This window comes from Collinsella aerofaciens (assembly GCF_040910325.1).
Lineage (GTDB): Bacteria > Actinomycetota > Coriobacteriia > Coriobacteriales > Coriobacteriaceae > Collinsella > Collinsella aerofaciens_BL.
Genome location: NZ_JBDGAV010000013.1, coordinates 1 through 57,671 on the forward strand (window position 1 = coordinate 1; position 57,671 = coordinate 57,671).

Genomic DNA, 57,671 nt, shown 5'->3' on the forward strand with positions numbered 1-57,671 from the left:
GGGTAAGCGCGAGCTCAGCGATGGCCCACACGCCGGCAACGGCGAGCAGCAGCAGGGCGATTTGAATGGGACTCATACAAGCCTCCCGGAAGAATCGAAATACAGACGCTTTTCATGGTACCCCAAAGGGGGCCGAACATGCCAAGAGCAGCAACGTGGGACAAAATTATCAGCAGCTACCTCGGTGCATTCCCGCTGCGGTCTCGTTCGCTTTGCTCTACGCGCCACTCTTCCCAGCCGCGCCCGGCAGGCTGCCAAAATGCACCGCGTTCCAAGCCTTCGGGCAAATAGCGCTGATCGACCCAGCCTCCGGGATAATCATGTGGATACTTATACACACCGTATTCATCGCTGCCCGGGCGATGGCGATCGCGCAGATAACTCGGCACCTCGCGAAGCCCACTAGAATGGATATCGGCCAGCGCCGCATCGATCGAAGCCTCACACGCGTTGGATTTTGGCGCCAAGCACACATAGAGTGCAGCCTGAGCCAGGTTAATGCGGCACTCGGGATAGCCAATGACCTCGGCAGACTTAAACGCGGCATGCGCCACCAAAAGCGCCTGCGGGTCGGCGTTGCCAACATCCTCAGAAGCGTGAATCATAATGCGGCGAGCGATAAACTTAGGATCCTCCCCAGCATCGATCATGCGCGCGAGCCAATAGATCGTGGCATCGGGGTCACTACCGCGCATGGACTTGATGAACGCACTGATGATGTCGTAGTGCATGTCGCCGTTTTTGTCATACGTAAAGCCGCGACGCGGGTTGGCAATCTTCACGTCATCCACGGTGATGGGATAGCGCTCCCCCGCCGCAGGCGCTGGCGTTCCCTCGGTATCGGGACGCGTGACGGCAATCTCGCTCGCAAGCTCGAGCGTCGTGAGCGCCGAGCGAGCGTCACCCGCTGCCAGCGTGCAAATGGTCTTGACCGTATCCTCATCGGCCGAGAACTTTCCGTTCAAGCCCTGTGGTGCCTCGAGCGCACGCTCAATAAGCGTGGCGATATCCTCATCCTTCAGATGTTCAAGCTCCACCACGCGCCCGCGCGACAACAGTGCCGAGTTGACCTCAAAGTACGGGTTCTCTGTCGTAGCGCCAATCATAATGACGGTACGGTTCTCAACTGCATGCAGCAGGGCATCCTGCTGCGACTTAGAGAAGCGGTGAATCTCATCGATAAATAGAATGGTGCGACGGTCGTACGTATTCAGGCGCGTCTTGGCCTCATCAATCACGCGACGCAGGTCCTTCACGGTACCCGTGACGGCGCTGACCTCGACAAACTCGCTCTTGGTATGGTTGGCGATAATGTGGGCCAGCGTCGTCTTACCCGTACCGGCCGGCCCGTACAGAATCACGCTCGAAAGCACGTCGTGCTCGATCGCGGCACGCAACCATGAGCCCTTACCGACGGCCTTTTGCTGGCCCACATACTCGTCGAGCGAATTGGGGCGCATGCGCACCGCAAGCGGCGCATTTTTAAAGGAACGCTCGCGCGTCGAGGCAGAAAAAAGGTCGTCCATAGCCATCCCGTGCATCCATCAAAATCGTTGTTCCTCAACAGTATACCGAAAATATACGAACTACCGTTCGTTAATATAGGTACGATGCGGAAACTTCAGCCCCGGGAACAGCTTGCTCGTCAGCTCACAGAAATAGCCGTCCGTCATGCTCGAAATGTAATCCACTACGGTCTGATCTTTATCATCCTGCCATGCATAGGTGCGATTGTAGTAGGAAAGCTGCCGCTCAATGCGCGAAATGTGATGCTTAAAGATATACGAAGACTCGTCGCCTTCGTTTATATCCTGCAGGCAACGGTCATAGAGCTTTTCGAACGCCTCGCGCAGCTCCGTTTCGGAGTCGCCCTCGATGCCGCCCTTGCTATAGATCTTCTCGTAGTTCTCGCGCTTAGCGCGGCGGATTTCCTCGAACAGGTCCTCGCTCATCTCGATGCGCGGCTTGCCATAGCTGTGCTCGACGATATCGATAGAGGCATGCGTGAGAATCCAGCTGTTGTATGCTCCGCCAAGCCCATCGTCAAAAGCGTCGGGTGACAGCAGGCCCGCCGCAATGGCGTCTTGGCGATCACGCCCCGCATAGGCAAGAATATCCGAGATGCGAACGACACAGCCCTCAAGCGTCATGGGGCGCAAGTGCTCAATTGCGCTATAGCCTGTGGCAATGCAATCCTCGACGGTTCGATCGAACTGGTCAAAGGAACCCATGTCCGAGAGCTCGAACACACGCTGCTCGTACTCGCCGTTGTGGCAGAGCACGCCATCGAGCGTCTGAAGCGACACGTTGCGACCGTACAGCGCATCGAGCACGCGGACCGACTGCACGTTATGGAAAAAATAACGACCCGTGCGCTCGTGATAGATATCGTTGAGGAATCGCTCGCCGGCATGGCCGAAAGGCGTGTGCCCCAAGTCGTGACCCAGACCGATCGCTTCAATCAGATCGCAGTTGAGCCCGAGGGCGCGACCGATATCGCGCGCAATGCGCGAGACGAGCTGCACGTGTAGACCACGACGCGACAAGTCGTCGTTGCTTCGAAAGCTAAAAACCTGCGTTTTGCCTGCATAACGGGTGTACGCCGGTAGATGGAGGATTTTTTCGGTATCGCGCATAAACGCCGGACGCATAAGCGTGCCTTTGTCCGCATCGCGATCGACACGACGAATGACCTGGTCGTCGTTGCAACGATACGGATTGACAGTGCCCGAAGCACGATTGGCGGCAATGCGCTCGACGAGCTCGGGCGACAACGCCGAAGGAATACGGTCCATACGCGCCTTGATGGCGGCCGTTTCTTGATTAGTTGCCATGGCATGCTCCTTAAGAACGATGCGCAATCGGTTACAGAGTGCAGCCCACGACCTCGATTATGGCAAAAATCGGCACTAAAAACGGGAGCAATGGCAGGGAGCGCGATTTTGTGAAGAGGCAGGAGAGGGCCAGGGCCAGGAGTGCGACGGCAAATGCCACGATGCCACCCATAGGGTCGAGCGTGCAAAGCGCGAAGAGTGCTTTGGCGTCCCCCATGCCAATCCCCGGGGCTTGACGAAGGCGCCGCCAGAGCGACTCAGTAAGCACAAGGGCAAGGTAGACGATGACCGCAAGACCGGCATGATCAAGTGCAGTGTTAACGCCCCTGTCGAGCCAAACGCCTGCTAACGCCGCCACGGCACATGCGCCGGCAAGCTCATTGGGAAACCGCCGCTCACGGGCATCAATCCACGCGCCGGCAAAGATGCAAATCCAAAACGGGATATAGATCATCGAAAACCTCCTTGAGCAGCTGCTCAAAAGCAAAAACCACCACAAAGGTGCCTGTCCCCTTTGCGGTGGTTTTGGTGGTGGTTATTTGGCGCCTTGCATGACCTCGTCAAGGGTAACGCTGACGGCGTGCTGCGTCGGGACCCAGTCGACCTTCAGGAACAGCGCGGCCACCGTGATGGGGATATAGCTGAACATAAAGATCGGGAAGGTAAACAGGTTAGTCACCAGACGCCACTTTTGCGCGCAGTGAATGTGCTTGTACTCAAAGATAGTCGTGAGCAGCGCCAGGATAAAGAAAGTCAGATACATCATGGCGAAGGTCATAATGAGCGAAGCGGCACAGGCCTGCATCTCGACTTCGGTAGCCAAAAAGCCGTGCGAGAGTCCACCCACGATCAGGAACGTCGCATTGGCGAGCATCGAGATGAGCGACAGCAGCATACCCGGGGCGATCGTCATGAACATGTCGTAGGCGGCAAAGCGATGGTAGCGGAAGATCGACTTGACCAGGTGCTTACCGTAAGTAAAGAACACCTGGTAGAAGCCCTTGGTCCAACGCATGCGCTGTTTCCAGGACGCCTTAAACGTCACGGGTTGTTCGTCAAAGAACTCCGCCGGCGCATAGCCAATGCGAATGCCGTGAATGGCGCAGAACGTGGTGAACTGAATGTCCTCGGTCAGCGTGTGGAACTGCCAACCGTGCATGCCCTCGATAACGCTGGCGGAGATGAGGTAGCCCGAACCCGAAACAGCGCAGGACGTCTTGCAGATATTACGCGCGTTGTTGAGGAAGCGCGCCTCGCGTAGATACCACGTGGCATTAGCAGCCGAGATCCACGAGCTGCCGAAGTTCTTGGAATTGCGATAGCTCGTGACCACATGGAAGCCCTGGTCAAAGGCATCATTCATCTTGGAAACGTAATCGCGGGAGATAACGTTATCGGCATCGAAGATAAAGTAGCCCTCAAACGTGTCGGGATACTCGTTGAGAATGCGGTCGAAGCCAAAGTCCATGACCCAGCTCTTGCCCTTGCGGGCCAGGTCATTGCGCTCGTAAACAATGGCACCGGCCTCGCGCGCGAGCTGCGCCGTGTTGTCGGTGCAGGCATCGGCGACCACGAAAACCTCGATGAGCTCGGACGGATAATCCTGGTCCTTGATGGAGCGAACGAGGTTGGCGATCACGGCCTCCTCATTATGCGCCGCGATAAAAAAGGCATAGCGATGGAGTTTTTTGGCCTTGGGAGGCGCGACCTCGCCACGAAGAGCGCCAATGACAAAGAAGACCACCTGGTACAGAAAGCAGACCGTGAGCAGCGTAACCACAATCTGGTTAAAGATCACGATGGGCGTGTTAGTTTGTAAAAAGGCGAGCATGCAGGCTCCCGAGAACGCGTTACGTAAACAACCGTATATCTTACCGCAGGCTTACCGAGTTCAAGAAACCACCTAATACCGGCTAGGCTTCGAGAAGGCCAAGCTGCGGGACGATGTCGTCGCCGGCGGCGGTGCGGCCAAGCGAGCGCGGAGCCAGATCGTCGAGAACCGCAGCGAGATCCCACGGCAACTCGTCGCGGCACTCAATGCGCTCCCCCGTCACGGGATGGTCGAACGCCACGCGCCAGGAATGAAGGAACTGCCTGGTCAGGCCCTGGTCGGCGCGCGCATCGCACTTGCCGTAGAGTGGATCGCCCACGCAGGCGTGGTTGATATGACGCATATGCACGCGAATCTGGTGCGTGCGACCGGTAAACAGATGGCACTCAACGAGCGTATAACCATCGTCAAAGCGCGTGGAATCAAAGCGCTCGAGGACTTTAAAGGTCGTAATGGCCTGACGGGCAAAGGGGTCGCCCGAAACCGCCATCTTGACGCGGTCGCGCGTAGAACGGGCGATACCGGTATTGATGGTGCCCTCGTCCATGGCGATGTGCCCGTGGACAAGCGTGATATAGCGGCGGTCGAGCGTACGCGTGCGAATGAGATTTTGAAGCGCGCGCTGGGTGTCGTCGTCTTTTGCCGCGAGCATAAGGCCCGAGGTATCGCGATCCAGGCGATGCACGATGCCGGGGCGGTCCTCACCCTGCACGGTACCAAGATGATCGATACCGCAGTGGTAGACCAAGGCGTTCGCAAGCGTGCCGCTCTCGTGGCCGCGGGCGGGATGGCACACCAGGCCACGCTGCTTGGAGAGCACAATGAGATAGTCGTCCTCATAGCGAATGTCGAGCGGGATGGCCTCGGGAATCACATCGGTGGGATCGTGCGGCTCGGGCAAATCGACCGAAATACGGTCGCCGGCTCGCACGGCGTGCTTTTTAGACAGGCAGGTCTCGCCATTGACACATACGGCACCGCCCTCAATCAGATGCGCGCAGGCAGAGCGCGTGGGGCAGCCGTCATTGGAGCCCAGATAGGCGTCAAGACGCTGACCAGCGGCATCGTCGGCAACAAGGATATGGATGTCGGCCATTAGCGCTCATTCCTTTCGCGAATCTTGCGGGCACGCTCCCCACGCTGCTGGGCCTTGCGCTTAGCGCGGGCCTCGTCACGGGCGTTAAGCTCGGCGGTCGCATCGACCTCACGGGCAGCGGGGCTCAAGAACATGTAACCGAAGAGGGCGAGCACGACGCCCAAGGTAATGCCGATATCGGCCACATTAAAGACGGGGAAGTCGACGAAGGTGGTGGCAATAAAATCGGTCACGAAGCCAAAGGCCAAACGATCGATAGCGTTGCCGATAGCACCGCCCGCAACCATCGCCATGCCCACAACCTCAAGATGGCCAAGCTGGGGTGCACGAACGAGGTACACGGCAATAGCGATAATGACCGCCAACGCCAGCACGGCAAACGCGATGCCATGCCCCTCGCCCATACTAAAGGCAGCACCGATATTGCGGACAAACATAAAGTCGATGACACCGGGGATGACAGTCACATGCAAAGCTTCGCCCACGGCACGAACCGCAAGCTTGGTCAGCTGGTCAACAAGCAGCACAACGAGCGCCACCCCACCAGCAACACCCAACCGCCAACGCAAAGGCGGCGTCATTTCCCCAGCACGACCCAAACCAATCCCCTACCCTCAAGAACATCGAATTACGTTTAATACAAAGAACTATCTTATATTGCCATACGCAGAACGCACGACATATCCACCAACGCAAGCGAAATAACCAGCTAAAAACGAAAGCGACATTCCGAATAACGGAATGTCGCTTAATAGCTTTCGACTAAAAACGCAAGTCGAAAGAAAGCCTCTAGCTCCAGCAATGGAAACGCCGCGTTATCGTCACCAACAGCGAAAACGTCCCTAAGCGAGCAAGGTGACGTGAAAGAGGAGGGAAGCGTACTTTGGTACGCGACCGACGATTGAACGTCAGATTGCCGCTTAGGGGCGTTTGCAGCGTAGGTAGGTTACGGCGTTCTACGAACGCCGTAACCTACAAAGCATCGGCGCAGCGCTTGCAAATATGAGCGTGGCCGTTGTACTCGCCGACGGTGGTGCGGTAGTTCCAGCAACGGTCGCAGCACTCGCCCTCGGCAGCATCAATGCAGACGGAAAGCTCTTCGCCCTGGGTCAGCTCAACATCGGAGACGATGTAGAACTCGGCCAGGTCGACCGCTTTGTCACCAGTCAGCAGCGCGTACATCTCGGCGGGAACGACCGCCTTGACGCGAACCTGCTGGCTCTTGGTGAAGGTGCCGGCAGAACGGGCATCCTCAAGGGCCTTGGTCACGGCGCTACGGAGCTCAAGAGAAGCCTCGAGCACGCCCTCGAACTCATTGGCCTCGTCGACCGTGATGGGCGACTTGTACCAATCGAGCAGCGCGGCGTACTTCTGGTGATCGACGCAGCCAGCGGGCGCATATGCCATGGCCTCGTCAACCGTGTAGGACAGGATCGGCTGCAGGTCGCGCATGAGCATCGAGAAGAGCTCGGCCAGCACGGTCTGGGCGCTGCGACGCTCGAGCGAGCCGGGCTTGTCGCAGTACAGACGGTCCTTCAGGGCGTCGAGGTACACGTTGGAGAGCTCGGTAACCACGAAGTCATAAAGCGCACGGTAGGCGCGCGGGAACTCGTAGCTGGCGTAGGCGTCGTCGACCTCGGCCTGAACCTGAGTCAGGCGGGCAACCATGAGCTTGTCGAGCGGCAGCAGGTCGGCAAAGGCGACGCCGTCGGTCTCGGGCTCAAACTGACCCTCGAGCTCGGAGAGCAGGAAGCGCAGCGTGTTGCGGAAACGACGGTAGGCATCGGACGTACGAGCAAGGATCTCGTGGTCGATGGACACGTCGGAGCTGGTATCGACGGATGCAACCCACAGACGGATGATGTCAGCGCCCATCTCGTCGCAGACCTTATTGGGGTCGATGACGTTGCCGAGCGACTTGGACATCTTACGGCCCTGGCCGTCGAGGGTGAAGCCCTGCGAGACAACCGCCTTGTACGGAGCGTGGCCGTTGGCGCCCACCGAGGTGAGCAGCGAGCTTTGGAACCAACCGCGGTGCTGGTCGGAGCCCTCGAGGTACACATCAGCCGGATACTCCAGCTCGGGACGGTACTCGCAGACGGCCTTCCAAGAGACGCCGGAATCCCACCACACGTCGAGGATGTCCTTATCGGCCTTGAGGTGATGGCCGCCGCACTTGGGGCAGACGCAGGCCTCGCCCAGGTAGCTCTCGGGAGCGTCGGTGAACCAGGCGTCGGAGCCCTTCTCGTGGAAGAGCTTGATGACGGCGTCGAGCGTGGCGTCGTTCATGACCTTCTCACCGCAGTCGGCGCAAGTGTAGCTGGGGATAGGCACGCCCCAGTTGCGCTGACGGCTGATGCACCAGTCGGGACGCTGCTCGACCATGGCGCGGATGCGGTTGGCCGCGTGGGCCGGATACCACTTAACGTTCTCGCGGACCTCTTTGCCAGCCTGCTCGCGCAAGCCGGTCTTGTCCATCGAGACAAACCACTGGTCGGTAGCACGGAAGAGCACCGGGTGCTTGCAGCGCCAGCAGTGCGGATAGCTGTGCGTGATCTTCTTCTCGAGGACCAGGGTGCCGCGCTCGCGCAGGAACTCGATGATGTGCGGGTTGGCCTCGTCGGTATCCATGCCGCTGAAGGGGCCGCCGGTGCCAAACTCCTCGCCGGTGTAGAACTTGCCGTCGTCATCGACCGGCATGCAAATGTCGGTGATGCCCTCCTTGAGGCAGGCGAAGTAGTCGTCGACGCCGTGACCGGGCGAGTTGTGGACGATACCGGTACCGTCATCGACACCGACGTAATCGGCCAACAGTGCCACGCCCTCAACACCGTCAAAGATCGGCTGCTTATAGTGAATGTGATGGAAGGTCTCGGCGGGAACCACATAGGGCTTGCCGTCGACCACAACCGGGGTGTACTCCCAGCCAAACTCCTCGCAGCACTTGGGAGCCAGGTCCTCGAGCATGACCTCGGCGCGGCCGTCGTGCTCAACGGCGACGTAGGCGGCACCGGGCTTGAGAGAAACTGCCTGGTCGGAGGGGATGGTCCACGGCGTGGTCGTCCAGATGATAAAGTCAACCGGGCCGTCGAAGTTCTCGAGGCCGACGGGCTTGGAGGTCATCTCAAAGCGCACGAAGATGGACGGGCTCGTCTCGTCGGAGTACTCAATCTCGGCCTCAGCAAGTGCGGTATGGCAGTGCTTGCACCAGTGGACGGGCTTGTGACCGCGATAGATCATGCCCTTGTCGAACATGGCCTTGAAAACCTCGATGTCGGCGGCGTCATGCTGGTGATAGAGCGTCAGATAGGGGTTGTCCCAATCGCCGAGCACGCCCAGGCGACGGAAGCCGGCCTTCTGCAGCTCGATGTTCTCGACAGCGAACTTATTGCAAAGCTCACGGATCTTAGCCGTGGAGGTCTGGTTGAACTTCTCGGTGCCGAGCTTCTCCTCGACCTTATGCTCGATCGGCTGGCCATGGCAGTCCCAACCGGGAACATAGGGAACCTCATAGCCCTGCATCATCCAGTAGCGGTTGATCATGTCCTTGGAGATCTTGTTCATGGCGTGGCCGATGTGGATCGGGCCGTTGGCGTACGGAGGGCCGTCGTGCAGCACGAACTTCTTGTGACCCTCGTTCTTCTTCAGAACCTGCTCGTAGACCTTGTTGTCCTGCCAGTCCTTGAGTCGCTTGGGCTCGAACTTGGAAAGACCGGCACGCATGGGAAAACCGGTTTTGGGCAGATTCATCGTCTGCTTGTACTCGTTTGCCACGGTACCCCTTTCATGTCGTGGGCGCGCACGCCCGTTGGGCACCAAAAAAGCGCCCGTCCCTACAAGCTGGGACGAAGCGCCACAAAACGAGCTGTACGCCCGCAAAAGCTCTTCGCTTAACCACCCAGCTTAGATGCCCTCGCCCGCGTAATCGCGCGCTCGCATCCGTTACTCGGCTGGCCTGTATCGACGACCATCTCGGCGATATCTACTAAGATGTGCCTGTGCGGCACATCCGTTGGGACCGCAGCTCCGGGGTGATTTTCATCGGTCGCATGCACGGGTTCTCAGCGCTCCCCGCTCTCTGTGGCATGCGGACGGCCGACTACTCGTCCCCATCAACGCTTATGCGGAGTATGCTAGCACGTTCCGCGCCGGCGAAAAACCCTCAACACTGGTTTCATACGTAAGAAATTTCTCGTGGTCGTTAGCCTTCTCTAGGAGCAAAATACCTGAAAGCACTTTAACTAACGAAAGAAGGCTGCCATGCGCACAATCGGAATGAGCGACTACACCGTCGGCGAGGATTGCTTTACCGAGCTGCCCGCCGCACTGGCGGAGTACGGCGCGAAGAAAGTCGCCATCATTGGTGGCAAGCGAGCCCTAGCTGCGGCGCTGCCGGGCATCGAGGCGGCGCTTGAAGGTACCGACGTCGAGATTCTGGAGACGCGCGTCTACGGCACCAACAGTACGCGCGCCAATATCGCCAAGGTCGTGAACTCCCCCGCTTGCCAGCAGGCAGACGTGCTTATCGCCTGTGGCGGCGGCAAGGCACTCGACACCGTCAAGACAGCGGCAATCGAGCTCAAGAAGATTGTCTTTACGGTGCCGACGATTTGCTCTAACTGTTCCGCCGCGACCGCCATTGCCGTCGTCTACAACGACGATGGATCGCTCGAGGGCTATTCGTACCCCAACCGACCGGCGCACATCTTCATCAATCCCAAGATCATCGCCGAGGCTCCGGCGGAGTACTTCTGGGCCGGCGTGGGCGACGCCCTGTCCAAGCAGCCCGAAGTCGAGTACGCCACGAGCGCCGGCGACCTGGAGCACACCGCCGGCCTTGGCCTGGCTCTTGCCCACACCTGTTCCGAGCCGCTGTTTACCTACGGTGTTCAGGGTCTTGAGGACGTTCGTCAGAATCTGTCGAGCGAGGCCGTCAAGCAGATTGCGCTCGACATCGTGGTCAACACGGGCTATGTCTCGAACCTGACCAACCAGAACGATTACTACTACAACTCGAGCGTGGCGCACGCGTTCTACAACGCCACCTGCAGCATTCCGCGTGAGGGCACCTACCTGCACGGCGAAGTCGTAAGCCTGGGCGTGCTGGTGTTGTTCGCCTACACGGGCGACACCGAGAACCTTAAGCGCTATGCTGACTTCAACAAGCAGATGGGGCTGCCCGTAACGCTTGAGCAGGTCGGGCTTTCCGAGACCGATATCCCTGCCCTGTGCGAGCACGCGCACGCCACCAACGAGTGGAAGCAAGGCAACCCGGAGCCCTTCACCGACGAAAAATTCGCCGCCGCCATCAAGGCCGCCAACGCCTACGGCCACACGCTCTAGACCCAGGCCAAAACCACCACAAGGGAGCAGCACCTTTGTGGTGGTTTTTTATTGCTCCAGCATGCTGGGGTCGAACTCGCTAGCCGGGATCACGCGATAACCGTGGCGGAGCAGTAAATCAACGAAGACGCCGTTGCCCGCCGTGAGGGTGCCACTGAATGTTCCGTCGTAGATGAGGCTCGCGCCGCACGAGGGACTACGGTCCTGCAGGATGCACGCGGCGATCTCTTCCGGCCCACCCGCCTGCTCGCACATGTCGAGCGCACGTTGGGCGCCTAGGCGAAATTCCAGGTCAACGGACACGCCCTCGCAGGTACAGACCTCGCCGTTCACAATCTCGGACGGCTTGCGCGGCGTGGGCAGGCCCCCAAAGACCTCAGGGCACACCAAGAGGACCTCGGTCCCTGTACGCTCGCAGGCCTCGACCAACTCGCGATGATAGTTGTCGAGCCCATTATACTTGCAGCTCTCGCCCATCAAGCAGGCGCTCACCACGATCTTCATTTCCATCCCTCTCAAGCAAAACGCCCCATTTGAGAAAGCTGCTCAAATGGGGCGTCGGCGTTTACTGGCTCGGCCGCGGCTTTACTGCTGCTTGGGCATCAGCGGATTCTCGCGCGTGAGGAGGTTCATGAACTCCTCGCCCGTGATGGTCTCCTTCTTATACAGATAACGAGCCAGCTCGTGGAGCTTAAACTTGTTCTCCTTCAGAATCTGCAAAGCGCGGTCGTGCGCATCCTCGATCAGCTTGGCGACAATCGCGTCCACGCGCTCGGCCGTACCGGGGGCGCAGGTGAGCGACGTGTCCTGATTGAGATACGCGTTCTGCACGGTACCGAGCGCCATCATGCCAAACTCGTCGGACATACCAAAGCGCGTCACCATATTACGGGCGAGCTTGGTGGCCTGCTCGATGTCGTTGGCGGCGCCGGTCGTCATCTCTCCAAAGATGAGCTCCTCGGCTGCGCGGCCACCGCAATAGACAGCGAGCTTGTCCAAGACCTCCTGGCGCGTCGTCAGGAAGCGCTCGTCCTCCTCGACCTGCATGGTATAACCAAGAGCACCGCTCGTGCGCGGCACGATGGTGATCTTCGTGACCGGCGCAGAGCCCTTCTGGCGAGCGGCAACGATGGCATGGCCGATCTCGTGATAAGAAACGACCTGCTTCTCGTGGTCGGACAGCACCGTGGACTTACGCTGTTGGCCGGCAATGACGACCTCCACCGACTCCTCGAAGTCGTCCTGGGTTGCACGCTTGCGACCCTCGCGAACGGCGCGCAGGGCGCCCTCGTTGATGATATTGGCCAGGTCGGCGCCCGAGGCACCGGGCGTGGCGCGGGCAATCGCGGTCAGGTCGATCGGCGGCTCGGTCTTCACGCTCTTAGCATGCAGCTCGAGGATGTTCTTGCGGCCGGTCAGATCGGGCAGCTCGACGGGGATGCGGCGGTCAAAACGACCGGGGCGCAGTAGAGCGGGATCGAGACTGTCGGGGCGGTTGGTTGCGGCAAGGACAACGATACCCTTGTGGTTATCGAAGCCATCCATCTCGGTCAGCAACTGATTGAGCGTCTGCTCGCGCTCGTCGTTGCCGCTAAAGCCGCCGCCATCGCGCTTCTTACCGATGGTATCGATCTCATCGATAAAGACGATACACGGTGCCTTTTCCTTGGCCTGCTTAAACAGGTCACGAACCTTAGCAGCGCCGCGACCGACAAACATCTCAACGAACTCAGAGCCCGAAATGCTAAAGAACGGAACACCGGCCTCGCCGGCAACAGCCTTGGCAAGCAGGGTCTTACCGGTACCCGGAGGGCCAACAAGGAGAGCACCACGCGGCAGCTTGGCGCCGATCTCCTCGTAGCGCTGCGGCTTCTCCAGAAAGTCGACGACCTCCTTGAGAGACTCCTTGGCCTCTTCCTGACCGGCGACGTCCTTAAAGGTCACGCCCACGTCCTTGGAGGCGATCACGCGCGCGCCGGACTTACCCAGTCCGCCGCCGCCAAAACCGCCGCCGCCAAAGTTCATCGACGGGCCGTCATCGCCCATAGCCTTCTTCATGCGGCGGTTGAGCCACCAGCCGATCAGGAAGAAAATCGCCATGGGAAGGATAAGGGTGAGCAGGTAGTAGGTCATCAAACCCGAGTTTTTATCGGGAACGACCGACTCCAGCGAAGCGCCAGACTCAAGCACGCGATCGGTAAAGCCCGCGTCATTCGGCACACCGGTCGTCTTGTAGGCGATGTTCTCGTCCTCGCCCTTCTTGGTGTAATAAATCGAGTAATCGTCCGTGTTGTACTCGACCTTGTCGACGCTCTTCTTATCGAGCGCTTTGACAAACGTCGAGTAATCGGTCTTCGTAATCTGCTGCGTGTGACCGATGTTGGGGAACAGAACGGTCGAGAGCACGAGGTAGACGACGAAGGCGATGAGCACGTAGAGAATCATATTCCGTCTACGTTTGTTGTCATCCATCTCCATCTGCTTGAACTCCATCTACTGGGGTTGATAATGCTTTCTAGAATACCCAACCCGGACGGCGATAAACCGACGCCGGGCACGAAAGGACAGAGATGGCATCACTGGAAGTCGGCAAGGTTCAGATCTATACGGGCGACGGCAAGGGCAAGACGAAGGCTGCTTTGGGGCGCGAGAGGATGTCGAGGAACTGATTGCGATAAAGCCCGCCACCACGGAACTCGTGCTCACCGGCCGCGGGCTGCTGCCGTTGGCCGACCTCGCGGACTTAGTCACCGAAATGCGTCCCATCAAACACTACTTCGACGAAGGCCTCCTAGCCCGCCAAGGCATCGAATACTAATTGATTCGTTTTCCGCCAACACCTACAGCTCATAAGGAAGTTGCGGTGGAATAGTACTTGTTTGACGGTCCGCAAGGGCTTTTCAGGAACTATTTCACCGCAACTTATCAGGGGTATCTGACGGATGAGCTAGGCGGTGGCGCGACCTAGCCAGTTGCCGCTGTGGTGGTAGATGGTGAACATGGTTGCGGTGATGAGCCAGGTTACGGGGTAGACCAGCAGTAGATGCTCGAGCGACGGATCGAAGGGCATGATCGCAAACACCCAGATCACCCTCAAGACAACGGTGCCAAAGATGGTGAGCATCATAGGCTGCAGACTCACGCCGGCGCCGCGGATGAAACCCGAGGCGTTCTCGATAATCGAGAAAATCGCATAGAACGGCGCAATGAAATGGAGGATGGTCGTGGTGTACGCCGAAATCGAAGCATCGTCGACAAACAAACACGACAGCGGGCCCGAGAACACCAGCAGCACGGCAGACAGGCCACCAATGAGCATAAACGACAGCACGAGCGACGTATGGTAGCCCTTGCGCATGCGCTCGTAGTTGCGCGCGCCAAAGTTCTGCGCCGAGAACGTAGTGATCGATACGCCGAGCGCCTCGGTCACCATCCAGATAATGCCATCCAGGCGCCCAGATAGACCCCAAGCAGTCGTGACATCGGCGCCAAACGAATTAACCGACACCTGGATCAGCACGTTCGAGATCGAATAGGCAGCCGATTGAAAACCGAGTGGCAGACCACACGAGATCATACTCTTGCAAATACCGCGATCGATACCGAGCTTAGACAGCGAAAGACGCCATGCACCCAGAGCGCGCATCATGCGCAACACGATCATCGTTGCATTGGAGCAAATGGTCAGCGCCACTGCGATGCCGCAGCCCAGCGCCTCCATATGCAACACAGCGACAAAGATGATATCCAGCACCACGTTAACAAGGCAGCCAGAGGCAATGATCACGGCGGGCCCGCGCGTGTCGCCCACGGCACGCAGCAGTGCGGTTCCCATATTCAGCAGCAGTGCCGCAACCATCGCGGCAAAATAACAGCGAGCATAGGCCACACCCTCGGCCAATAGTTCATGCGGCGTGTTCATAAGTACCAGCATGGGCTCAACGAACACTATGCCAAGAATCGAGAAAACGATACCGCCCACCAGCGCAAGGGTCATGGCCGTATGGACCGATCGACTCAGGCGCTCGTCATCGTGCTGACCAAAATACTGACCGGTAATAACGGCACAGCCAGCACCCACGCCGACACAAAAACCAATGCAGAGCTCCGTAAGCACCATCGTGGCCTGAATGCCACCCAGCGCGAGCTTACCGCCAAACTGACCGACGATATAGGTACCGATAAGCGTGTATGCCTGCTGAAAGAACGAACTAAAGAAGATGGGGACGCACAGCGACAGCAGCTGCTGCCAAATGACACCCTGCGTTACATCGATAGCCGTAGATTTCTTAGCCACACGCCCTCCCCACAAGCGTTCGTCAAACAACAAAACATCAATTGAACGGCAAAGCCACTATCAGCTTAACACCGACCGAAGGCAGCGGAAAACAACCCTGGTGGCAAAGCTCGAGAGCACCCCGCTAGTGATACAGCCCCGGCTGGTAGTGATACTCGTTGCTCACATGCGGGCACAGCTGCCAAAAGGCGACGGCACTTGCCGCGGCAACGTTGAGCGAATCGACCCCGTGCGCCATCGGAATGCGCACGGCGCGGTCACAGCCGGCAATGGTCTTGGCGCCCAAGCCGGCACCCTCGGTGCCCATAAAGATTGCCAGGCGGTCAATCTCCTGCAGCGCGGGATCGTCCAACGACACCGAATCATCCGTCAACGCCATGGCGGCACACGAAAAGCCGGCATCGTGCAGCGCCGCCAGCCCATCATGCGGCCATACGCGCGCCTCGCTGCCAATGCGCGTCCAGGGCACCTGGAACACCGTGCCCATGCTCACACGGGCCGAGCGACGGTACAGCGGGTCACAGCAAGTGGGGCTCACCAAAATGCCATCGACGTTCAGAGCAGCCGCCGAGCGGAAAATCGCGCCGACGTTGGTGTGGTCGACAATACCCTCAAGCACGCACACGCGCACCGGGCGCTCCCCCGCCGCCTCGACGACGCCGTCGAGAAACTCATCGACCGGAATCTGGCGTGGACGACGGAATGCCGCGAGCGCACCGCGCGTCACGTTAAAGCCCGTCAGTTGCTCCATGAGCTCAATCGAGGCCACGAACACGGGAACCGGACCCGCTCCCTCGCGCACAACCAGGCGCTCAAACAGCGGCATCATCTGGTCGAGCCAGCGTTCGCCCAAAAGAAAGCTCACCGGCTCGTATCCGGCGCGAACCGCACGCTCGATAACCTTGGCACTCTCGGCGATAAAAATGCCCTTCTGCGGCTCCAGCACGCAGCGAAGCTCACGCTCGGTCAGTCGCACATAGGCATCGAGTCGCCCGTCCTCGAGCGAATCGATTCGCAGCACCTCAACGGCATCAGTCATAGCAGCCAGCCCGCACCCTTCTTTGCAGCACATCTATACCAAACGAGGCGACGCTAAGCGCCGCCCCATGCATTCAATCAACCCGATGATACCGTTCACGCCAGACGATTTACGCCTCGATGCGACGATACGTCACGAACTCATAATCGACGCCCTCGTCACCCTCACCGGCGGCAATCGTCGCGACCCCGCTACACTGCGCAATCTCCCACGCGGGATCGGCGTCCAAGTCGGGAAAGTACGTGTCCACGGGATGGACGCAGTGGTTATGAGTGACCTCGGCCTCCACGCAGTACGGCAAAAACTGCCGATAGACATCGCCGCCACCGATCACCCAGGCAACGAGCTCATCGGCAACCGCAGAGAGCGCTTCGTCAACGCTATGCACCACGTCGACGCCCTCGTGGGTAAAGCCCATATCGCGCGTAAGCACGATATTGCGGCGGTTCTTGAGAGGACGCCCGCCGGGAAAACTCAGCAGCGTCTTGCGTCCCATGATAACCGGGCAGCCCTTGGTGCAGGCCACAAAATGGCGCATATCGGCGCGATTGGACACCACCATGTCGCCCTCGCACCCAATGCCCCAATCGTCACACACGGCGACGATAGCAGATAGCTTACACGTCATGAGCACCACCTACACCGCAATGGGAATGTTCTTGACCTGCGGGCCGTGCTCATAGCCCTCGACGATCAGGTCATCGGTCGTAAACGCATAGAAGTCATGCACATCGGGGTTGAGCGTTACCTTGGGTGCCGCAAACTGCGGACGCTCGATAAGCTCGCGGACGATATCGACATGACGATCATAGATATGGGCGTCGGCGATCACGTGCAGCAGCTCACCGGGAATCATATCGACCGACTGCGCGACCATCATCAGCAAAATGGCGTACTGGCACACGTTCCAGTTGTTCGCGGCCAAAATGTCCTGGCTGCGCTGGTTGAGAATCATGTTGAGCGTCGGCTTGTCGTCCTGAGGACGCTGCGTCACGTTATAGGTCACGCTATAGGCGCACGGATAAAGGTGCATCTCGGACAGATCGCTAAACACGTACGTATTGGTCATAATGCGGCGACTATACGGCGTGTGCTTAAGGTCGTACAGCACACGGTCCATCTGGTCGAAGTCGCCCTCGGCGTAATGGCTCTTCTGACCAATCTGATAGCCGTAGGCTTTACCGATGGAACCGGTCTCATCGGCCCACTCATCCCAGATATGGCTGTTGAGATCATGCACGTTATTGGACTTCTTTTGATAGATCCACAGAATCTCGTCCATGGCAGACTTAAGCGCCGTACGACGCAGGGTGAGCGCGGGGAACTCCTCGCGCAGATCATAGCGCGCCGTGACACCAAAGTTTTTAATGGTATAGGCAGGGGTGCCGTCCTCCCACACCGGACGGACCTTTTGGCCCTCGGTGGTGGTGCCATGATCCAAGATATCGCGGCACATGGTTACAAACTGCTGATCAGCTTTGCTCATTGACCCTCCTGTCAGTCGCCTATAAGCGAGATTTATTGTAGCCCAGGCGCGCGAGTGTCGAATTGGACACTTAGTCCGGCACACGCAATGCACGGCAGCGCGGCTCCGCAAGCGGCAACGAGGCATCTTAGCCTTTTTCTGACATATGCCAGAAATGCCTTGCGCCCAACGACTAACGCGTTATCCTATTGTTGACATATGTCAGATAAGGAGTGTGCATGGCAGGAAGACGCGAAAAACTGCGCCGCGTCGGGGTCATCCCCGAATACCGCGGCTTCACCCCCGATGGCCTGGCCAGCGGTGATGCCATCGACATGACCGTCGACGAGCTTGAGGTGCTGCGCCTGTGCGACCTGGAAGGTCTCAACCAAGAGGCGGTCGCCCAGCAGATGGGCATCGCCCGTGCAACGGTGGCGGCCATTTGCAGCCGCGCGCATCGCAAGGTGGCCGATGCGCTGGTCAACGGACGAGCGCTCGTCATCGAGGGCGGCAATATCGCGTACTCCCCCATCGCCTCGACGACGGCCGCATGGCCAGCAAAGGAGGTCGGCACCATGAGGGTGGCAACGACGTACGACAACGGCAACATCTTTATGCACTTTGGCCGCAGCGAGCAGTTCAAGATCTACGACATCCAGGATGGCAAGGTGCTCAACGAGCAGGTCGTAGGCACCGGCGGCACCGGCCACGGCGCCTTGGCGGGCCTGCTTGCCAACGGTGGCGTTGACACGCTCATTTGCGGCGGTATCGGCGGCGGCGCTATCAACGCGCTTGCCCAAGCCAGCATCACGGTCTATGCGGGCGCCCAGGGCAGCTGCGATGCCTGCGTCGAGGCCCTCATTGCCGGCACGCTCGCACAGAACGGCGAGGCCACCTGCGACTGCCATGGACATGATCACGAGCACATCCACGAGCATGGCGAGTCCTGCGGCTGCCACGGTCACCACGACCATGACGGGCACGAAGGCTGCGGCTGCCACTAGCGGCAAGCACCTCGTCGAGAACGCGCTTCCACGCGTGCGACAACCAGCGAACAAACGGCGAAGGCCGCCTGGAATACCATCCAGGCGGCCTTCGCCATACACGACTCAACTAGTCGTTACTTCTTGTTGCGCATCTGCGCTTCCATCTGGCGCAGCAGGTCCATATCGGACTTGGGGCCGCCCGTTCCCAGGCCGCCCATGCCGCCCAGCCCCATGGCATCCAGACCGGGAATATTGGGCATGCGCATCTTTTTGCCCTTCTTACCCTTCTTGCCCTTCTTGCCGCCGGCCTGCGCCTGATTGGCCATCGTGCGCATGCGGCCCATCATCTTGTTCATCTCGCCCCACTGCTTCATAAGGCTATTGACCTCGGTGGGGGTCACGCCGGCGCCCTTGGCAATGCGGGCACGGCGCTGACCGTTGATGATGGAGGGGCGAAGGCGCTCCTCCTTGGTCATCGACATGATGATGGCCTCGTTCTTGTCGAAGATGCCCTCGTCCAGGTTGCCGCCCATCTGGTTGAGCGCACGCTGGCCGCCGGGGAGCATGCCCAGGATGCCCTTCATGCCGCCCATCTTCTTGACGGCCTTCATCTGGTCGAGCATGTCATTCATGGTGAAGCCCTCGCGCAGCATGCGCTCGGCAGCCTCGAGCTGCTCGGCGTCGGCCGCCTCCTGGGCCTTCTCAATAATGCCGACAACGTCGCCCATACCCAGAATGCGCTTGGCCATACGATCGGGATAGAACGGCTCCAGCGAATCGGGCTTCTCGCCCATGCTCACGAACTTGATGGGCTTGCCGGTCACCTGGCGCACGGAAAGCGCGCCGCCGCCACGGGCATCGCCGTCGAGCTTGGAGATGATCACTCCGTCAAAGTCGGTGCGCTCGGCAAAGGTCGAGACGACGTTGACGATATCCTGGCCGGTCATGGCATCGACGACCATCAGCACCTGATCGGGCTTGACGGCCTTCTTGATGTCGACGGCCTCCTGCATCATCTGCTCGTCGATCTGAAGACGACCGGCGGTATCGACGATGACCACGTCACGCAGGTGGTCGACGGCCTCTTGGATGGCGCCCTTGGCAATATCGACCGGGTGCGCGCCGTCACCGCGGAAGACCGGCACGCCGATCTCGCCACCGAGCGTGGCCAGCTGGTCGGCAGCGGCGGGACGGTAGACATCGCACGCGGCGAGCAGCGGCGAGCGGCCCTGCTTCTTGAGCAGGTAGGCCAGTTTTACGGCCGCCGTGGTCTTACCGGAGCCCTGCAAGCCCACGAGCATAATGACATTGGGAATGCGGTTGCTAAAGACGAGCTTGCTCTCGGTGGAGCCGAGCATCTCGGTGAGCTCGTCGAGCACGATCTTGACGACGTTTTGCGCCGGCGACAGCGACTCCATGACCTCGGCGGTCATGCAGCGCTCCTTGGTCTTGGCGACGAACTCCTTGACGACCTTAAAGTTAACGTCGGCCTCGAGCAGTGCCATGCGAATATCGCGCATGGCCGAAGTAATATCGGCCTCGGTCAGCTTACCCTTGCCGCGTAGGCGGTCAAATGTGTCGTTGAGGCGATCGCTCAGGGAATCAAACACTGGTTACTCCTTAGTTGGACTCGCCCACCAGGGCGCGGCAGAAATCTTTGGCGTTAAACTCCTGCAGGTCATCGACCTGCTCGCCCACGCCGATGCGAAGGATCGGGAGCTTGAGCTTCTCGGCCACGGCCATGGCAATACCGCCCTTAGCCGTGCCGTCGAGCTTAGTCATGATAATACCGTCCAGGCCCAGCGCCTCGTTAAACTCGAGCGCCTGGTTCAGACCGTTCTGACCAGTGGCGGCATCGATCACAAGCACGACCGAGACCGGCATGGGACCGGCGGCCATATTGGCGGCGCGCTTACGAGTCACATTGACCACTTTGGCGAGCTCGCGCATGAGCTCGGGGCTCGTGTGCAGACGACCGGCGGTATCAATGAGCACCAGGTCGCTGCCGCGCTTATCGGCCTCGTCGAGCACGTCATAGCACACGCTCGCCGGATCGGAACCGCGGTCACGCTTGATAACCGGTACGCCGGCACGCTGACCCCACACATCGAGCTGCTCGATAGCGGCGGCGCGGAAGGTGTCGGCCGAACCGATAACCACGTTCTTGCCGCGGGCGGCCATGGCGCTCGCAATCTTGCCGACCGTGGTGGTCTTGCCGGCGCCGTTGATACCGACAAACAGCACGCAGCTCGGCGTATCGGAAAACGGGTCGCGCTCAACAGGCACAAAATGGCCCTCGAGCTGCTCGGCCAGGGCGCGACGAAGCTGCGGGGCGGTCTTGAGGTTCTTCTTGGCCGCGGCATCGCGCAGGTCATCGGAGACCTGAATGGCGACCTCGGCGCCCATGTCACCCATGACGAGGGTGTCCTCAAGATCCTCCCAAAAATCCTCGTCGACCTCACCGCCAAAGTAGAAGACCTCGTTGAGGGCCTCGCGGCTGCGCTCAAGTCCGCGCGAGAGTGCGTCAAAGAATCCCATTATGCATTCACGACCTTTCCGGTTTCGCGATCGAGTTTTTGCGAGACGACGCGACTGACGCCGTCGGCTTGCATCGAGACGCCATAAAGGACGTCAGCGTCCTCCATAGTACGGCGCTGATGCGAGATTACCAAGAGCTGCGTATCGGAACGCAGCACATCGAGAGCACCGATGAGCTTAGACAGGTTGGCGTCGTCGAGCGCAGCCTCGACCTCGTCCAGCACATAGAACGGCACCGTGCGCGTACGGTATACGGCAAAGAGCAGGGCGAGCGCCGTCAGACTCTTCTCGCCACCCGACATGAGCATCATCTTGGTGATGCGCTTGCCGCGCGGCTGCGCCACGACCTCAATGCCCGTCTCGGCCGGATGCTCGGGGTCGGTCATCTCCAGATGCGCCTGACCGCCCGGGAAGAGCATGGCGAAGATCTCGCGGAAGTTCGCATCGACCTTCTCAAAGGTCACCAGGAAGGCCTTGCGCATCTTGCGATCGATCGCCACGGTGATCTTGGTGAGCGCCTTGCGCGCGCTCTCCAGATCGGCCAGCTGCTCCTCGATGTAATCGGCGCGGCGCTTGAGCTGCTCGTACTCCTCCATGGCGACTTGGTTCACAGGACCCAGGTTGTTGATCTGGCGCACGAGTTGGTTAAGCTCGCGCTCGGCGGCGTCGCGATCGGTGGGCGCCGGCAGCATGAGCGCCTCCTCGAGCACCGTGGTGCCGTCGGCGGTGATGGCCTTAATGGCAGCCTCTACCTGCACCTCGAGCTTGCCGCGCGCCACCTTGAACTCATTTTGCGTCGTGACGGCAGCATCGACCCTCTCTTTGGCGCGAGCGACTTCGGCCTTGGCGTCCTCGATGGTCTTCTTAAGCGAAGCCGAGTCCGCCTCCTCAAGCGTTGCCTGATCGCGCAGGCGCGCAGCCCAGTCCGAGGCGCGCTCCAACAGGGCAGAATAGCGCTCGTGCATGGGATCGACGCGAAGGCGCAGCAGCTCAAGCGAGCGCGAGGCCTGGCGTGTTCCGCGGATACGGCGGTCGATGCCCTCCAGGCGATGCTCCAGGTCGGGCACGCGGCCCTTCAGAGAACGCAGGCGCTCACTCGTCTGAGCCAGGCGCACCTTAGCGTCGGCGAGCTTGCCGGCGGCCTCGGAATCGTCGCGACGCACGCGGTCGAGATCGTCGTTGGCTTCGGCAATCTGAAGACCTAAGTCGCTCGCCTGCGCACGAGCTTCGTCCCGCGAGCGAGTAAGTTCATCCACGCGTGGACGAGCGGCACGAACGGCCTCGGCAGCCTGCTCGCGGCGTTTGGAAATGCGCACGCGCTCGACCTCGGCATTGTTGGCGCTTTGCTCCAGGCGGCCGATCTCGGAGAGCAGCGAGCGACGCTCGCCCTCAAGGCGGGCAATCTCGCCGGCCACATCGCCTTCGGCGGAACGCGCCTCCTCGACGGCCGCGTTGGCCTCGACAACCTGGTCCGACACATGCTCAAACACGGCAGTCAAATCGGGCTCCAGGCCCTCCAGCTCACGAATACGGCGCTTGCGCTCCAAGGCGCCCGAAGCCTCGCCGGCATCAAGCCCCACGCGAACCAGGCCGCCGCAGGCAACGCGTGCGCCATCGGGAGTCACATAGGTCACGCCATCAACGACCGGCGCGGACAGCGCGGCGGCCAAGTCATCGACCACGTAATAGCCGCCAAGCAAGGCCTCGACGACCGGACCGTAGCCGGCACGCACGGACAGGCAATCAACAAGACGGGTGCCGGCGGCGCCCTCGGCGGCCGCAGGGCCGCTCACACTGCGCGCCACCAGCAGAGCCTCACCCGAGGCCTTCTTCTGGTCCAGGGCAGCGCGACCGGCACGCTCAAGTGCGGCAGCGTTATCGAACAGCAGGGCATCGATATCGCCGGCGAGCAGCTGCTCAACCAGGCCCTCAAGCTCACGCGGTGCCTCGAGTACATCGCCCAGACGGCCCGAAACATCATCGCCCAGCGCGCCCACCAGACGGCTTACGAGCGGCGAGCTGTCGGCCATGCGAGCATCAAGCTTCTTTTGGCTGGAAAGCTCCGAGCGCACCTCGGACAGCTTGTTGCGCGCCTCGCTCTCGCGATTACGCAAATCCTTAAGGGCTGCACGGGCGACCTCGGTAGCCTCACGCGCATCGCTCTGGGCTTGACGAGCCTGGTCGAGCGCGCCTTCGAGCTCCTCAGCACGGTTGCGGCGGCTATCAAGCGATGCCGTGACCTCCTCGAGCTGCTCGTCGATCTGCTCCAGGCGCGAGGCATACATGTTGTCCTCGACCTCGGCATTGGAAAGCGAATCCTTTACCTTGGCGAGCTCGAGCGCAGCATTATCGGCAACGCGCTGCACATCGCGCTGTTCGCGCGTGAGCTGCGAAATCTGATTGCCGAGCGCAACGCGACGCTCGTGGAGCTCGGCGGCGGCAGGACCAGCGGCGTCGACGTCCTCCTGGGCCTGCATACGCGCGCCGGTCACTTCCTCGAGTTGGGCACGCGCATCCTCGAGCTCCTCGACCACGCGACGGCGCTGATGCTCGGAGCTCGAGATCTGGCCGCGCATGTCGGACAGGCGCGACACCATGTTGTGGCCCTTTTCCTCGAGCAGGCGCATGTCGGAGTTAATGCGACCGACCACATCTTGCATATGTCGGCGCTGCTCGCCCAAGTCGCCCACAAACAGGCCCTTTTCTTCGAGCATGACCTGGAGCTTCTCGAGCTCGCGCTCTTTCTCACCCAGGCGGTACTGCGCGAGCTCCAGCTCGGCGGCGCCCTCCTTAGAGCGGCTCTCCAGGTCGTTCCACTGCGATTGCAGCGAACGGAGCTCGTCGACGGCCAGCATCTGCGTAAGCTCGTTCGCGCGCGAGGACAGCTCTTTGTACTTGCGCGCGCGATCGACCTGACGCTCCAGCGGCCGCAGCTGACGGGCGATCTCCTTATTGATGTCGCGGGCACGGGTCAGGTGCTCGTCCATCGACTTAATCTTTTTGAGCGCACGCTCCTTGCGACGCTTGTGCTTGGAGATACCGGCGGCCTCCTCAATGAGGGCACGGCGCTCCTCGGGGCGGCTCTGCAAAATGGCATCGAGCTTGCCCTGGCTGATGATGGAATGCGTATCCTTGCCCAGTCCCGAATCGTGCAGGATATCCTGGATGTCCATCAGACGGCACGGGCTCGAGTTGATGAGGTACTCGCTTTCGCCCGAGCGATACATACGACGGGTGATGGCGACCTCATCAAAGTCGACGGGCAGCATATGGTCCGAGTTATCGAGCACCAACGTGACCTCGGCAACACCCACCGGCTTGCGCGCCGACGAGCCCGAGAAGATGACGTCCTCCATAGCCTGGCCGCGCAGCTGCTTGGCGCTCTGCTCGCCCAGGACCCACAGAATCGAGTCGGAGATGTTCGATTTTCCCGAGCCATTGGGACCGACGATGACGGTCAGGCCCGGCTCAAACGTCATGTGGGCGCGGTCGGCAAACGACTTGAACCCTTTGAGCGTGAGGGACTTGAGATACACGGTTCCTCGCTTAAACAGGCTTCTTGTTGAGAATCACGCCGTTGGTGGTGTAGCCCATGCGGTCGAGCGCCTCGAGCGCAGCGGCACCCTCGGCCTCCTTCTTGGAGGAACCGGTGCCGCGGCCTTGACGAATACCGTCGATGAGCACCACGGCGGTAAAGGTCGGCGCGTGTGCCGGGCCCTCAGAGCCAACGAGCTTGTACGCCGGAGGCTCGTGGCCGTCGGCCTGCACGCACTCCTGCAAAAACGACTTGGGGTTCGCAGGATGCTCGGCACGCTCGGAGGCCAGGTGCGGCTTAAGCGTGCGGTGGATGAACTCCGCCGCCGCATCCCAGCCGGCATCCAGGTACAGGGCGCCCACGAGCGACTCGTAGACGTTCTCGAGCGCCGAGTGCAGACCGCGCGCGCCCGTGCCGGTCTCGGAGGCACCAAAGATGATGATGTCGTCGATGCCCAGCTCATGGGACACCTCGGACAGCGTGGCGCCCGAGACGAGCGACACCTTCAGGCGCGTAAGCTTGCCCTCGTCAAACTCCGGATAGGACTCAAAGAGCGAGCGGGCAACCACGGCGCCCAAAATGGAATCGCCCAAAAACTCAAGGCGCTCATAACTCGCCGAGACGGGCTGACCTTCCACGGCAGAAGGGTGCGTGAGCGCCGCGCGCAGCAGCACCTTGTTATTGAACTCGTGGCCCAGGATTTCCTGGGCGCGCGCGAGTCGTTGAGATAAAGCCAAGACTTAGGCCTCCTTGGCGTTTTCAATAGCGTCGACAGCGTCGGCGACAGAGTTGAGCGACAGCAGGGTCTCGTCATCGATCTCGAGGTCGAACTCGTCCTCGATGGCCGTCACCAGCTGCAGACGCTCGAGCGAATCGGCATCGAGATCGTCAAACGTGGTCTCATCGCTAATCTCGGCAACATCGACGCCCAGAACGTCAGCAGCGACCTCGGCGATCTTGTCAAAGATTTCGGAGCGGTCCATAGCGCTTCCTCTCATAGTGCATGAATACCAAAAGATTGGCGCCGCGCGGGCGGCACCAAGACACGGTTCTGATTCTACCCCACGACGTGCACCGCGAAGCACATAACAGCGCTCTAACTCGCTCTTATAAAACGATACCGTCCATAGAGTTGGCGACATTCTCGACCAGCCCGGCGCGCACGGCTTCGGCCGCCGCGAGCGTACCGTTTTTGACAGCCTCGACCGAGGTGGCACCATGGCCGATCAGGACCACGCCGCGCAGGCCCAAAAGAATCGCGCCGCCCTTGGCGTCGCCCGAAAGTTTGGCTTTAATCTCGCGCATCTGCTTTTTGATGAGCAGCGCGGCAATCTTGGTGCCGAGCGAAGACATAAAGACACCCTTGAGCTCCTGCAGCAAAAACTTGGCAGCGCCCTCGGTGGCCTTGAGCGCAATATTGCCCGACATACCATCGGCAACGACGACATCGAAGTTGCCTGAGGTGAGGTCGGTGCCCTCGCAGTTACCAACAAAGCCGGGAACGGCGGCCTTCATAGCAGGGAAACAGGCCTTGGTAAAGTTAGAACCCTTTTCGTCCTCGGTGCCATTGCCGAGCAAGCCCACGCGGGGATGCTCGATGCCCAAGACGACGCGGGCATAGGCGCTACCCATCTGGGCAAAACGAACCATGTCGTCGACCTCGACATCAGGGTTGGCGCCCATATCGCACAGCACCGTCAGGCCACCGGCGCGGTTGGGCAGCGCATTGGTCAGGCACGGACGCACCGGCTGCTTCTTGCCCTCGGCCATATACCTAAAGGGCGTGACATAGGCGGTGGCGGCAGCGGTCATGGCACCGGTGGAGCCAGCAGAGAAGAACGCGTCTGCGTTGCCCTTCTTAATGGCACGGCAGGAAAGCACAATCGAAGACTTGCGCTTGGTCATCACGGCACGAATGGGATCGTCGTCCATGGCGATAACGTCGGGAGCCTCCAGGGCTTCGACGCGCGCATGGGAGGCGGCGAAGGGGTTGACGATTTCGGCGGGGCCGGCAGCCAGGACCTCGATATCGGGGTCGGTCGCAAGGGCGGCCTCGATACCATCGAGGACAACCTGGGGCTTCTCGTCTCCGCCCACAACGTCTACACAAACGCGAACGTTACTCATATACATGCTCCTTATACAAAAATGGCCGACTCATTGAGCCGGCCATTGTGGTTCCATTTGGAACGGCATCGTATCCAGAGTATACCGTTACTCGGTAACGATAACCTCGCGGTCCTTGTAGAAACCGCAGCTGGGGCACACGTGGTGCGGGAGCTTGACAGCGCCGCAACGGGGACACGTGGACTGAGCCGCAGCTGAGATCTTCATGTTGGCGGATCGACGGGTGTGAGTGCGGATACGACCCTGCTTTTGTTTAGGTACGGGCATAGTGACCTTCCTTATGAACTATCCAGTATGGCGATTACGCGCAAGTAGCGATACTACCACAGTTTTACTCGTCAAGCTTGAGATTCTTCAATGCTGCAAATGGATTTTCCGTGGCTTCGGCCCATTCGGCCTCTGCCTGGGCAGCGCAATCGCATTGCTCGACGTTGAGATTACCACCGCAGACCGGGCAAAGACCGCGGCAATCGGGCTTGCAGAGCACCACGAACGGAGTATCCATGACGACCGCGTCGTTGATGGGCTCGCCCAGATCGACGATGTGATCCTCGCCCAGTAGCTCGTAGCCGTCCTCGTAGGCCTCGGGATCCTCGGGCTCGTTAAAGAGGTAGAACTCCTCGATCTCGCCGGCAATGTCAAACGAAGCGGGCTCCAGGCAGCGATCGCACTCGCCGGCAGCGTGCGCGCGGACCATGCCCGTGAGCAGAACACCGGTGCCGGCATTGGTAAAGACCACGTCATAGTCAATACCATCCTGCAGCTGGTACTCCTTCTCGCCCACCGTGTAGGTGGCGACATCGACCTTACCGGTCAGCGGATACGAGTCTCCGGGAAACTCGAGCTGCTCGGAAAGATCGACGGTAACACTCGGGAACTCAGCCATTACCACTGACCATTCTGCTGGGCGGCACCCTCATTGAGCTGCTGACGGCAACGGGTGACGGTGCCGGTCAGGCTCTTAAGGTTCTCCTCCAGGTGCGTGAAGACCTGCTCGGCATAGTCCTCGGCGGCATAACGCGTCTCGCGCTCGTACTGCTGGGCACGGTCGCGGATATCATCGGCCTGCTGCTGCGCTAGGCGGACAATTTCCTGCTCACCGGCGATGGTGAGGGCCTGCTGCTGAGCGTCGGCAATGATGGAGTCGGCCTGAGCGGCGGCGGAAGCCATAAGCTCCTCGCGCTCCTTGAGGATACGGCGGGACTTCTGCCACTCCTCGGGATAGCTCATGCGGATCTCGTCGAGGATGTTGAAGAACACGTCGGCGTCGATGACCTTGAACTGAGCGTTCTTGCCGAAAGGCGGCTTGGCTTCCTCGATCAGCCCTTCGAGCTCATCGACCAAGCTGACGATCCTATCGCCAGGAAAATTCTCGCCCGGCATCCGGTCTCCTTTCATAGGTAACATATCATCGTGCTAGTTTACCACATGCCACCAGGCAATAAAAAACGTCACGAAAAGCGATGTTTGAGCGCTTCGACCACGTTGGGCGGCACAAACGTCGATACGTCACTACCGAGCGAGGCAATCTGGCGCACCACCGAGCTCGAGATATATCCGTACTGCGGCGCACTCATGACAAAGATGGACTCCAGCTCGTTGTCCAGGCGGTAGTTGAGGTCGGCCTGCTGAAGCTCGTACTCAAAGTCGGTCATGGCACGCAGGCCCTTGACCACGGCACCGGCGCCCTGCTCGCGTGCGAAGTCGACCAACAGGCCGGTAAAGGGCAGAACCTCGACACCCTCGATGCCGCCGAGCGCCTCGCGGGCCAGCGCCACGCGCTCGTCGAGCATAAAGGTGGTGCCCACGCCGTTTTTACCCTGCGACTCGGCAACAGCGACGATAACGCTGGGGAAGATGCGGCGGGCGCGGCGGATCACATCGATATGGCCAAACGTGATGGGATCGAAGGTGCCCGGGACGATCACGCGGTTGATGGTGTCATTCATGGGCGTCCTCCTGAAACGTCGTGGCATCGTTGTTGTCGGCATCTACGCCGGCGCTATCGCCCTCACCATCGTCATCGCCGACCCAACGAAGCAGGTCGACCGAGGTAATGCCGTAGCGCTTCTCGCGCACGATCTCAAAGCCTGCCGGATGCGCGCCCGCATCGGCGGCGGCATGCTCAAACAGGGTATAAGCGCCAGGTGCAAGCAGACCCTGCTGAGCCAGGTTCTGCAGCAGCCCCTCGACCGGCTCGGCACCAAAAGCATAGGGCGGGTCGAGCAGGACCAGATCAAAGGGGCCGCCCGGCACACGACCGCGCGAGGCACTCGCCAGCATGTCGCCCGTTATCACGCGCCAACGCGCACGGTCACGGCAGAGCGACTCGATATTCTTGGTAATGAGCCGCGCGGCATTCCGATCGATCTCGAACGTCGTGAGCGAGCGGGCACCACGTGAGAGCATCTCGATACCCAAAGCGCCGGAGCCGCCAAAGGCGTCCAGCACGCGGACCTCGTCCAGATCGAAGTCAAATGCCGACATGACCATAGATGCGCATGCCTCGCGCACGCGATCGGTCGTGGGGCGGGTGACATCGCGACCACGGGGCTCCTCGATCTTACGACCGCGCCATTCGCCGCCGATGATTCTCATCCTCCGCTGACCTCCTTAAAAATGTGTCGATATCGCATGGCGACCGCATCGCGCAGGGGGCGCGTCGCCACGGAGTCAAGGTTGCAAGCATACCGCAAGAGCTCGACCGCGTCCAAATGGGCCCACTCGATCAGCTCCTCGTCGGCATCCAGGTCGACAAAGCGCAGGGTCACACCGCCATGCTGGCGGTACCCCAGGATTTCGCCCTCGTGGCGCAGACGCAGGTCCATCTGGGCGAGCGTAAAGCCATCCGAGGTCTTCTCGAGCGATTGCAGGCGATCTTGTGCCGCCGAAGCGCCGCCGTTGCCCTTGGAGTGCGTCATGACCAGGCACGTGCCCGACACGCTGCCACGGCCCACGCGACCGCGCAGCTGGTGCAAGGCCGCCAACCCAAAGCGCTCACCGTTCTCGATGACCATGACGGTGGCGTTGGGCACGTCGACGCCCACCTCAACCACCGTAGTCGAGACAAGCACATCGATCTCGCCGCGCTTGAAGGCATCGATAACCTGGTCCTTCTCCCCCGCTGGCATGCGGCCGTGAAGGCGCTCGATGGTAAGACCCGGCAACGCCAGACGCAGGCGATCGAGCTCGGTCGCCGTATCGTGCAGCGGCACGGGGACCGTCACGCGGCCCTCGTCGTCGCGGGCGATACCGGGCACGTCCTCCAACTCATCGGCCGAGTCACTCGGCTCCACGAGCGGGCATATCACGTAGGCCTGCTGACCCTTTTCATGCGCCTCGCGGATGGCGCCATAGGCGAGGTCACGGCTCGACTCGGTGAGCACACGTGTCGACACGCCAGCGCCAGGAACAGGCCGATGGCGGATGATGCTCGTGTCCAGATCGCCGTAGACCGAAAGCGCCAGCGTACGCGGGATGGGCGTTGCCGTCATAACGAGCAGATCGGCACCAGGGCCCTTCGCGCGCAGGGCGTTGCGTTGGCCGACGCCAAACCGGTGCTGTTCATCGATGACCACGAGCGACAGATGCTTAAACGCCACGTTATCCGAAAGCACCGCGTGGGTTCCAAAAAGGACGTCGAGCTCGCCCGATTCCAGCTGGGCATGAATCCGCTCGCGCTCGGACGCCGGCGTGGCGCCCGTCAGGAGCGCCCAGGTCATGCCAGCCCGCGAGAGCAAGGGGCCGGTCTTATCGGCATATTGACGCGCCAGCACGCCCGTGGGCGCCATAACGCAGGCCTGCGTGCCGCTATCGGCAGCCACAGCCAGCGCGCAGGCGGCAACGGCGGTCTTGCCGGTACCGACGTCGCCCAGCAGCAGGCGGTTCATCACGCGCTCGCCATCGCACATATCGCGCAGGATGTCTTGGAACGCGGCCTCCTGCTCGTCACTCAGTGAGAACGGGAGTGCCTGTCTGAGTGTGGCCAGATGCTCACCCGCAGTATGGACGTAGGGAACCACCTCGACCAAGCCGCCGTCGTTGCGCAGACGCAACGCCAGCTGCAGGTAGAGGCACTCCTCGTAGGCAAGACGCCGGCGCGCGATATCGCGCTCGGCCATGCTCGAGGGAAAGTGAATCGATCGAAGCGCACGGGCATTGCTCATCAAGCGGCGCTTGACGCGCAGCGGGGCGGGAATGGGATCAAACGGATTGCCGACAACCTCGAGCGCGCCGCTTACGATACGGCGCATCCACGCCTGGCTCACGCCGTCACTCACGTAGTGGACCGGCAGGATGGTGCCGGCAGCACGCCCCTCCTCGAGCTTCTCGAAGTGAGGCGAGGCCATCTGCTTAAAGCCGTAGGCAAACTCGACCTTGCCCATCACGGCCAGGCGGTCGCCCTGCTTGAGCTGCTGGGCAATCCAAGGCTGACGGAAAAAGGCGACCTGCAGCACGCCCGTCTCGTCCACAAGCGAAACTTCGGCCACCTGCATGCGCGGACGGGGCCGCTTTTGGACGATACGGTCAACCGTGGCAATGATCGTGCACACGGTACCGATGGGCGCCATCTCGATGGACCACGAGCGAGTGAAGTCCAGGTAGCGATGAGGGATATGGAGAAGGAGGTCCCCCACCGTCCGAATTCCCAGACGGCGAAGGGCCTCCTCACGTTTACCCGAAACATATTTGAGTCGCGCGATATCCTCGTCGAGCGCATTGCTCTGGGCAAAGCGCTCCGAGACGCGCGGCACGGAGCACAGCTCGGACATAGGCAGATGCCTACTCGATCGAGAAGATCACGGGATAGAGCGGCTGCTCGCCACGATGGGCGTCAATCTCCAAGTCGGGCTGAGCCTCCTCAATAGCATCGACGATCTCCTGGAAGGCCTCGTCGGACAGCTCCTCACCGGCCAGAATCGTCAGCGCGTCGCCTTCCTCTTCCTCCTGCATGCGGTTGATGCAGTCGAGCGTGACCTGCTTCACATCGGAACCGACCACGTCGATGGAGCCGGCGATGATGCCCATGACGTCACCGGAGTGAATCGGAGAGCCGTCCGAGGCGCTGGAGTCGCGCACGGCGCGGGTGACCTCGCCATCGCGGACCTCGCTGATGGCGTCAACCATGGCGGCAACGGCGTCCTCGAGCTCAGAATCGGGCAGGACGGCGAACAGCGCGGAGAACGCCTGCGGGACGGTCTTGGTGGGAACGACGGCTACCTTCTTGTCGGTGCAGGCAGAGGCTGCGGCCTCGGCAGCCATGCGGATGTTGCCGTTATTGGGCAGGATGATGACCGAGGTCGCGTTGACCTGGTCGACGGCGCCCAACAGGTCGGCGGTCGAGGGGTTCATGGTCTGGCCACCCGAGACGATCACGTCAACGCCGAGGGACTTGAGGATGTCGGCCTCACCGGAACCGGCGGCAACGGCGACAAAGCCCAGGGCCTTCGCGAGCTCGGCGGCCTTCTCCTGATCCTCGTGGATCTTAGCGGTACGGTCGTGGGCCTCCATCTCCATGTTGTGGATAAAGACCTCATAGATCTGACCAAGCTGCAGCATGTGCTCGAGCACCAGGTTGGGGGTGTTGGAGTGCACGTGGATCTTGTAGTCGGGATAGGCACCCACGAGCAACTCGCAGTCGCCCATGGAGCCCAGGAACTTAAGGCACTCGTCCTCGTCAAACGGGGCATCGGCCTTAAAGAGGAACTCGTTGCAGTAGCGGAACTCCGAGCCCTCCCAGTCATCGTTGGCCTCGATCTCAACGCGACCGAGGGCCGCATCGCGGGCAGAGCCGGCAGAATCAAACGTGGCGGAGAAATCCTCGACAACGGTGCTACGGCCGAGCGCAGCGGCAACAAAGTTCTCGAGGAAGATGGCAAAGCCAAAGGCGCCGGAGTCGACCACGCCGTTCTCCTTCAGAACCGGCAGCAGGTCGGGCGTGCGGGCGACAGACTGGTAGGCCTCGACAACGATGGCATCGAGCGCGTCCTCGGCCGAGAACTTCTTCTTTTCGCACTCGTCGGCCTTGGTCGAGACATCGCGCAGTACCGTGAGGATCGTGCCCTCGATGGGCTTGCGGACGGCCTGGAAGGCGACCTTGACGGCACGACGGAACGCATAAGCGATGTTGGCGGAGGTGATGGGCTCATCGGCAGAGACGAGGCCCTCGGCCACGCCGCGCAGAATCTGCGAGGTGATGACGCCGGAGTTACCGCGGGCACCCATCAGGGAGCCGTGGGTGATGGCGCCGGCGATGGCTTCCATGTCGGCGTCGGCGGGAAGGGCGGAAAGCTCCTTGGTCACCGAGGCGAGCGTGAGCGACATGTTGGTACCGGTGTCGCCGTCGGGTACGGGGAAGACGTTGAGCTTGTTGATCTCCTCGGCCTTGTCGGAAACGGCAGCCGCAGCGATCGGAAAACAGGTGCGAATGGTCTTTGCAATCATGGGTATTTGAATCTCCGTTTTCGGATGCTAGTTCAGACGGCTCTTGAGCGCGTCGATATGGATGCCGATCTTAAGGCTGGTGGGATCGATCTGGGCGATCTCCTGCAGGGTGAAGGCAACGGAGCTCGAAAGATTGTGGCAGACGGACTTCATGTTGACGCCGTTCTCGAGCACGACGTGAAGATCGACCGTAAGGCCGTTCTCGTCGGCGGAGACAAGCACACCCTTGCGGAGGCGCTGACCGGCAAGCAGGCGCACGCTCTCGGCGCCCTGGAGCTGCTCAGCCATACCGACAACGCCATAGCACGTCATCGCGGCATAACCGGCAATATCGGCAATAACGTCGTTCGAGACGCTCAGGCTGCCGTTAATGGTCTCAGACACAAGAATCTCCTTTTCTTGGTGCTCGCGGCACCATGTCGTGGGAGCAATCATTGCAATATTCTACAACGACCGCGGCATGTTGAGGTGGCGGGGCTCGGGATTACATCCTCGACACGAAATGTTGATATGGTAACGTTCACGAACGGCGATCGCGGCATGAAAAAACCCGCCGCATAAGCGACGGGTTTTACAACCTGGCTCCCCGGGTAGGACTCGAACCTACAACAGCGCGGTTAACAGCCGCGTGCTCTACCATTGAGCTACCGAGGAATAGGTGCGTGCTCTCAAGCAACGAAGTTTATTATACGGACGATTGGGCGAAGGGCAAGAACTTTTTTAAGAAATTTTCCGACCTAGTCATTTACCTAGTCATTTAAGAACGTCCCCAACGACTACATGAAAGCGCCCTCAAGCGGATGTGCTTGAGGGCGCCTCTTGCTTGACTAGCTTTCGATGTAGTCTTTCAACTTGCTAGAGCGACTCGGGTGGCGGAGCTTGGCCAGGGTCTTGGACTCGATCTGGCGGATACGCTCGCGCGTGACGCCAAACTCGCGGCCAACTTCCTCGAGCGTACGGGGATGTCCGTCGACGAGACCAAAGCGCAGCTCGATAACCTTGCGCTCGCGATCGGCAAGCGAATCAAGCACCTGGGTGAGCTGCTCCTGCAGCATGGAGAAGCTGGCGGCATCGGGCGGAACGATAGCCTGGGAGTCCTCGATGAAGTCGCCCAGCTGGGAATCCTCTTCCTCACCGATCGGGGTCTCGAGCGACACGGGCTCCTGCGAAATCTTCTGGATCTCGCGGACGCGGTCGGCGCTCATGTCCATCTCAGCACCGATCTCCTCAGGGGTCGGGTCGCGACCCAGATCCTGGAGGAGCTGGCGTTGCACGCGGACGAGCTTGTTGATGGTCTCGACCATGTGCACGGGAATACGGATGGTACGGGCCTGGTCGGCAATAGCGCGCGTAATGGCCTGACGGATCCACCACGTGGCGTACGTGGAGAACTTAAAGCCCTTCTGGTAGTCGAACTTCTCGACGGCGCGTATCAGACCGAGGTTGCCCTCCTGGATCAAATCCAGGAACAGCATGCCACGGCCGACATAGCGCTTGGCGATGGAGACGACCAGACGCAGGTTTGCGCTGATGAGCGCCTGCTTGGCCTCAAGACCAACGTTCTCGATACGCGTAAGTCGACGCATCTCGGAGCGTGTGAGTTCAATCTCGCCTGCATCGACAGCCTCGAGCTTCTCGGTAGCCTCGAGACCGGCCTCGATCTTCATGGCCAGATCGACCTCTTCAGATGCGGTCAGCAGGTCGACCTTACCGATCTCCTTGAGGTACATACGAACCGGGTCGCCGGTCAGCATCACCGTGGAGGCATCGATGCCGCGCACGCGCGAACGCGAACGGGACGTGCGCACGGTGCGCTTCTTCTTGCTCTTGGAAGAGCCCATCTCGGCATCGGCCTGGCGGGCCATCTTAAGCTCGTGATCGTCAAGCGAGCCGGAATCGTGCTCGTCATCGTCGAAATCGTCGGTATCGTTATCGTCATCGTCGACGTCCATCGGGGCGTCGTCGTTTCCGCTCGCGGAGATAATCTGGATGCCGCTGTTGCGCAGCGCGGAATACACCGCGTTGAGCTGCTCATCAGAGACATCGATATCCTTCAGGGCGACCTGAATCTCGTCCTCGGTTACCGAAGTCCTGTTTGAGCCGTTGCCCATGAGCTTTGCAACGTAGGATTCCAGCCCAGTACCCGTGCTCTCAGTCTTTTTTGGCACAGATTCTCCCTTCGTAGTCCACAGGACTCAATACTTTAGCACACACATGGACGTCTATACCCAAAATAAAGACAGGATATAGGCGAGAATACGCTGGTTGACCACAACATCTAGGCTTGATCGGCACCTGCGGTCTCCAAACCGATCAAACGGAACGGGTCGGCCACGCCACCGATCGACTTTTGGAGCTCGCGCTGGCGCTGTGAATCCTGCACCGCCTGCATCGTCAGCACGCGACGGGCCTCATCGTCGAGTGAACGGTCCTGACGCAACTTGGCCTGCGCGGCTCGCATACGGCGTTTGATGGTGTAGAGCTCGAGCGTATCGAGCATAAAGACGATGTTCGTCTCGGTCGGGTGCTTACTCGTTGCCGAGATGCGCCCGGCGCTGACAAGCGATGCCGCCTCGGGACACACCGCGCGTGCCGCATCCATGCATGCCGCAGGATCGGTTCCCGGCGGCATCGCCAGCACGGCCCACGCAATGGACTCGTGACGCGGGTCGACCCACTCGATAGAACAAATGCGATCGGCATACGTGCGGAACAGATCGGGGTAGCTCGTGAGCATCGTCAGCAGCTCGCGCTCACCCGCCAGGGATTTCCGCTCCAGATCGGTCAAAACGATCGGCATCGACGGAGCTGCCGCCGCGCTTGGACTATCGGCAACGGGCGCAGTGCTTTCCATTCCCGCCGGCACATCGATTGGCGGCAGATCCTCGTCGACCTCCACCGGTGCGGCCCCATAGGCATCAAGCGGAACGTAGTCGTACGGGTCCTCCTCGACCGGTGCGGATACCGGCGGCGTCGCACCCGCGGCCCAAGCACCACGACCGGCACTGCGCGCACCAGCCGCACCGCCGCCCGAGCTTCGTCCCTGCGAACCGCCCGCGCGCTCAGCTTGCGCGCGTTGACGCTCGTAGTTCTGCTCACGCCGGCGCTCGGCATCCTCACGCTTGGCGACATCGCGAAACACGCGGCCCGAACTCGCGCGCACGGTCTCCAGGTCCAAACCAAGCAGGTCGGCAATCTGGATAAAGTACGTGTCGATCATATAGCTGTCACGTAGCGGATAGATGAGCGTCAGCGCGTCCTCGAGCGCCTTGGCGCGACCGCCCGGTGTGGTAATGTCGCTCGACTCCTGCAGCGAGCGGTAGACAAAGTCCATGAGGGGCTCGGCCGCGTCAATGCGCGCCTGCAGCGCCTCGCCACCATGCGCCGTGATGAACTCCATGGGGTCGTTGCCGTCAGGCAGCACCACGCAGCGCAGGTCCATCGAATCCTGCTCGATAAACTGAATCGCGCGGCGCGCGGCCTTTTGACCGGCGGCGTCGCCATCGAACATATATACAATGCGCTTGGCAAAGCGGGTGAGCGTCTTGACGTGATGATCAGTGAGCGCGGTGCCTAGCGTGGCAACGACGTTTTTAATCCCCGCTTCCCAGCAGGCGATGCAGTCGGTATAGCCCTCCACCACGATGGCGGTATCCTGCGCAACGATAAACTCCTTGGCCCAGTTAAAGCCGTAGAGGTTTCGCTTTTTATGAAACACGCTCGTCTCGGCGGTGTTGAGGTACTTGGGCTGACCATCGCCCATGATGCGCCCGCCAAAGGCGATGTTATGACCCTGCTCATCAAAGATGGGAAACATCACGCGGTCGTAAAAGCGGTCCGCGAGCTGTCCGCGCCCGCGGCTCACGGCCACGTTGGCGTCGATCATCTCCTGCGGGGTAAAGCCCGCCTGCGACAGATGAGTCACCAGCATGTTACGACCCGGCGCAAAGCCCAGGCAGTAGCGTCGGCAAACGTCGCCACCCATACCGCGGCTGGCAAAGTACTCGCGCGGACGGCTGTCCTTACCGCGCATAAGCATGGTGTGGTAGAACTGAGCCGTCTCGGCACACAGATCATAGATGCGGGCGCGCTTGGTGCCGCGATCGCGCTGCGCACCGGTATCGTGCAGTTCAATGCCTGCACGATCAGCCAAATAGCGGATCGACTCGGGAAAACTCAGGTTCTCGCGCTTCATAATATAGGTAAAGACGTCGCCGCCCTCGCCGCAGCCAAAGCAGTGCCACACCTGCGTAGCAGGGATAATGTGAAACGATGGGGTCTTTTCGCCATGAAACGGGCAACAGCCCCAAAACTCATGGCCGCGGGGCTTGAGCTCAACCGTTTCCTGCACGATGGCAACCAAGTCCGACGCCGCGCGTACCTGATCTTTTTCCTCATCGCTAATCACGGATGCTCACCCCCTGCTCACCCAAGTTATGACGAATATCGTCGATATTACCCTCGACGGTCGCGATAAGCTCGTCCAGCGAATCGAACACCCGCGACGGTCGCAGCCAACGCGTAAACGCCAGCGACACCGAGGCGCCGTACAGGTCGCCCGCATACCCGATCAAGTTGGCCTCGAGATGCGCCGAAGCGGCATCGTCGGCATACGTCGGCGGCAGGCCGACGTTAACGGCAGCAGGCCATACGGTATCGTCGACCAGCACCAGACCCTCATAGACGCCATCGGCAGGCACTTGGATGCCGTCGGGCACCTGGATGTTTGCCGTGGGAAAGCCCATATCGGAGCCCTCGTGACGGCCAGCCGCCACAACGCCGCGCAGCATATAGGGACGGCCGAGAAGCTCGGCAGCCAGCTCCACATGACCCTGACCCAGCTCATGGCGGACGCGCGTGGCGCAGACGGTCTGCCCGTTAACGCAGAGCAGGTCGTGACCGTAAACGTCAACCCCACGCTCAGTGCCCCAGGCGCGCATCTCGGCAACGCCCGAAGCGCCTCCGCGGCCGAGCCTAAAATCGCTACCTACACGAATGGAGCGAATGTCGATAACGCGCGACAACAGCGCCAGAAACCCGACATGATCGAGTGCCGCCACGGCGGGCGTAAAGGGAACGGCCACCACCGCATCGACCCCGGTTTGAGCCAGGGCATGCAGGCGGTCGGCCGTCGTCATCAATTTTTGAGCGGGCGAAGGGCTCACCACAACGTCCGGGTCGGGATCGAAGGTAACCACGACCGCCTTACAGCCATGGGTACGGGCATCACGGACAAGCGCTTCGATGAGCTCCTGGTGTCCACGGTGCACGCCGTCGAACACGCCGATGGCAATCGATGCGGCACCCAAGTGCTCGCACTCATCAAACGTATCGGCAGTAACGATGCGAGCCTCGTCCGACTCGCCCGCGAAAAAGACACGCGCGAGGTCACGAGCGGACAACATCATCGAACACCGCCGATCGCCTGCGGAAAGACATGCTCCATGACAAAGCGGCCACCCTCAATACGGGCAAGCGCCTTGAGCCCCCCATCGAGTACGAGCGCAAACGGCGCCTTCGACGCATCGAAAGCCGCGAGCGCACGCTCAACGGGAATGCGGCGGCCACAAAGCAGGTCATCGGCAAGGTCGCCCGGCAAATCGACGCGCGTGGCGCCCAGAGCCGCGATGGGATCCAGGGCAAACCCAGCGGCGGACTCGGGAGAAAGCTCCTCCACCGCATGGCAGGCGCCAATGGAAACAACGCCGGAGGCAGTGCGGCGAAGCGCGGAAATATGCGCGGCGCTATCACAGGCACGGCCCAAATCGCGGGCAAGCGCACGGATGTAGGTGCCCTTGCTCACCGAAAACGCCACGGTCCACACACACGTATCGCCCTCGCCGCTCACGGCGATCAGGTCGGCGGCATAGACCTCGACGGGGCGCGGAGGCAGATCCACCGCATTGCCCTCGCGCGCAGACTTGTAGGCGCGGACGCCGTTAACCGAGATGGCCGAAAACGCCGGCGGCACCTGCATCTGCGGACCCAACATGGCGGCCAAGTGCTCACGGGCATAGGCAGGATCGCGGAGCTCGTTGGCAACAGCCACCGTGCGGACCGCCTCGCCCTCCGCATCATCGGTATTGGTCTCGGCACCAAACGAAATGTCGGCGACATAGCTTTTGGTATCGAGGGTTAGCATACCCAGCAGACGGGTGGCCTGGCCCACGCCCACCACCATGACACCCGATGCCATAGGGTCGAGCGTGCCGGCATGGCCGACGCGCCGCTCATGGAGAGCGCGCCGACATTGCGAGACCACATCGTGGGACGTGCAGCCCACCGGCTTATCGACGGCGAGCAGCATATTCAGTTGAGAAGGCGTACGACGAGCCATGTGCCATCCAAAAAGTTAAAGCTCGACGGTCACTGAAGCGGGATCCTCCCCTACCAGCTCGGCCAGCATGGGAAGTGCCACGGTGAGCGTCTCGAGAATCGTTCCGTTGTTGGAGAAACCGGCGGCAGCGGAATGTCCGCCTCCGCCAAAGGCAGCAGCGATCTCGGACACGTTGAGGTCGCCCTTGGAGCGCAGGTTGCCGCGCACCTTGGTATCGCCCTCAATGCCCTTCAGGAACAGGCAGACCTCCACGCCCATCACCGAGCGCACCACGTCAACCAGGCCGTCGCATTCATCCGAGGTGACACCGCAAGCCTCAAGGTCACTCTGGTACGCGTAGCTATACGCCACGCGCCCGTGGGCCACCGTCTTAATACGGCCCATAACGATGGACTTGAGGTGCAAAAACTCAACGCGCATGCTCTGATATACCTCGAGTGCCACACGCGCCGGATCGGCACCGTGTGCAACCAGTCGCGAGGCCGCATGGAACGCAGCAGCATCGGCGTTTTGGTACTGGAAACGACCGGTGTCGGTCACCAAGCCGCACAGCAAGCAAGTCGCGACGCCATCACGGGCGACAATGCCACAATTGTCCAAGAAGCGGTCAATGATCATGGCGCAGGCTGCAGCTTCGACACGCCTCAGGCTGAGCTCGGCAAACTCCTCGCGCGCCGGATGGTGATCAAAGCACACCACATGCTTGGAGCGACGAAGCACCTCGGCGGAATTATTGAGACGCTCGACGACCGGTACGTCCACCGAGATGAACAGGTCCGGATTGCCGGTGTACGCAGATGCTGGCACCAGGCGATCGGAGCCTTCCATAAAGCGGTAGATGCGCGGAACCGGGTCATCGTCTGCCAGCAGCAGCGCAATGTCCTTGTTGGGGAAAAACTTCATGAGCGAAAGGCCCAGACCCAATACAGAGCCCAAAGCATCGCCGTCGGGAGAAGTGTGTCCCGAAATCGCAATGGAGGACGCACCCTCGATGAGCTCGAGGATGCGTCGCTGAATATCTGCAGACTCGCACGAGGCGAGGTCGGCGGAATTAGTCATCTAAAGCTGCCTCCTGGGCGGCATCCGCTATCGGATAGCCGTCCTCGTCCTTTTCGATCGCAAGCGTGGCGGGAACGTTTTCCAGCGCACGCGTGATGCGCTCGGCCTCATCGGTCGAGCGATCGATGCGAAAATCGAGCTCGGGCGTGACACGCCAATCGAGCGAGCGAGCCAACAGGCTGCGAATACGGCCCTTGGCGCTTGCGAGCGCCTCCATGACCTCATCGTAGCGACTCGCATCGCACGACACGTACACGCGCGCGAACGAACGGTCCACCGCGACCTCGACCGCGGTCAAAGTAACCAGGTCGAGACGCGGATCGGAAACCTCAAAGAGCAGGATATAACCAAGCTTCTCGCGAAGCTGCTCGCCCAGACGGCGGGTTGCCTGCGTTTGCTTCATAGCGCTACCCCCTACTCGGTACGGGCAACCTGGTCGATGCGGTAACCCTCGATCTGGTCGCCGGGCTTGATGTCCTGGAAGTTCTCCAAGCCAATGCCGCCCTCGGAACCGCTCTTAAGGCTCTTGGCCTCGTCCTTGTAGTGGCGCATCGAGGCGATCTTGCCGTTGAAGACCACGATGCCATCGCGCACCAGGCGCACGGAATCGGTCGCGGCGATCTCGCCCTCTTCGACGCGGACACCGGCGGCGATACCGACTTTGGGCACCTTGAAGGTGTCCAGGACGGTCGCGGTACCCGTGGCGACCTCGACCTCGGTGGGCTTGAGCATGCCGATACGGGCGGCGTCGAGCTCCTCGAGGCACTTGTAGATGACGTCGTAGCAACGGATCTCGACGCCCTCGCGCTCGGCGGCGGAGCGGGCCTTACCGTCGGGACGGACGCCAAAGCCGATGATGATGGCGTTGGAGGCGTCGGCCAGGACGACGTCGGTCTCGTTGATGGCGCCAACGGCGGAGTGGATCGTGTTGATGCGAACCTCGGACTGATCCATCTTGTCGAGCGAGTCCTGAAGGGCCTCGATGGAACCTTGGACGTCGGCCTTGATGATCAGGTTGAGCTCCTTGACCTCGGCATCGGCAATGGTCTCGAAGAGGTTCTCGAGCGTGACGTGCTTGACGCGGCTCTGCTCCTCGATACGGGCCTTGAGCGAACGCTCGTCGGCCAAGGCGCGAGCCTCGCGCTCGTCCTCGAACACGCGGAACTCGTCGCCGGCGTTGGGCACGGACTGCAGGCCCAGGATCTCGACGGCGTCGGAGGGACCAGCCTCGGTGACGGCGCGGCCCTTGGGGTCGAGCATGGCACGGACGCGGCCGTAGGTAAGGCCGGCGACCAGCGTATCGCCCACGTGCAGGGTACCGCGAGTCACGAGCACGGTAGCGACCGAGCCGCGGCCCTTGTCGAGCTTGGCCTCGAGGACGTTGCCGGAGGCAAAGGTGTCCGGGTTAGCCTTGAGCTCGAGCACGTCTGCCTGGAGCAGCACGGTCTCCAGAAGGTCGTCGATACCGATCTTCTGCTTGGCCGAGATGTTGACGAACATGTTCTGTCCGCCCCACTCCTCGGGGATGACGCCGTACTCGGTGAGCTCCTGGCGCACGCGGTCGGGGTTGGCGCCCGGCTTATCGATCTTGTTGACGGCGACGACGATGGGAACGCCGGCGGCCTTGGCGTGGTTGATCGACTCGACCGTCTGGGGCATGACGCCGTCGTCGGCGGCGACGATCAGGATGACGATGTCGGTCACCTTGGCGCCACGGGCACGCATGGCCGTAAAGGTAGCGTGACCCGGGGTATCGATGAAGGTGATCTTGCGGTCGTTGATCATGACCTGCGAAGCGCCGATGGCCTGCGTAATGCCGCCCGCCTCGCCGGCAGCGACGCCGGTGTGACGGATGGCGTCGAGCAGCGACGTCTTGCCGTGGTCGACGTGGCCCATGACGGTGACGACCGGTGCGCGCGGCTTAAGGTCGGCGGGATCGTCGTAGAACGAGAAGGTGTTCTCCTCCTCGGGGGTGATGATCTTGATCTGACGGCCCAGGTCGTCGGCGACGAGCTCGACGAGGTCGTCGGACATGGACTGCGTCATGGTGAGCGGCGTACCCAACAGGAACAGGCGCTTGATGATGTCGTTGGCCGGAACGTCGAGCGCCTCGGCAAGCTCCTGGACGGTAACGCCCTGGGAGACCTTGATGGCGTCGAGGTCCTCGGGGTTCACGCCCTGGGCTAGCGCCTCCTCTATCTTGCGCTCCTCCTGAGCCTTGGCAGCCTCGCGCTCGCGCTTCTCCTTGCGCTTCTTGCGGCGACCGGTAGACTCGCGAGAGGCCTCCTCGACGGCGGCGCGGGCCTCCTCGAGCACCTTCTGGCGGCTGTACTCCTCGGCCTCGCGAGCCATGCGGCTGTAGTGGTCCTCTTCGTTGTTGTGACCGCCCTTGCGCTTCTTGCCCTTGCCCTGCTTATCGGGGTTGGGGAAGTCCATGCCGGCAGCGACGTTGTTGCTGGCGTTGGTGCGATGGCTGTGCGGACGGCTCTCGGAAGCGTTGCGCTCGGAGTTGTTGTCGGAGGCGTTGCGATCGTTACGACGGCCACCGCGGCGGTCGTTGTTGCCGCCACGACGGTTACCGCGCTCGGCGGCGCGCTCGGCCTTGGCCTTGTCCTCGGCGTCCTTCTTCTCCTTGAGCACGGTCTCCTGTGCGGCGATCTGGTCGAGCAGCGAACGGAAGCGCGAACCGGAGTCGGAAGCGGGAACGGCGCGGCGCTGGGCCTCGCGGGCAGCCTCCTCCTTCTCGCGGGCAAGGCGCTCCTGCTCGGCCTTCTTCTTGGCCTCGGCCTCGGCGCGGGCGGCCTCCTCGGCAGCCTGGGCTGCGGCAAACTGGCGGCGCTCCTCCTCGCGGGCCTTCTCGGCGGCGATGCGCTCGCGCTCGGCCTCGGCAGCGCGTGCTGCCTCCTCGGCGGCGGCTGCCTGCTCCTCGGCCTGCTTGGCGGCCTCGACTTCCTGGGCGCGGGCCTCGATCACCGAGGCGAGCTGCTTGCGGACCATAGCGACGTAGGCGTCCTCCAGGGCGGAGGAAGCGGACTTAGCGGGAATCTTCATTTCGGCGAGATGACCCATCAGTTCCTTGGAGGTCATGCCGAACTCTTTGGCCAGGGTGGACACACGGACTTTTGCCATATGACTTCACCTACCCTTTCTGGCACCTTGGGTGCCTAGAGACTGAACGAGCGTGGGAGATGCGCCGGGACCCGCCCGGCGCGACCGCGCGCTAGATCAGGTCCTCCGCATCATCGAAGGCGTCGGTGTCGTGGACACCGCAGAAACGGGAGCCGGGACGGGCCTGGTTGCGGCACTGGATGCCGTCCTCGGACACGAACTCGCAGCGACGGACGTCCTCGTCCTCCTCGTCACCGATCAGGTCGGCGGCGGGCTCCTCGTGAACGGGAACGTTCTTGAGGATATCGGCGGCAAGGGTCTCGGACTTAATGTCGATGTGCCAGCCGGTCAGGCGAGCGGCGAGGCGGGCATTCTGGCCCTCCTTGCCGATGGCGAGGGACAGCTGGTCGTCGGGCACGATAACGCCGGCATAGGCCTTCTCCTCGTCGATGAGAACTCGGGTGACCTTGGCGGGCGACAGGGCGTTGGCGACGTAGACGGCCGGATCGGCATCCCACAGGATGACGTCGACGCGCTCGCCACGGAGCTCGCCCACGACGGCGCGAACACGGCTGCCCTTGGGGCCGACGCAGGCGCCCACGGGATCCAGGCGATCGTCGAGCGAGTGGACGGCGACCTTGGAGCGCTGGCCGGGCTCGCGGGCGATCGACTTGATCTGGACGGTGCCCTCATAGATCTCGGGCACCTCCTGCTCAAACAGACGACGCATGAGCTCGGGGTGGGTACGGGAGATGACAATCGGCGGACGGCTGTGCTCGCCGCGAACCGGCTGCAGGTTGGAGTTGGGGTCGCGAACGTCGATAATCACGGCCTTGATGTGCTGGTTGTGCAGGTAGCGCTCGCCCATCGGACGCTCGTTGCGCTCGTTCTCGTAACGGCGCTGGTCGAAGTGCGGAAGCTCGGCCTCGACGCCCTCGCGGATCTTGACGATCGTGAAGTCGGGCGTGGACTGCAGCACGGTACCGCTGATGAGGTCACCGATGCGGCCGGAGAACTCCTCGTAAATCTGCTCGCGGGCGGAGTTGCGCACGATGGCGTTGATCTCGGCCTTGGCGTGCTGGGCAGCGATGCGGCTCGTATTCTTGGGAGTAACGTCGATCTCCTCGAACTCGGTGAAGTTGCCCTCCTCGTCCATGGAATCGTCGATCGGCTCCAGGCGGTAGACGTAGATCTTGCCGGTGGTACGGTCGATGGTCACCTTGGCGCCCCACTCAAGATGCAGGATCTCGGCATAGCTCTTGGCGAGCGACTGCTCCAGGCGGTCGATCAGGTAGAGCTGGTCGATGTGCTTCTCCTGGCAAAGCTCCATCAGGGCGGACATCATGTCGGATGCTGCCATCTTACTTTCCTTCCTTCGCGGGCTTGAAGTCATAGGTGGGCTTCAACTTGCACTTCTTAACATCAGAGAAATCGAGGGTAACGGACTCGCCGTCCTCGAGCTCGAGGGTCACGTTCGTCTCGGTGGCGGCGGCAATCTTGCCGGCGTACTTGCGACGGCCCTCGGTGGCGGTGGAGGTGAGCTCGCAGTCCTCGCCCACAAAGCGGGCAAAGTCGCTCGGACGGCGCAGCGGGCGCGCCATGCCAGGGCTCGAAACCTCGAGCGTATAGCTCGAAGAGATGGGGTCGAGCTCCTCAATCACATCGCCGACCCACTTGGTGTTGGCCGTGACATCGTTGAGCGACAGGCTCTGACCCTCGGCACCCTCGATACGCACACGCACGCAGGGGGCCTTGGTGGCACCCACGAGCTCGACGTCGACAATGTCGACATCGTGCTGGGGAGCGACGGCCTCGAGCGCGTCGATGATCGCCTGCTCGGTCTTGGTCTTGACCATTGCGGCACCTCCATCCATACAAAAAAGAAGCAGGGCCGAAACCCCACTTCTTTCAATTACAACTTCATTTGCAAGCAAACTATATCAATACCTGCGAAAACGCGCAAGCACAACCCAAAGTCGCAGGTCAGCGCGAGCACAGGTTCTCCACAAGAATAAGACAATTTGCCGCAGACGCCCGGCCCGCACAAGCAAAACGAGGGGCGACCCTTGTGGTTCCGCCCCTCGTTTTGTACATGTTGGCTCAGGTTGCCGAGCTTACTTGACCACCAGGTTCACGAGCTTGCCGGGCACGCAGATGGCCTTGACGACCGTCTTGCCCTCGAGCCACTTGGCGACGGCGGCCTCGGCGGCAGCCCGCATATCCTCATTGGAGGCATTGCGGGCCACCTCGACGCGGCCGCGGACCTTACCAAGCACCTGGACCACGATCTGCACCGTGTCCTCAACGGACTCGGCCAGGTCGAACTCGGGCCAGGCGGCGGTGTAGGCATTGCCCTCGCAGCCGAGCGCCTCGTGCCACAGCTCGTCGGCCCAGAACGGGCAGATGGGGGCAAGGACGCTCACGATATCCTTAGCCACGCCGTAGCACAGCGCCTTGTCACGGGAAGCGCCCTCAGTGGCATTGAGGTAGGCGCTCGCCGCGTTGACGAGCTCCATGACGGCCGAGATGGCAGTGTTGAACTGGCCACGATCGAAGTCCTCGGTGCACTTGGCGATGGTGCGGTGACGCTCGCGATAGAGCTTCATCGCGACCTCGTCGAGTGCGGACTTGTCGAAGACCACATTGGCGTCGCCGGACTGGACGAGCTGCCACACGATACGCCAGGCGCGCTTGATGAAGCGGTTGGCGCCCTCAACGGCCTTGGGATCCCAGTCGAAGTCCTTCTCGGGCGGGGCGATAAACAGGATCGCCAAACGCATGGTGTCGGCGCCGTAGGGCTCGATGACCGAGCTCGGGGGCACGACATTGCCCTTGGACTTGGACATGGTGTCGCCGTTCTCGTCCTTGACCATGCCCTGGCACAGCAGGTTAGTGAAGGGCTCGTCCACACTCAGCAGGCCCAGGTCGCGCAGTGCCTTGGTAAAGAAGCGACTGTAGAGCAGGTGCAGAATGGCGTGCTCGATGCCGCCGATGTAGTTATCGACGGGCATCCAACGGTCGGCGGCCTCGCGGGAGAAGGGCAGCTCGGTGTTGTGCGGGTCGGTATAGCGCAGGTAATACCAGCTGGAGCAGGTAAAGGTGTCCATGGTATCGGTCTCGCGCTTGGCCGGGCGGCCGCAGACCGGGCACTTGGTCTCGTAGAACTCCTTGCACTCGGCGAGGGTTTCGCCGGCACCCAGGTCCAGGTTCTCGGGCAGCGTCACCGGCAGCTGATCCTCGGGCACGGGTACGATGCCGCAGTGCTCGCAGTGGATGGCCGGGATGGGGTTGCCCCAATAGCGCTGACGGGAAATGAGCCAGTCGCGCAGACGGAACTCGACCTTGCGACGACCGCAGCCCATGGCCTCGAGGTCGGCCACGATCGCAGCCTCGCCTTCGGAGTGCTTACCGCCGCGCATGCCGGTGTACTTGCCAGACTGGACGAGCGTGCCCTCGGCAGCGTGGGCGCAATCCCAGTCGACGGTCTCGGCATGGAAGGTATCGATGGTCTCGCCGCTGGCCTCGACGGCAGCGCGATCGTCATCGTCCAGGATGATCGGCACGATCGGCAGGTCGTACTTACGGGCAAACTCAAAGTCGCGCTGGTCGCCACAGGGAACGGCCATGACGGCACCGGTGCCATAGTCGGCAACGACATAATCGGCAACCCAAACGGGGACCTTCTCGCCGTTGACGGGGTTTACCACATAGCGGCCCGTAAAGGCGCCGTGCTTTTCGAGGGTGCCCTGGGCACGCTCGACGGCGGAGATATGCTTGGAGTCCTCGACGATCTTGGTCACGGCCTCCTCGTACTCCGTACCCTCGACGAGCTCGTGCAGGCCGGCGTACTCGGGAGCCAGGACAAAGAAGGAGACGCCAAAAAGGGTATCGGCACGCGTGGTGAAGACGGTGATCTTGCCCTCATCGCCCTCGATGGGCTCGCCATCCTGGTCGCACAGGGTAAAGTCGACCTCGGCGCCCTCGGAGCGACCGATCCAGTTGGCCTGCATCTGCTTGACGCGCTCGGGCCAGCCGGGGAGCTTCTCCAGGTCATCGAGCAGCTCCTGAGAGTACTCGGTAATCTTGAAGTACCACTGCTCCAGGTCGCGCTTCTCGGGCTCGGTGCCGCAGCGCCAGCACTTACCCTCGGTGACCTGCTCGTTGGCCAGAACGGTCTTGCAGTTAGGGCACCAGTTGACCGGGTTCTTCTTGCGGTAGACCAGGCCCTTTTCCCACAGCTTCTCAAAGATCCACTGACCCCAACGGTAATAATCGGGGCTGCAGGTCTTGACCATGCGATCCAGATCGTAGGAAAAGCCCATACGCTTCATCGTGGCGAGCGCCTGGTCCATGTTCTTGTACGTCCAAGCGGCAGCCTGCGTGTTGTGCTTGATGGCGGCGTTCTCGGCGGGCAGGCCAAAGGCGTCAAAGCCGATGGGATGCAGCACGTCGTAGCCGCGCATGCGGGCCTGACGGGCCATGGCATCGCCGATAGTATAGTTGCGCGCGTGGCCCATGTGCAGGTCGCCCGACGGATACGGGAACATCTCGAGCACGTACTTCTTGGGCTTGCTGTCGTCGGTGTCGACGGCAAAGAGGTTGGAGTCCTCCCAGGCCTTCATCCACTTGGACTCAATGGCCTGCGCGTCGTAGGCAGGGATCTCGTCCTTATGATCTGTGCAATCGCACATATCAGCTCCTTTAATCTTAGCTGGGGTCGGTCGGCTTAGCTTTATTCGCTACTGCGGACAGTCCTGCGCAAGACGAAGAGCACATTTAGTGCTCTTCTTTGCGTGCGGAACTTGTAGCGAACAAAGCTAAGCCGCCCGACCCTAAGGTTGACTCGACTGATAATAGCAAATACGACAAGCGAGATGCCTGCGACTTGCAGGCATCTCGCTTTATCTAAATAACGTGGTTGATGCTCAACCTTTGATATGCAGCTCTTACCTTATCGATAGGAAACGCTCTGCTGGGAGTCCTTGACGACAACGTCGTGGGCGCCGCCTTCGACGATGGAGGTGGAGCTGACCAGGGTCAGGCGTGCCTTTTCCTGGAGCTCGGGGATCGAGAGGGCACCGCAATTGCACATCGTGGACTTGACCTTGTAGAGCGTGCCGCCCACGCCGTCCTTGAGGGAACCGGCGTAGGGAACGTAGGAGTCAACGCCCTCGACGAAGCTGAGCTTCGCGGCGCCGCCCAGGTCGTAGCGCTGCCAGTTGCGAGCACGCGCAGAACCCTCGCCCCAGTACTCCTTCATGTACTGGCCGTTGACGTTGACGCGCTCGGTCGGGCTCTCATCGAAGCGGGCGAAGTAGCGACCCAGCATCATAAAGTCGGCACCCATAGCAAGGGCGAGCGTCATGTGGTAGTCGTATACGATACCGCCGTCGGAGCACACGGGCACGTAAACACCGGTCTCCTCATAGTACTCGTCACGGGCGCGGCAGACGTCGATCAGCGCGGTGGCCTGGCCACGACCGATACCCTTGGTCTCGCGAGTGATGCAGATGGAACCGCCGCCGATACCGACCTTGATGAAGTCGGCACCGCAGTCGGCCAAGAAGCGGAAGCCCTCGGCGTCGACGACGTTACCGGCACCGACCTTGACGTCCTCGCCGTAGTTGGCGCGAATCCACTCGATGGTGCGCTTCTGCCACTCACTGAAGCCCTCGGAGGAGTCGATGCACAGGACATCGGCGCCAGCCTCGATGAGCAGCGGCACGCGCTCGGCATAGTCGCGGGTGTTGATACCGGCGCCGACCATATAGCGCTTGTCGTTATCGAGCAGCTCGTTGGGGTTGGTCTTGTGGCTGTCGTAGTCCTTGCGGAAGACGATGCCCATAAGGTGATCGTTGTCGTCGACGATCGGCAGGGCGTTGAGCTTGTTGTCCCAAATGACGTCGTTGGCAACCTTGAGGCTGATGTTCTTGTCGCCCACGATGAGCTGCTCACGCGGGGTCATGAACTCGGAAACCTTCTTCTGGTGGTCATCGCGGCTGGGGCGATAGTCACGGCTGGTGACGATGCCCAGGAGCTTGCCCTTGGGAGTGCCGTCGTCGGTGACCGGCATGGTGGAGTGGCCGGTCTTCTCCTTGAGCTCGATGACCTGCTCCATGGTCATGTCGGGGGTCAGCGTGGAATCGGACTGAACGAAACCAGCCTTGTGATCCTTAACGGCCTTAACCATAGCAGCCTCGGACTCGGGGGTCTGAGAACCGTAGATGAAGGACAGGCCACCCTCGGTAGCGAGCGCGACACCCATGTCGACGCCCGAGACGGACTGCATGATGGCGGAAACCATGGGGATGTTCAGGGTGATTGCCGGCTTCTCACCGCGCTTAAAGCGGGTTAGCGGCGTCTTAAGAGAGACGTTGTTGGGGATGCACTGCGAGGACGAGTAACCAGGGACCAGCAGATACTCCGAAAACGTGTGGGACTCACCGGGAAAGAACGTAGCCATGTTTCTCCTTTTTCCATGCGACCGGTCGGCTGCAGGCCTCGTAGGACCCAGCCCAACCTTGGGCGCCCAATACTGAGGAAGTATCTTAACGCACTTTGACTGCTACAATGCATGATTTAAGAAGAGAACACGAGGGTTTGACGCAGGCTTTGCGTTTGCCCAGCAAACACTTTAGCGGGGAGACGTGGAGCACATGGAGTACAAGACGACGGCAAAGTTGGTCATTCAAGCGTGCGACAAAGACCTGCCGGGCGTGTTTGGTCACGGCTGCGTCTTGCTGCTGCAAGGTATTGCCCGCGAGCATTCGCTTAACCGCGCCGCCAAGAGCATGGGCATGGCGTATTCCAAGGCCTGGCGCATCGTGAACGAGGCCGAAGGCCAGCTGGGCTGCAAGCTCATCGAGCGCGACGGAGCCCGCGGATCCACGCTCACCCCCGCCGGCGAGCGAGCCATAGCGGTCTACGAGGAGCTGCAGGCCGACATCAACAACGTCATCGCCACAAAAGCGAACGACCTCATCGCCAGCATCAACCAAAGTAGCCAATTTGGGACGGGGCCTTATAGCCACACAACCCCTTCTCATAAGTTGCGGTGAAATAGGGGCTGTTTATGCGGTTAAAGCCGTAAATCAATCCCTATTTCACCGCAACTTATGGAGTCGAGGATGATTTAGCTAGTTGCGGAGGGCGTTATCTAGGGCGGACGCTACGACCAGGGGGTTGTCGGTGCCGGCGAAGAGGTGGATGGTGCTCCCCTGCTTGCCGCGCGTGGCCGAGAGGCGCGTCGTTGCGCCGCCGGCGGGCGATGTACGAAACTCCCCCGGCAAAGCATCGAAGAAATCACCCGCACTGCGCTCGATAAGGTCAAACTCAACTGCCGGGCCAAAGCCGTGCTCGAGGATTCCCGTTGCAACCACATGGTCGGGATGCGAGCTCAGCCCGGGATAGCGCACGCTGCGCACCATCTCGTTGGCGGCCAGATACTCGGCCAGCGCACGGGCGCGATCGAAATGCGCCTGCATGCGGACGTCGAGCGAGTCCAGTCCCCGCTCCAGCACACCGGCCTCGTCAGCAGTCAATTCAAACTTGGCCAAGCCACAGCCCTCAAGCAGGGCATGCGCGCACTCGGCCGCGGCATCCACGCGATGGCGCTTGAGCTGCGAGCGCGCGACCGATACGGCAACCAACTTGCGCGGAGCATCACCGGCGCATACGCGATCGAGCGCCTCGAGCGACAGCGCAGAACCCAGCCGCAGCGAATCGCAGCCAAAAGCTGACGCCACGGTGTTGTCCACAACCAGCAGCGCATGGGCCTCACGCGCTGCCCGACCCAGCGCACGAAGATCAGGCACACGCAGACCAAACCCGCCGATGGAGTTGACGAACCACCACAGGTGCGGACCCTCAGCGTCAAACGAGCCGGCAAAGCCACCGGACGCCGCAGCAAACGCCTCGGCGGACGTCGAGCCCACCAGCGCGACGTCGCAGCCATCAAAGCCGCGCGCAAACGCATCGGCAAAGTCGTCCGCAAAGGCAACCAGACAATCGCCGGGACACACAATCCCCAGCTGCGACAGCGCTGCTGGCACATGCGAGGCCGCAAGCAACCGCACCTCACGCGCGCCGGCTCTCAAAGCCCAAGCCTCTTCTAGCTGCTGTACATCCACAAGGCACCGCCCCTTCATAAGCAAAAACCCACGATGCGGGTGTTCCCCGCATCGTGGGCAACGGCTGCAGTATAGCGCCGATATGCGACGAATCGCCTAGATGTTGAGCGCGTGGTAGGTCACGTTCGCACCCGGAGTGTCAACGGTCACGCCATAGGCCTCGGGATAGATGCGCGTCGAAAACACGAGCGAGCCATCGTTCACAAACACCTCGACCGACGAGACATCGCCAACAATGCGCACGTTGCGCACCTCGTCGACGGGCTCCCAGCGCACGGTACGACCGCAGCCGGCAGAAGCGCGACCTTCATCGGTATATCGCATCTCAAAGCGCGCGGGAAGCTCGCCCTCGGCGGGCACAAACACCAGTTTCAGCTCGCCATCTACGGTCGCGGCAAACGCGCCGTCGACACCGTCGACAACAACATCAAAGCAGGTATCGCCGGCAACCTCCAACGAGCCCGCCCCCACACGCACCGAGGCATAATGGTGCTCAATCTCGCGCGCCGGCTGTTGCAGCACCACGCCGCCAGCACCGGCTGTAAGCTCACGCGGCACCGTCATACAGTGCTGCCAGCCGCACGCCACGGTGGGCGCGTTGCCATAGGTCGGCTCATCGGGCATGCCCATCCAGCCGATCAGAATGTGGCGACCGTCCTCGGCCGTGAACTCCTGCGGAGCATAGAAGTCAAAACCGGCGTCCCACAGGCGAAACTCGCCCAGCTCATAAGCGTCATTGCCACCCGTAATGTCGCCCGTTACAGGCATGTAGCCCGCTGCATACACGTTACCGCGGTCCCAACGACCGCCCTCGAGCCCCTGGGGAGAGAAAGACAGAAACCTTGCCGGCACGCCGCCATCCGCCTCAAGCTCCAGATACCCCGGGCACTCCCACATAAAGCCAAAGCGCTCGGGGGTAGACACGCGGCTCTCGAGCTCCCAACTCAGCATATCGGCCGAGCCATACACCAGGATCTCGCCCACATCGCGCCCGGCACCCTCGCCGTGCATGGCGCAAAATCGACTATCGACATGCGGCCCATCCACGCGACGACGCGCGCCCAGCACCATGTGGTAACGCCCATTATCATCGTGCCACACCTTGGGATCGCGCACATGGCAGGTCAAATCCTCGGAATAATCCTCGGACGCCAGCACCACACGCTTTTGGCTGAACTCCCGACCGGCAAGGCCATCAACGCTCTCGACATAAACAGTATCGGCGCGGCGGCCGGTATTGACGTAGTCGTACGTGCCGTCTGCATCGGAGAGTTTAACGTTGCCTGTGTACAGTACGCGAATGCGGCCGTCCTCGGCAAGCGCGGAGCCCGAATACACGCCATGGCAATCGAACGGCTCGTCGGGCAGCAGCGGGGCGCCAACGTAGTCCCACGTAATAAGATCGCGGCTTGTGGCATGGCCCCACATCTTGACGCCACCCTCGACATCAAACGGCGCATACTGAAAATAGGCATGGAACACGCCGCCCGCTTGGCAAAGACCATTGGGGTCGTTGAGCCAGCCCGCCGGCGGCATAATATGGAAGTGCTGGCCATATGCGCCATGACCGCACTCAGAGGCGGCGGTGTCAACAGCGGCAACCAGCTTTGCAAGGTCGCGGCCAAGTGCATTAGACATATCAAAGTCCTAACGGATCGAAAGTAACAAGGCGCCAGAAATCGACACCAGATACGGGAAACGCCCGCGAGCATACAACCCGCGGGCGCCCCTCAATCAAAAGCTCTTAGGCCTGCTCGGAAGCCTTGGGCTCGTCCTTGTACAGGACAAACGAGACGGCAAAGGAAACCAGCGCGGCGACCGCAAACATGATCGCGTACTGCACGGGCTGGGCCAGGCACAACAGGATACCGAAGATGCCGGTAACGCCGGTGCCGGAAGCAGCAAGCGAGGTGAGTGCGCAGACCAGGGCACCGCAACCGCCGCCGATGCAGCCGGCGATGAAGGGCTTAAAGAAGCGCAGGTTCACACCAAAGATGGCAGGCTCGGTAATACCCATGAAGGCGGACAGGGCCGAAGGAAGCGCCAGGCCCTTGATCTTGGCATCGCGGGTCTTAAAGGCAACGGCGAGCGCGGCGCCACCCTGGGCGATGTTGGCGGCACTGGCGATGGGCAGCCAATAGGTCACACCGTACTGGGCAAGCTGACCCAGGTCGATGGCGGTGTACATCTGGTGGATACCGGTAACGACCGTGGGGGCATAGAACAGGCCGACGATAAAGGAACCGATGCCGAAGGGCAGGGTCAGCAGGGCCTGGATCAGACCGAGGATGGCGTTCTCGGCCCAGACAAAGATGGGGCCGACGGCAACGAGCGTCACGAGCACGGTCACGAACACCGAGACGAGCGGAGTCACAAAGAGGTCGAACATCTCGGGAACGATCTTGTGCAGGCGCTTCTCGAGGAAGGCCAGAATGGCGCAGGCGATGACGATCGGGATCACATGGCCCTGATAACCGACCCACTCAAAGCTGTACACGCCGGGAATGACAGTGACCATGGTCTGCACGCCCTCGGAGGCAACCGTATAGGCGCTCTGCAGCGAGGAGTTGATAAACGCACCGCCGACGACGGCACCCAGATACGGGTTGGCGCCAAAGGCCTTAGCGGCGGAGTAACCGATCAGGATCTGCAGGATGCCAAAGGACGTTCCCGAGACCAGGTCGGCAATCTTGTAGATAAAGTTATTGGTGTCGAGCGCGATAAAGCCGTTGGAGGCCATAAAGTTGAGGGCACTCATAATGCCCAGCAGCAGGCCCGAAGCCACGATGGCGGGGATGATGGGGACAAAGACGTCGCCGAGCACCTTAATGGCACGCATAAAGATGTTCTGCTGCTGCGCCGCGGCCTCCTTGACCTCGGCCTTGGTGGCAGCCTCGACGCCACTGAGCGCGATGAACTCCTCGTAGACCTTGTTGACGGTGCCGGTACCAAAAATAATCTGAAGCTGGCCCTGGGCCTCAAAGACGCCCTTGGCGCCGTCGATATTCTCGAGGGCCTCCTTGTCGACCTTGGCGTTATCGGCAATCACCAGGCGCAGACGCGTGGCGCAGTGTGCGGCCGAAACAACGTTGCCGGCGCCACCGATGTTGTCGAGCACCTCTTGGGCTGATTTGCGGTAGTCCATGACTTCCCTTTCCTCCAACGGGCGCATCTGCACCCGGCCATCTTTGACACTTACACTGTAATCGTTTTCAGTTTCATATGTCTGTAATCGTTTTCACAGTAGGGTGAACGGTAGGAAAAAGCCGGCGAATGGTAGTTTTGAGACAAAAACTGGGGATTCAAAGGCAGGCAGACGCGTCCAAGGACTAGACATTCATGAGCTGATGCCCAAGTTTGAGCGTCCGCAGGCCGCTCTCCCCCTCCTCGCCATCGAGCGCGTCGAGCAGCATATTGGTCGCCTCGACGCCACTGGTCAGGTAGCCATAATGCACGGTGGGAATGCCGCCCGTCAGTGCGCGCAAAAACGCGTTGTCGCCAAAACCGCTCACGCGACGCACGCCCTCGCCCACGCCGCGCAGCTCGTCAAAAGCGCGCAGGGCGCCGGCCGCCATAGTGTCAGTCGCGCACGCGATAAACGAAACATCGGGATCGACGGAGAGCAGTTCGCGCGCAGCGCGATAGCCCGAGTCGAGCGTAAATGACCCCTGGCGAATCAGGCTCGGATCAAGCACCGCGCCCGCGGCGCGCAAGCCGGCCTCAAAACCGCGACGACGGTCGAAACCGGCCGCGCGGTCCTCTTCGGAAACTCCAATGTAGGCGATCTTGCCGTCCACGCGACCCGCAAGCGCACGGCCCAGCTCAAAGGCAGCCTCGTAATCGTCATGATAGACGCACGCCGCGCCCTCGACATGCTGACCGATCAGCACAATGGGCACGCGGCACGAGTCAATCGCCCGACGGTGCTCGTCGGTGATCATGGTCGCCACCAGCACAATGCCATCAACCGGATGGTTTTGGAATAAATCGAGGTATTCGAGCTCGCGATCGGGCGCATTGTCGGTGTTGGCAAGCAGCATCTGGTAGCCACGGCGACCGAGCACCTGGCCAATACCGGCGGTAATGCGGCTCACGGATTCCGAGTTGATCTTAGGCACGATGACGCCGATGAGCTTGGTGGAACCGGTGCGCAGCGCGCGAGCCTGGCTGGATCGCACGTATCCGGTCAGCTCAATCGCCTGCTTAATGCGCTCGGCCTTATCCGCCGAGATATACCCACCGTTGAGGTAGCGCGAGACGGCGGCGCTCGAAACGCCGGCCAACTCGGCCACATCTTTCATCTTAACCACGAGCACCCCTGTCATTGAAATCGCTTTCACCATAATACCCGCGAACGCGCTCAATGAATCAACTCGCTCATCCAGGTCGAGCAAACGTCAGCGAGCGGGCAGCTGCCGTGGCGAGGTGCCGCGAAAGAGGAGCGAAGCGTACTTTATGTACGCGAGCGACGGTTTGAGCGGCAGATCGCCCGGCAGATGCCCGCGCAGCGTCGAGCGGTCCGGCGTTTGTTAAAACGCCGGACCATAGTTAGCCGTGATATTCGCCGTTATATTGGATCAACGTCAGATCTTCCACGCCATCGAGCGCGCGGATGGCGTCGGCATAGGGCATATCCACGCCGTCCGAGAACACCTCAACGGCCATCTCGACCTTGTCGCCGCGCATCGTCTTGGACTTGACGGAAAACTTGGTGCGCCCAAATGCACGCACGATATCGTCGCCGGTGGTCTGACCCGTGTAGTGGATGACCATCATGTACACGCGCGCCTTGTCCTGGTGGCTCGCAAAGCCGGCAATCATCACCACGATCACCACCGCCGTGAGTCCCACGAGCGCATACATACCGGCTCCCGCCGTAATGCCCGTGGTAATGGACCAAAACAGATACAGCAGGTCGAGCGGGTCCTTGACCGCCGTACGGTAACGGACGATAGACAGAGCACCGACCATACCAAGCGAGATGACCACGTTTGTCGAGATCGCGAGCGTGACCATGCAGGTGAGCACGCACATGCCCACGAGCGTCACGGCAAAACTGCGCGAATAGACCACGCCGGTAAAAAAGCGCTTGTACACGTAATAGATCAGGATGCCCATGGCGAGCGCCACGAGCAGCGACAGGCCAATCTTGGCAGGGTCGACCTGACCGAACGCCTCCAAGACGGAGTTCTTAAAAAAGTCCCTGGTGCTCATGGTTTAAATATCCCCTCGGTTCCCAAAATCCGATTCCCAGTAGTTAAAACCGCGCAGGTAGGCGGTCTTGTCATAACACAGGCAGTACTTTGAGACCGCCGTGAGTTCGGCCGCACCCGGCGGCACCATATCGCGCACCAGCTGCGGACAAAACTCGGTAAACTTGACCTCCATCACCAGCTTGCCGGGCTCCAGCACGGGCAGCGCGGGCAACGTCGCGTCAAAGATGTCAAAGCTTCCCACCGCGGCACGCACGTTGCTATCAAAGGTAATGCGCACGGTGCCCTCG

At 61.1% G+C, this 57,671-nt stretch carries 49 protein-coding genes and 1 tRNA gene (1 of these 50 running past the window's edge); 5 read left to right on the plus strand and 45 right to left on the minus strand.

Features of this window, described 5'->3' with window-relative positions; all coding sequences use genetic code 11:
• Window positions 1–176: 176 nt before the first annotated feature.
• The 7 genes from AB5Z25_RS06540 to ileS all read right to left on the minus strand — a co-directional run bounded on the left by AB5Z25_RS06540 (window position 177) and on the right by ileS (window position 9,511).
• The gene (locus tag AB5Z25_RS06540; RefSeq protein ID WP_368135092.1) at window positions 177–1,526 is read right to left on the minus strand and encodes a replication-associated recombination protein A; all 1,350 of its coding nucleotides are present in this window, start codon (window positions 1,524–1,526) and stop codon (window positions 177–179) included.
• Between the two features lie 60 nt (window positions 1,527–1,586).
• Window positions 1,587–2,834 carry a deoxyguanosinetriphosphate triphosphohydrolase family protein gene (locus AB5Z25_RS06545; RefSeq protein ID WP_195919164.1) on the minus strand — a complete coding sequence of 416 codons (1,248 nt, stop codon included), beginning with the start codon at window positions 2,832–2,834 and terminating at the stop codon, window positions 1,587–1,589.
• Window positions 2,835–2,865: 31 nt separating this feature from the next.
• Window positions 2,866–3,288 (minus strand): prepilin peptidase, encoded by a 423-nt coding sequence (locus AB5Z25_RS06550; RefSeq protein ID WP_195625080.1) that lies wholly within the window; start codon window positions 3,286–3,288, stop codon window positions 2,866–2,868.
• A gap of 81 nt (window positions 3,289–3,369) precedes the next feature.
• Complete coding sequence (locus tag AB5Z25_RS06555) at window positions 3,370–4,665, minus strand: glycosyltransferase family 2 protein (RefSeq protein ID WP_195503175.1); 1,296 nt, start codon at window positions 4,663–4,665, stop codon at window positions 3,370–3,372.
• 82 nt (window positions 4,666–4,747) lie between these two features.
• Window positions 4,748–5,761: an RluA family pseudouridine synthase gene (locus AB5Z25_RS06560; protein WP_368135093.1), complete on the minus strand. Its 1,014-nt coding sequence runs from the start codon at window positions 5,759–5,761 to the stop codon at window positions 4,748–4,750.
• A complete protein-coding gene (gene lspA / locus AB5Z25_RS06565; RefSeq protein WP_368135094.1) occupies window positions 5,761–6,288 on the minus strand; it encodes a signal peptidase II in 528 nt (175 codons plus the stop codon). Before lspA ends, AB5Z25_RS06560 begins: the two co-directional genes overlap by 1 nt.
• Before the next feature lie 445 nt (window positions 6,289–6,733).
• Complete coding sequence (gene ileS, locus AB5Z25_RS06570) at window positions 6,734–9,511, minus strand: isoleucine--tRNA ligase (protein ID WP_438265563.1); 2,778 nt, start codon at window positions 9,509–9,511, stop codon at window positions 6,734–6,736.
• Between the two features lie 510 nt (window positions 9,512–10,021).
• Between ileS and AB5Z25_RS06575 the strand changes: the two genes are divergently transcribed.
• The gene (locus AB5Z25_RS06575) at window positions 10,022–11,104 is read left to right on the plus strand and encodes an iron-containing alcohol dehydrogenase family protein (RefSeq protein ID WP_138112403.1); all 1,083 of its coding nucleotides are present in this window, start codon (window positions 10,022–10,024) and stop codon (window positions 11,102–11,104) included.
• Between the two features lie 48 nt (window positions 11,105–11,152).
• Here AB5Z25_RS06575 and AB5Z25_RS06580 read toward each other — a convergent pair whose 3' ends face one another.
• Both AB5Z25_RS06580 and ftsH read right to left on the minus strand, forming a co-directional pair.
• Window positions 11,153–11,608, minus strand: coding sequence for a 2-thiouracil desulfurase family protein (locus AB5Z25_RS06580; protein WP_195625084.1), 456 nt, complete (start codon window positions 11,606–11,608; stop codon window positions 11,153–11,155).
• 81 nt (window positions 11,609–11,689) lie between these two features.
• Window positions 11,690–13,582, minus strand: coding sequence for an ATP-dependent zinc metalloprotease FtsH (gene ftsH / locus AB5Z25_RS06585; protein ID WP_171021520.1), 1,893 nt, complete (start codon window positions 13,580–13,582; stop codon window positions 11,690–11,692).
• Between the two features lie 92 nt (window positions 13,583–13,674).
• On the opposite strand from ftsH, the gene AB5Z25_RS06590 reads away from it, so the two are divergent.
• Both AB5Z25_RS06590 and AB5Z25_RS06595 read left to right on the plus strand, forming a co-directional pair.
• A complete protein-coding gene (locus AB5Z25_RS06590) occupies window positions 13,675–13,773 on the plus strand; it encodes a cob(I)yrinic acid a,c-diamide adenosyltransferase (protein WP_230308470.1) in 99 nt (32 codons plus the stop codon).
• Window positions 13,774–13,802: 29 nt separating this feature from the next.
• A complete protein-coding gene (locus AB5Z25_RS06595) occupies window positions 13,803–13,922 on the plus strand; it encodes a cob(I)yrinic acid a,c-diamide adenosyltransferase (RefSeq protein ID WP_271733428.1) in 120 nt (39 codons plus the stop codon).
• A gap of 129 nt (window positions 13,923–14,051) precedes the next feature.
• Here AB5Z25_RS06595 and AB5Z25_RS06600 read toward each other — a convergent pair whose 3' ends face one another.
• From AB5Z25_RS06600 to thyA, 4 genes are all read right to left on the minus strand, one after another.
• Window positions 14,052–15,401 (minus strand): MATE family efflux transporter, encoded by a 1,350-nt coding sequence (locus tag AB5Z25_RS06600; protein WP_368135096.1) that lies wholly within the window; start codon window positions 15,399–15,401, stop codon window positions 14,052–14,054.
• Between the two features lie 124 nt (window positions 15,402–15,525).
• On the minus strand, window positions 15,526–16,440 hold the full coding sequence (locus AB5Z25_RS06605) for a TrmH family RNA methyltransferase (protein ID WP_368135097.1): 915 nt from the start codon (window positions 16,438–16,440) through the stop codon (window positions 15,526–15,528).
• Window positions 16,441–16,549: 109 nt separating this feature from the next.
• On the minus strand, window positions 16,550–17,068 hold the full coding sequence (locus AB5Z25_RS06610; RefSeq protein WP_368135098.1) for a dihydrofolate reductase: 519 nt from the start codon (window positions 17,066–17,068) through the stop codon (window positions 16,550–16,552).
• 9 nt (window positions 17,069–17,077) lie between these two features.
• The gene (gene thyA, locus AB5Z25_RS06615) at window positions 17,078–17,926 is read right to left on the minus strand and encodes a thymidylate synthase (protein WP_055309513.1); all 849 of its coding nucleotides are present in this window, start codon (window positions 17,924–17,926) and stop codon (window positions 17,078–17,080) included.
• Between the two features lie 218 nt (window positions 17,927–18,144).
• On the opposite strand from thyA, the gene AB5Z25_RS06620 reads away from it, so the two are divergent.
• The gene (locus AB5Z25_RS06620; RefSeq protein ID WP_368135099.1) at window positions 18,145–18,909 is read left to right on the plus strand and encodes a DUF134 domain-containing protein; all 765 of its coding nucleotides are present in this window, start codon (window positions 18,145–18,147) and stop codon (window positions 18,907–18,909) included.
• Window positions 18,910–19,025: 116 nt separating this feature from the next.
• Here the strand turns inward: AB5Z25_RS06620 and ffh are convergent, their stop codons facing one another.
• The 26 genes from ffh to AB5Z25_RS06750 form a co-directional block, all read right to left on the minus strand.
• Window positions 19,026–20,501: a signal recognition particle protein gene (gene ffh / locus AB5Z25_RS06625; protein WP_035138144.1), complete on the minus strand. Its 1,476-nt coding sequence runs from the start codon at window positions 20,499–20,501 to the stop codon at window positions 19,026–19,028.
• 10 nt (window positions 20,502–20,511) lie between these two features.
• Window positions 20,512–21,429 carry a signal recognition particle-docking protein FtsY gene (gene ftsY / locus AB5Z25_RS06630; RefSeq protein ID WP_117564147.1) on the minus strand — a complete coding sequence of 306 codons (918 nt, stop codon included), beginning with the start codon at window positions 21,427–21,429 and terminating at the stop codon, window positions 20,512–20,514.
• Window positions 21,429–24,965 (minus strand): chromosome segregation protein SMC, encoded by a 3,537-nt coding sequence (gene smc / locus AB5Z25_RS06635; RefSeq protein ID WP_368135100.1) that lies wholly within the window; start codon window positions 24,963–24,965, stop codon window positions 21,429–21,431. Before smc ends, ftsY begins: the two co-directional genes overlap by 1 nt.
• A 10-nt stretch (window positions 24,966–24,975) precedes the next feature.
• Window positions 24,976–25,701 carry a ribonuclease III gene (gene rnc, locus AB5Z25_RS06640; protein WP_117583423.1) on the minus strand — a complete coding sequence of 242 codons (726 nt, stop codon included), beginning with the start codon at window positions 25,699–25,701 and terminating at the stop codon, window positions 24,976–24,978.
• Between the two features lie 3 nt (window positions 25,702–25,704).
• Window positions 25,705–25,947: an acyl carrier protein gene (locus AB5Z25_RS06645; protein WP_117583422.1), complete on the minus strand. Its 243-nt coding sequence runs from the start codon at window positions 25,945–25,947 to the stop codon at window positions 25,705–25,707.
• A 124-nt stretch (window positions 25,948–26,071) separates the two neighbouring features.
• Window positions 26,072–27,091, minus strand: coding sequence for a phosphate acyltransferase PlsX (gene plsX, locus AB5Z25_RS06650; RefSeq protein ID WP_368135101.1), 1,020 nt, complete (start codon window positions 27,089–27,091; stop codon window positions 26,072–26,074).
• Window positions 27,092–27,178: 87 nt separating this feature from the next.
• Window positions 27,179–27,358 (minus strand): 50S ribosomal protein L32, encoded by a 180-nt coding sequence (rpmF, locus tag AB5Z25_RS06655; RefSeq protein ID WP_022094017.1) that lies wholly within the window; start codon window positions 27,356–27,358, stop codon window positions 27,179–27,181.
• Between the two features lie 64 nt (window positions 27,359–27,422).
• The gene (locus AB5Z25_RS06660) at window positions 27,423–27,977 is read right to left on the minus strand and encodes a YceD family protein (protein ID WP_368135102.1); all 555 of its coding nucleotides are present in this window, start codon (window positions 27,975–27,977) and stop codon (window positions 27,423–27,425) included.
• Complete coding sequence (locus tag AB5Z25_RS06665) at window positions 27,977–28,474, minus strand: ATP synthase subunit B family protein (RefSeq protein ID WP_040358176.1); 498 nt, start codon at window positions 28,472–28,474, stop codon at window positions 27,977–27,979. The genes AB5Z25_RS06660 and AB5Z25_RS06665 overlap by 1 nt, the downstream gene beginning before the upstream one ends.
• Before the next feature lie 68 nt (window positions 28,475–28,542).
• A complete protein-coding gene (gene coaD, locus AB5Z25_RS06670; RefSeq protein WP_368135103.1) occupies window positions 28,543–29,040 on the minus strand; it encodes a pantetheine-phosphate adenylyltransferase in 498 nt (165 codons plus the stop codon).
• Entirely contained in the window at window positions 29,033–29,689 is a 657-nt protein-coding gene (gene rsmD / locus AB5Z25_RS06675) for a 16S rRNA (guanine(966)-N(2))-methyltransferase RsmD (RefSeq protein ID WP_368135104.1), read from the minus strand. Before rsmD ends, coaD begins: the two co-directional genes overlap by 8 nt.
• Complete coding sequence (recG, locus tag AB5Z25_RS06680; protein WP_368135105.1) at window positions 29,686–31,863, minus strand: ATP-dependent DNA helicase RecG; 2,178 nt, start codon at window positions 31,861–31,863, stop codon at window positions 29,686–29,688. Before recG ends, rsmD begins: the two co-directional genes overlap by 4 nt.
• Window positions 31,864–31,873: 10 nt before the next feature.
• Window positions 31,874–33,535, minus strand: a complete 1,662-nt coding sequence (locus AB5Z25_RS06685; RefSeq protein ID WP_368135106.1) for a DAK2 domain-containing protein — start codon at window positions 33,533–33,535, stop codon at window positions 31,874–31,876.
• A gap of 27 nt (window positions 33,536–33,562) precedes the next feature.
• Complete coding sequence (locus AB5Z25_RS06690; RefSeq protein WP_342996307.1) at window positions 33,563–33,919, minus strand: Asp23/Gls24 family envelope stress response protein; 357 nt, start codon at window positions 33,917–33,919, stop codon at window positions 33,563–33,565.
• 195 nt (window positions 33,920–34,114) lie between these two features.
• Window positions 34,115–34,189, minus strand: a tRNA-Asn gene (locus tag AB5Z25_RS06695).
• Between the two features lie 173 nt (window positions 34,190–34,362).
• A complete protein-coding gene (gene rpoD / locus AB5Z25_RS06700) occupies window positions 34,363–35,703 on the minus strand; it encodes an RNA polymerase sigma factor RpoD (protein ID WP_368135107.1) in 1,341 nt (446 codons plus the stop codon).
• Window positions 35,704–35,813: 110 nt separating this feature from the next.
• Complete coding sequence (gene dnaG / locus AB5Z25_RS06705; RefSeq protein ID WP_368135108.1) at window positions 35,814–37,943, minus strand: DNA primase; 2,130 nt, start codon at window positions 37,941–37,943, stop codon at window positions 35,814–35,816.
• Window positions 37,936–38,943 carry a riboflavin biosynthesis protein RibF gene (gene ribF / locus AB5Z25_RS06710; RefSeq protein ID WP_368135109.1) on the minus strand — a complete coding sequence of 336 codons (1,008 nt, stop codon included), beginning with the start codon at window positions 38,941–38,943 and terminating at the stop codon, window positions 37,936–37,938. Before ribF ends, dnaG begins: the two co-directional genes overlap by 8 nt.
• Window positions 38,940–39,872 carry a tRNA pseudouridine(55) synthase TruB gene (gene truB / locus AB5Z25_RS06715; protein WP_368135110.1) on the minus strand — a complete coding sequence of 311 codons (933 nt, stop codon included), beginning with the start codon at window positions 39,870–39,872 and terminating at the stop codon, window positions 38,940–38,942. Before truB ends, ribF begins: the two co-directional genes overlap by 4 nt.
• 15 nt (window positions 39,873–39,887) lie before the next feature.
• Window positions 39,888–40,931, minus strand: coding sequence for a DHH family phosphoesterase (locus tag AB5Z25_RS06720; protein ID WP_006234037.1), 1,044 nt, complete (start codon window positions 40,929–40,931; stop codon window positions 39,888–39,890).
• Complete coding sequence (rbfA, locus tag AB5Z25_RS06725) at window positions 40,924–41,334, minus strand: 30S ribosome-binding factor RbfA (protein ID WP_006234038.1); 411 nt, start codon at window positions 41,332–41,334, stop codon at window positions 40,924–40,926. Before rbfA ends, AB5Z25_RS06720 begins: the two co-directional genes overlap by 8 nt.
• A gap of 11 nt (window positions 41,335–41,345) precedes the next feature.
• The gene (gene infB, locus AB5Z25_RS06730; protein WP_368135111.1) at window positions 41,346–44,060 is read right to left on the minus strand and encodes a translation initiation factor IF-2; all 2,715 of its coding nucleotides are present in this window, start codon (window positions 44,058–44,060) and stop codon (window positions 41,346–41,348) included.
• A 91-nt stretch (window positions 44,061–44,151) separates the two neighbouring features.
• Window positions 44,152–45,399: a transcription termination factor NusA gene (gene nusA, locus AB5Z25_RS06735; RefSeq protein WP_022094169.1), complete on the minus strand. Its 1,248-nt coding sequence runs from the start codon at window positions 45,397–45,399 to the stop codon at window positions 44,152–44,154.
• 1 nt (window position 45,400) lies between these two features.
• Window positions 45,401–45,895, minus strand: coding sequence for a ribosome maturation factor RimP (gene rimP / locus AB5Z25_RS06740; protein WP_368135112.1), 495 nt, complete (start codon window positions 45,893–45,895; stop codon window positions 45,401–45,403).
• A gap of 258 nt (window positions 45,896–46,153) precedes the next feature.
• Window positions 46,154–48,730: a leucine--tRNA ligase gene (leuS, locus tag AB5Z25_RS06745; RefSeq protein WP_368135113.1), complete on the minus strand. Its 2,577-nt coding sequence runs from the start codon at window positions 48,728–48,730 to the stop codon at window positions 46,154–46,156.
• Window positions 48,731–48,990: 260 nt separating this feature from the next.
• Entirely contained in the window at window positions 48,991–50,502 is a 1,512-nt protein-coding gene (locus tag AB5Z25_RS06750; protein WP_089571691.1) for an IMP dehydrogenase, read from the minus strand.
• A 193-nt stretch (window positions 50,503–50,695) separates the two neighbouring features.
• On the opposite strand from AB5Z25_RS06750, the gene AB5Z25_RS06755 reads away from it, so the two are divergent.
• The gene (locus AB5Z25_RS06755) at window positions 50,696–51,097 is read left to right on the plus strand and encodes a winged helix-turn-helix domain-containing protein (protein WP_368135114.1); all 402 of its coding nucleotides are present in this window, start codon (window positions 50,696–50,698) and stop codon (window positions 51,095–51,097) included.
• Window positions 51,098–51,175: 78 nt separating this feature from the next.
• Here AB5Z25_RS06755 and AB5Z25_RS06760 read toward each other — a convergent pair whose 3' ends face one another.
• The 6 genes from AB5Z25_RS06760 to AB5Z25_RS06785 all read right to left on the minus strand — a co-directional run.
• Window positions 51,176–52,168: a PLP-dependent transferase gene (locus AB5Z25_RS06760; RefSeq protein ID WP_368135115.1), complete on the minus strand. Its 993-nt coding sequence runs from the start codon at window positions 52,166–52,168 to the stop codon at window positions 51,176–51,178.
• A 96-nt stretch (window positions 52,169–52,264) separates the two neighbouring features.
• Complete coding sequence (locus AB5Z25_RS06765) at window positions 52,265–53,806, minus strand: glycoside hydrolase family 32 protein (RefSeq protein WP_368135116.1); 1,542 nt, start codon at window positions 53,804–53,806, stop codon at window positions 52,265–52,267.
• Window positions 53,807–53,912: 106 nt separating this feature from the next.
• Complete coding sequence (locus tag AB5Z25_RS06770) at window positions 53,913–55,313, minus strand: PTS transporter subunit EIIC (protein WP_118080507.1); 1,401 nt, start codon at window positions 55,311–55,313, stop codon at window positions 53,913–53,915.
• Window positions 55,314–55,497: 184 nt separating this feature from the next.
• On the minus strand, window positions 55,498–56,469 hold the full coding sequence (locus tag AB5Z25_RS06775) for a LacI family DNA-binding transcriptional regulator (protein ID WP_226790723.1): 972 nt from the start codon (window positions 56,467–56,469) through the stop codon (window positions 55,498–55,500).
• 247 nt (window positions 56,470–56,716) lie between these two features.
• Window positions 56,717–57,382, minus strand: a complete 666-nt coding sequence (locus tag AB5Z25_RS06780; RefSeq protein ID WP_128620598.1) for a DUF4956 domain-containing protein — start codon at window positions 57,380–57,382, stop codon at window positions 56,717–56,719.
• Window positions 57,383–57,385: 3 nt separating this feature from the next.
• Window positions 57,386–57,671, minus strand: the end of a protein-coding gene (locus AB5Z25_RS06785) for a polyphosphate polymerase domain-containing protein (RefSeq protein ID WP_368135117.1). Its footprint extends 506 nt past the window's final position; 286 of the gene's 792 nt are visible here — the last part of the coding sequence; the start codon falls outside the window, past its right edge — the gene reads right to left on this strand; it ends in the stop codon at window positions 57,386–57,388.

Coding starts and splice junctions, on each gene's coding strand:
- AB5Z25_RS06540 (WP_368135092.1), bottom strand. CDS start 1,526: ATGGACGACCTTTTTTCTGCCTCGACGCGCGAGCGTTCCTTTAAAAAT.
- AB5Z25_RS06545 (WP_195919164.1), bottom strand. CDS start 2,834: ATGGCAACTAATCAAGAAACGGCCGCCATCAAGGCGCGTATGGACCGT.
- AB5Z25_RS06550 (WP_195625080.1), bottom strand. CDS start 3,288: ATGATCTATATCCCGTTTTGGATTTGCATCTTTGCCGGCGCGTGGATT.
- AB5Z25_RS06555 (WP_195503175.1), bottom strand. CDS start 4,665: ATGCTCGCCTTTTTACAAACTAACACGCCCATCGTGATCTTTAACCAG.
- AB5Z25_RS06560 (WP_368135093.1), bottom strand. CDS start 5,761: ATGGCCGACATCCATATCCTTGTTGCCGACGATGCCGCTGGTCAGCGT.
- ileS (WP_438265563.1), bottom strand. CDS start 9,511: ATGAATCTGCCCAAAACCGGTTTTCCCATGCGTGCCGGTCTTTCCAAG.
- AB5Z25_RS06575 (WP_138112403.1), top strand. CDS start 10,022: ATGCGCACAATCGGAATGAGCGACTACACCGTCGGCGAGGATTGCTTT.
- AB5Z25_RS06580 (WP_195625084.1), bottom strand. CDS start 11,608: ATGAAGATCGTGGTGAGCGCCTGCTTGATGGGCGAGAGCTGCAAGTAT.
- ftsH (WP_171021520.1), bottom strand. CDS start 13,582: ATGGAGATGGATGACAACAAACGTAGACGGAATATGATTCTCTACGTG.
- AB5Z25_RS06590 (WP_230308470.1), top strand. CDS start 13,675: ATGGCATCACTGGAAGTCGGCAAGGTTCAGATCTATACGGGCGACGGC.
- AB5Z25_RS06605 (WP_368135097.1), bottom strand. CDS start 16,440: ATGACTGATGCCGTTGAGGTGCTGCGAATCGATTCGCTCGAGGACGGG.
- AB5Z25_RS06610 (WP_368135098.1), bottom strand. CDS start 17,068: ATGACGTGTAAGCTATCTGCTATCGTCGCCGTGTGTGACGATTGGGGC.
- thyA (WP_055309513.1), bottom strand. CDS start 17,926: ATGAGCAAAGCTGATCAGCAGTTTGTAACCATGTGCCGCGATATCTTG.
- AB5Z25_RS06620 (WP_368135099.1), top strand. CDS start 18,145: ATGGCAGGAAGACGCGAAAAACTGCGCCGCGTCGGGGTCATCCCCGAA.
- ftsY (WP_117564147.1), bottom strand. CDS start 21,429: ATGGGATTCTTTGACGCACTCTCGCGCGGACTTGAGCGCAGCCGCGAG.
- AB5Z25_RS06645 (WP_117583422.1), bottom strand. CDS start 25,947: ATGGACCGCTCCGAAATCTTTGACAAGATCGCCGAGGTCGCTGCTGAC.
- plsX (WP_368135101.1), bottom strand. CDS start 27,091: ATGAGTAACGTTCGCGTTTGTGTAGACGTTGTGGGCGGAGACGAGAAG.
- rpmF (WP_022094017.1), bottom strand. CDS start 27,358: ATGCCCGTACCTAAACAAAAGCAGGGTCGTATCCGCACTCACACCCGT.
- AB5Z25_RS06660 (WP_368135102.1), bottom strand. CDS start 27,977: ATGGCTGAGTTCCCGAGTGTTACCGTCGATCTTTCCGAGCAGCTCGAG.
- AB5Z25_RS06665 (WP_040358176.1), bottom strand. CDS start 28,474: ATGCCGGGCGAGAATTTTCCTGGCGATAGGATCGTCAGCTTGGTCGAT.
- coaD (WP_368135103.1), bottom strand. CDS start 29,040: ATGAATGACACCATCAACCGCGTGATCGTCCCGGGCACCTTCGATCCC.
- rsmD (WP_368135104.1), bottom strand. CDS start 29,689: ATGAGAATCATCGGCGGCGAATGGCGCGGTCGTAAGATCGAGGAGCCC.
- recG (WP_368135105.1), bottom strand. CDS start 31,863: ATGTCCGAGCTGTGCTCCGTGCCGCGCGTCTCGGAGCGCTTTGCCCAG.
- AB5Z25_RS06685 (WP_368135106.1), bottom strand. CDS start 33,535: ATGATTGCAAAGACCATTCGCACCTGTTTTCCGATCGCTGCGGCTGCC.
- ribF (WP_368135109.1), bottom strand. CDS start 38,943: ATGATGTTGTCCGCTCGTGACCTCGCGCGTGTCTTTTTCGCGGGCGAG.
- truB (WP_368135110.1), bottom strand. CDS start 39,872: ATGGCTCGTCGTACGCCTTCTCAACTGAATATGCTGCTCGCCGTCGAT.
- AB5Z25_RS06720 (WP_006234037.1), bottom strand. CDS start 40,931: ATGACTAATTCCGCCGACCTCGCCTCGTGCGAGTCTGCAGATATTCAG.
- rbfA (WP_006234038.1), bottom strand. CDS start 41,334: ATGAAGCAAACGCAGGCAACCCGCCGTCTGGGCGAGCAGCTTCGCGAG.
- infB (WP_368135111.1), bottom strand. CDS start 44,060: ATGGCAAAAGTCCGTGTGTCCACCCTGGCCAAAGAGTTCGGCATGACC.
- nusA (WP_022094169.1), bottom strand. CDS start 45,399: ATGGCAGCATCCGACATGATGTCCGCCCTGATGGAGCTTTGCCAGGAG.
- rimP (WP_368135112.1), bottom strand. CDS start 45,895: ATGGTCAAGACCAAGACCGAGCAGGCGATCATCGACGCGCTCGAGGCC.
- leuS (WP_368135113.1), bottom strand. CDS start 48,730: ATGTGCGATTGCACAGATCATAAGGACGAGATCCCTGCCTACGACGCG.
- AB5Z25_RS06750 (WP_089571691.1), bottom strand. CDS start 50,502: ATGGCTACGTTCTTTCCCGGTGAGTCCCACACGTTTTCGGAGTATCTG.
- AB5Z25_RS06755 (WP_368135114.1), top strand. CDS start 50,696: ATGGAGTACAAGACGACGGCAAAGTTGGTCATTCAAGCGTGCGACAAA.
- AB5Z25_RS06765 (WP_368135116.1), bottom strand. CDS start 53,806: ATGTCTAATGCACTTGGCCGCGACCTTGCAAAGCTGGTTGCCGCTGTT.
- AB5Z25_RS06770 (WP_118080507.1), bottom strand. CDS start 55,313: ATGGACTACCGCAAATCAGCCCAAGAGGTGCTCGACAACATCGGTGGC.
- AB5Z25_RS06775 (WP_226790723.1), bottom strand. CDS start 56,469: ATGAAAGATGTGGCCGAGTTGGCCGGCGTTTCGAGCGCCGCCGTCTCG.
- AB5Z25_RS06780 (WP_128620598.1), bottom strand. CDS start 57,382: ATGAGCACCAGGGACTTTTTTAAGAACTCCGTCTTGGAGGCGTTCGGT.